This window comes from Caballeronia hypogeia (assembly GCF_001544875.2).
Lineage (GTDB): Bacteria > Pseudomonadota > Gammaproteobacteria > Burkholderiales > Burkholderiaceae > Caballeronia > Caballeronia hypogeia.
On record NZ_FCOA02000007.1, the window covers coordinates 170,428 to 225,981 of the forward strand.

The window sequence follows — 55,554 nt, forward strand, 5'->3', positions numbered from 1 at the left end:
GCACTTCTCCGCATCCGCCCCGATCTCGCCGGCCAGCCATTTCATCGCTTTGGCGCGCGCCTCGAACACATTGCAGCCATCCCGCCGGACCTTCGCCGCGACCAACGGCTCGAGCGCTGCGTGGAGCTTGGCCTTCAGTTCGCGCAGGCGCGCGTCGGCGAGACGGCCGAGCGGTACATGGCGGGTGCTGCGCGGAAACACGCCCACCCACGCCAGGCAGTCCGCGCGAAGCCACAACGGGCCGTGATCGTCACGGTAAGGGTAGGCGTCGTCGCCGGCGTGCACCAGCGTCGCCTGCATGCCGCAGTAGTCGCAATGGGGATTGGGAAGAGGCTTGACTGGTTTTCCGACGCGCATCGCCGAAGACTCCGGGACGGGAACACCCAATATAGCAGGCGTGTCTGCTGAAGCAGTCTTTGGTCGGCCACGGCCTACATTTATGGAGTGATGCGGGCGAGGCAGCCGTCGAGTTCGCTGCTGCCGCTCGTCTGTGAGGGCCACGTCGCCTTCGCCGGTGCTGGGCGGGATGGCTTCCAGGCGCGCCCCGAAGGATGTCTCGCTCATAATGGGGTCATGACAGCCAAGTGCTTGCGGCAAACACTTAACAGCTACTTCCGGTCGCATTTAACCCGAAAGCTATATGTTTTCATGCGTCATTCCCCAAAACGGCCGCTATCCGGATAGCGTCACTGAGCTCGCTCAACCAAAATGCGAGCCGTCGCCCTCGGTCACAGATGTTGTGAGCTCGAGGGTATCGTCCGAGCGCTGCTCTGCTTGAGCGGATCTACGGTCGCGAAAGCCGCTCAATTTGACGCCTCTTTCGGTGCCTGCGAACGTCTGCCAACAACAACAATAGCCGACATGTTAGATAGCCCACAAAGCATCGCATGTCCGAGTCTGCCGACAACCAAGTCCTAAAGCTGCGCCCCCTGGAAGCGGAAGCCGTGCGCATGTTCTTCCATGCGCTTTCGCCGCTGCGCGAGCTGCTCGACTCGCCCGACCTCGCGGAAATCATGATTAACGATTACCGCAACGTCTGGGTGGAGCGTCGCGGCGTGATGACGCGCGAGAACATCGACCTGCGCCCGGAACAGCTGGAAGGGGCAATCCATTCGCTCGCCTCTTCTGTTGAGAAATCGGCGAAGGCGGGTAGCGACAAGGGCATCATCAACGCCGGTCACCAGAACCTGCGTATCGCGGCGGTCATGAGCCCGACGTCGATCGACGGCCATGCGCTGAGCATCCGGAAGCATCGAGAGTCGAAGCTTACGCTGTCGGATTACGTGAACATGGGGGCGTTCTCGGCAGCGAATGCGCGACCTGAGTCTGCGGAAGCCATTCACTTCGAAGACGGCATCGAGGACGAAGCACTCATGCGCGCGCTCGTTGCGCTCGTCCAGTCGCACAAGAACGTGCTCGTCGCCGGCGGCACATCCGCGGGCAAGACGACGTTCCTCAATGCGCTGATCGAGCAGATCCCGCCAGACCAGCGGGTCATCTCCATCGAGGACACGATGGAACTGAAGCTGCACGTGCCCAATCGCGTGCGGTTGCTCTCCAACGCCGATACCAACGTCACGACGCAACTGCTTGTCGCGCTGTGTCTGCGCTTCCGGCCCGACCGCATCATCGTTGGCGAAGTGCGCGGCGGCGAAGCCTACGACCTGCTGCAGGCGCTCAACACCGGCCACGACGGCGGTCTCGCATCCATCCACGCGAACAATGGGCGCACGGCGCTCAGCCGCTTGGAATCGCTCGCCATGCTCGGCATCCCGACCGGATCACGCTGGGAACTGGAAGACATGCGCAAAAACATCGCTGACTGTTTCAACTACGTCGTGCACTTCAAGCGCACCGGCGAGATGCGGCACGTCTCGGAAATCCTCGAAATCCGGGGATTCAAAAACAACGACTACGACCTACAACGCGTTTTTTAACGGGAGCATCAAATGAAGGGAAAGAAGGTACTGCACAGAGCCGCCACGGTCGCGAAGCATTTGCGCCCGGGCAAGTCGATGTTGGTCGGCGCGCTGTTGAGCGTGGTGTCGGTGGCCGCGATGGCAGCGGGGGACTTTTCGAACCTGACGGGCCTGACGGACATCATCTGCACGATCAGTAACCTGATCAGCGGCCCGTACCTGTACGGCATCGGCATCGTGCTCATCACGCTTGGCGGCGTCGCGGTGGCGAACTCGGAAAGCAATATCGCCAAGACGTTCTCGGTGGTGCTGGTCGGGCTCGGTATTGCGTCGGTCGCTGTGCCGATCATGCAGAGCCACTTCCACATGGCCAACGCCTGCTGATATGCGCCAGCACAAGGTTAGTCGAGGCCTCTCATTGCCGCGCCAGATGGGCGGCGCAGACCGGGGACTCGCCATTTTCAACGGGACGATGACGGCGCTGCTCACCTACACGAGCTGGACCCCTGGATTTCTCCTTGTCGGCGTGGTGGTGCATGTGTTCTTGCGCTGGAAAAGCTCGACTGACCCGTGGTGGCGAATCGTGATGCTGGTGTACAACCGCTACCCGGACGTCTATGAGCCGGGGCCGAGCAGCCGTTTTAGCGCGCGCTTCAAGCGTCCGTATGGCTTTGATCAGGACCTTCCATGCTGAAAATGATGTTCACCAAGCGCGCGGTGCAGGAAATCGCGCCCTGGGCGACGATGGTTACGCCCGAACTGGTGCTCAACAAGGACGGGTCGCTGCTGACCGTGTTCGAGTTTGAAGGCATCGACGCTGACTCGCCAAATCCCGGCGACATCACCGCCGCCCGCGACAATCTCGACCATGCATGCCGCAACTTCGATCACCGCATCACCGCGTGGTGGCGCATGTCGCACCGGCGCGTGCGCGGAGGCATCGACGGCACGTTCGCGTCGGAAGCCGATGCGCGCGTCGACGCGATTAATCAAGCGATCATCGGCAGCGGCAAGTACTTCAAGAACTCGCACTCGCTCGCGCTGGCGTTCACGCCTGAAACCGGCATCTCGCGGATCTTCGACAAGATCGGCTATCACATGACGGTCGGCGGCAAGAATCTGGCTGTCGCGATGTTCGAAGCGGCGAAAGATACGATTCTCGCGCGCAGCGCCTTCGCGTTCGACCTGACCAAGATCCAGAACGAGATTAAGCGATTCGAGTCGGTGATCGACGGATTCGTCGGCGGCGTTACGCGCCTGAAGATGAAGCGGCTGCAGCTCCAGAACGTCCTGTCGTTCTTGCATCAGCGAGCGAATCCGTCGACGCCCAAGCGCCGCGTGCGCTATCCGGTCACGATGTTGGACACGCATCTGACCGAGACCGAAGTCACGATAGGCGCGACCGAGCTGATGTTCGAATCGGCGCACGGCAAGGTGTACGCCCGCATCATCGGCATCAAGGAATGGATGGGCTTTCAAGAGGCGGCGCTCGACGTGCTCTCGCAGGTGGACGCCGAATTGGACGTCTGCGTGATGTTCCGTTTCCTCGACACCTCGCGGGCAAGCGCGTACATCAGGAAGATTCGAGGGTTCTATAAGGTTGCGGCCTTCAATCCGGTCGCCATCCTCAAGCAGTGGGCAACAAAGGAAGAGCAAAAGAACGACGAAGGCCGTGAGATTCTCGCGAAGGAAGCGGGTGACGCGCTCGCAAAGCTCGACGCCGAAGGCCAGCAGTACGGCTTCGCAAACATTTCGGTGGTGGTCTATGGGAGCACCCCTGAGGAGTGCGAGGACGCAACGCGTCAGGTGATCGGCGTCATCGGCAATGCTGGCTTCGGTGTGATCCTCGAGAAGACGAACCTCTTCGCCTCGTGGAGCGCAACGCTGCCGGGCCGCTGGGACCAGCAAAGGCGTCTGCAGTTCGTTGAGACGCCCGCCGTGTCCGACATCGCCCCGCTTTGCAGTGTGGGCGAGGGTTCGAAGGTCAACGATTGGCTGACGCAGCAGTCCGGTACGAAAACCGGCCCGCTCACGTGCCTGCCGACCCGCCATCGCACGCTCCAGTATTTCGACTTGCATCATCCGGGCGGCAAGGCGCACACACTCGTCGTCGGTCCAATTGGCGCGGGTAAGTCCGTGTTTCTGAATTACCTGATGACCCAGACGGGCCGCCACGGCGCGCGCCGCATCCGGTTTGACAAGGACCGCTCGACACGAATCCCGACGCTGCTCGGCGGTGGCCGCTTCATCGATGCAACCGGCCGCTTCGAGGCCGCGACCTCGGTCAATCCGCTTTCCCTGATTGGCGAAGAAAAGCACTGGTCTTACGTCGCGGACTGGGTGCAGCTTGTCACCGAGGGCGAGGACTACACGTGCACGCCGCAGCAGCAAACCGAAATCTTCGACCGAATCAAGACGCTGGCGCTGGGCTTCCCGCCCGAAAAGTGGCGTCTGTCGAGCTTGATCACGCTGCTGCCTGCGGACTTGCGTGAGCGGTTGCAGGTTTGGACTGAAGGCAACAAGAACGGCAAGTTCTTCGATCACGCCGAAGACGGCTTCGCAATCTCGGACGATTTGTCGATCGAAATGGGCGACCTGTTCCAAAACTTCCCGGTGGCCGCCGCGTTGTTCATGGACTACGCGTTCTACCGGATCGCGCAGATTCTCGACGGCAAGCGCTACACCGTGATTGAGATTGAAGAGGCAGGCTTCTTCTTTACCTACCCGAAGTTCTATGCGCGCCTTGAAATCTGGGCGGTGACGATCCGAAAGCTCAACGCGGCACTGGTGATGGCGACGCAGTCTCTTGGGCAACTCGCACGCGTGCCGAACTTCGAGATTCTGAAAGAGAACATCCCCAACCTGATCTATTTGCCCAACAGCGACGCGATCAACAACCAAAACCTGTACCGCGATGTGTTCGGCCTCACGCCGCATCAGATCAAGATGATCTCGGACGCAGTGCCCAATCGCGATTACCTGTGGGTGACGGCGAAGCAAAGCCGGATGCTGCAGGCCCAGTTCCCGAAAGAAGCGCTCGCCTACCTCCGCTCGGACGGCCGGGCGCAGGCGCTCCTCGACAAGCACGTCAAGTCCGGCAGCCCACAGTGGCAGGAGGAGTACGTGCGCGACGTACTCGTCAACGCTTAACGCTTTATCTGCAAGGTACCGCCATGATGAAAAAATTGCTCCGCTGCATCGCCGCGACCGGCGTGTTGACGGTTGGTCTCGTCCAGCAGACCTACGCGAACATGCCCGTGTTCGACGCATCGAACTTCCTTCAAAACACCATGACGGCAGTGGCCGCCGTGAAGGGTGAGGTTTATCAGGATTCGAACCTGGTCTATCAGTACCAGATGATGCTTAACCAGCTCAAGCAGGCGACCAACCTCAATCCGTCCGCGATGCTTGCGCAATTCAAAAGCATCACGAGCGACATCTCAAGCCTGACCAAGTACACCGACGCACTGAAGGACCTGTACGGTGGGCTGCAGAGCAACGCCGAGTACGCAAGCAAGGTGCAGGCTCTGATCACGCAGTCGGGAAAGACGCCCGAGCAGTGGTTCACGGACCAAAACACGCTGCTGCAGAACAACGACAAGACGGCCAAGCAGCTCTTCCAGCAGGGCAACGACGTCATCTCGCATGTGAGCACGCTCGCGAAGCGCCGGCAGGAGATCCAGGACCAACTGAACATGTCGCCGACCATGGAAGCCACCGCTCAGTTGACCACGCACATGCTGGACATCATCTCCAGTCAGAACAGCGACCTTCTTACGATGATGGCAGCGAAGCAACGCAGCGATGCGGTGAAGGATTCGGCGACGGTCGCTGACCAGCAGGCGAACAATGCGACGCAAGCGGCCATTAAGGCAAAGCAAGACCAGCAGCGCGCTGCATTCGACGCGCAAATCGGGTCGTCAAAAGTACTGGGGCAGTGATGGCGCGTTCTTGCATGGCCACACTGCGGATTGTTGTCCTGCTCTTGGCAACGATCGTCGCCACGGCGATGTTCCCGGCTGGAGCACTTGCCCAAGCGGCTAATGCGTCGGCGAGTTCTGCGACCGCCGCTGGGTCGGCGGCTCTCCTTGCCAGTCCGGACGGCGATTTTGGCAAGGGCGCGCAGACGGCAGTCACCCAAATCGATTCGCTCGTAGGCAATTTGATACCCAACGCCATCACTGCGAGTTCGGACGTGATGGACGAGGCGAACAAGTTCGCCTGGGGCTTGGGCGTCATCTCGCTGGTCCTCGTCGGTGTTCGATTCGCCGGCACCCATCACCCGATCTCTGCTTGGGTCAATTTATTCGAGGAGGTCGCTGTACTTGGCATCTTCGTTGCCCTCTACCTCGGCTACACGGCGAGCGCGAGCGGGTTCTGGACATGGTTTCAGCAACTGGCGGCTCATATCAGCGGCGCCTCGGACTCGTCGACGGGTGGGCAGATGGCGCATCTGGCGGGGGTCATCTTCGACGGGCTAAAGGAGAAACTGAAGTCAATCAGCCTTTGGAACTTTCCCGCGGTCTTGTCTGATGCGATGGTCATGTTGCTGGCCGCGTTCTTGATGTGCTTGGCGGCGATCGTGTTCATCTACTACTCGGCAGTCGGGCAGATTCAGTCGGCCATTGGAATCGTGCTGGGGCCAATCGCGATCGCTCTCGGCTTCTCGTCCTACACCCGCAACTACTTCGTTAAGTGGCTGGACTGGATGATCAGCGCCGGAATGTATGTCGTCGTCGTCGCTATCCTGATGAAACTCGTTGGATCGTCGATCGGCGATGCGGTGTCGAAGGCGTCTGGCGTTGGTGGGGCCACAACGGTGAACTCGATCTACGTCTTCAATTTGGCGATATTCATCCTGTTGTTGTCGCTCGAGATTCCGAAGCTTGCGGCGATCTTTGGCGGCGGTGCAAGTGCAACGGGCGCTGCGGCGCTGAAGCTGGCAAAGGGTTTCATGTGATGACCACCGCTCACGAAGCTATCCTTGCCGAGGACCTATTCGCCACGCACCAGAAACGCATTGAGCTTGTTCGACAATGCGCGAACGAGAGCACCGAAACGGAGTTCGCGCGCAAGTGGCTCTCAGTGTTACGTCGCTGCGCGAACTGGTTTTCTTCCATGCCGCTGACGCCCGACTTGCATTGCGAGCCGGGCGGTGCATTCCGCGCGACGATCGAATCGACGTTCTATGCCATGCGGCTCGCGGGTGGGCAGAAGTTCGCGGCTGACCTCACGTCTGACAAGCGTCGCCGGCTGGAGCCGCAATACAACTACGCCGTCTTCCTGGCCGCTGCGTGCACGCTGCTGGACGAGCCATTTCGCCACTTCGAGATGGTGCGGCTCTCGGACCGCACGAAGTGGAATCCGGCGGCGCACGGGGCGTTCGGCACGTGGATCGGAGCCGGTCAGTTTGCGGTTGAGCGGCGTGTGACGCCACTGAAAAGCGAGCGCATGCGCACCGCCATGTTTGCCCAGACCGTCATCACACCCGAGCTGCTCTCAGGGTTCGACACAACGGTGCTGGACGACCTCTTCAACGCGATCAATCCTGAGCGCAGCCCGCAGGGGTTCGAACCCCTCGTCCACAAGGTGGTGCGGCAGGCCATGGACGTTGCGGTGGACTTTGAACGCAAGGCGCAACGCGCCGTCTTCGCGCCGGTCAAGTATGACGTTCCCTCAGCCGTGCACGTCGCGCTCGCGCTCGAGCCGCAGTTCGTCGCGACGCCCGCCCCGGAGACTGTCAATGCTTCCGCAGGCCAGGCACGGCCGTCGGCGGCCGCCGCTTCAGCGCCTCAAGCCGACGTTGCCGCGCAGAACGATGCCGTTGTTGGAGCAACGGCCGCGTCGGAGCAGCAGGCCAGTGCCTCTGCGCCGAAGTTCTCTCAGTCGTTGCTCGATGCGTTGGAGCGCAGCGAAGCACAGGCCGCTGGTGCGGCCGCGGCTGAGCCCTCGACCGGCCCGAGCGCGCCTGCGTCGCGCCCGGCGCCCGTCGACCCTGCCGCAGCGCGTCCCGCAAGGTCCAATGCAAGCAGAGTTGGTCCGACTGACGAAGAATTGACGGAACTCCTGGGACCCGGCGCTGCAATGCTGAAAGAGTTTTTCAAAGCCCTTGCTGGCGACGTGGCGACCGGAAAGGCGGAAGTGACGTGGGAAGAGAAGGGGCTGGCCGTCAAGAAGCGGCTCGTCGGCGGATACGGCATCACGAGCGATACCCTTGTCGAACAACTCAAGAAGCGCAGTCTCCTCATGCGCGCACACGGCAATGACATTTGCATCGTTGAGCGCGCCGGACGTCTCATCGTGGAGCGACCCGCGGCATGAACTACGTCAATCACTTCCGTCCGATCTACGAGTTTCGTCCGTTTCTCGTTTGGCCCATCGTCATCGTTGGCATTTTGATCTCCGGGATGCCATACGGCTGGGCGTTTGCGCTAGCCGGCGCGGCCCTGCTGTCGATCCGTGCGCTCCAGATATGGAAGGCACTGAGCTTTCGCATGGCCATCTCAACGAAATGGCTGAGCAAGATTCGCATCGAAAAGCTTCTTGCCACGCAGAACGCGATGCGGAAAAGAGCGGACTCGATGTATCTGGGCATCGGATACGAGTGGACGCAGAAGCATACGCAGATTGCCCACGAAATCCTCCGGATGCCCGTAACCGACATTCCGTCGTTGCCGAAGTGGCTGCCGAAAACCGAGATAGGCCGGACCGTGGAGGAGCGCATCGAGCGGCTATTCGGTCCGCGCGACAGCATCCGCGATCGTATGCCGCAGGGATCGTCCTGGATCCACGGTATGGAGCAGAAGAAGGTCGAGGTGCCGTTTCACTATAAGGCGATGGGCGGTCACACGCTGGTGGCGGGCACGACTGGCGCGGGAAAGACCCGCACCTACGAAGTCATCTCCACGCAGGTGATCCACAACCCGAAGGACGTCCTGATCATCGTCGACCCCAAGAACGATGACGAGTGGAAAAAGCGCGTGGAGATGGAGTGCGCGCGCACCGGGCGCAAGTTCCTGTACTTCAATCAGGCGAAGCCGCATGAGTCGATCCGGTTGAACCCGCTCGAAAACTGGTCGCAGCCGTCGGAAATTCCGTCGCGCATCGCTCAGTTGATGGAGGAAGGCCAGTTCCGTGATTTCGCCTTTCTCTTCATTGACCGCGCCGTGAAAGGCGAGCTGTATGTCGGCGACAAGCCCAACCTGCGCTCGATCCTCAAATACGCACAGTCAGGCATCGCTAATTTACTCGACCGCGGGCTTCGGCGTTTCTTCATCGAGAAGGGCCTCACCGACTGGGAAGAACTGACGGTGACGGCGACCGTAAAAGACGCGCAGCGCCGCAACGACGCCTCGTTGATTGACGGGATGGTGAAGTTGTATCTCGAGCGCTTCGCCGCTCACGATCGCGGGCACGAGACGATCGATGGATTGATCGCCACGCACACCCACGACCGCGAGCACTACATGAAGATCATCGCGTCCGCGTTGCCGCTGCTACAGATGCTGGCGACCGGGGAAACGGGCCTCATGCTCGCGCCAAAAGCGGACGACTTCGACGACAAGCGCGAGATCTGGGACATCGACAAGATCATCAAGCAGAAGGCGGTCTTGTATATGGGGCTCGACTCGCTATCGAACAACATCGTGCAGAAGGCAATCGCCTCGATGGCATTGTCGGACGTGGCGGCCGTGTGCGGGGCGATCTACAACTTCTATGCTGAGAAGCCCGATGTCGTGCTGATCATCGATGAGATCGCGGAGGCCATCAACGAGCAGGTGATTCAGATCCTGAACAAAGGCCGCGGTGCGGGATTCAAGGCGTTTGTCGCATTCCAGGCGCGTGCCGACCTCGAAGCGAAACTTGGAAACGCAGCGAAAATGCTGCAGGTTTTGGGTAACCTCAATAACCAGGTGGTGCTTCGACTAGAGGACTCAGATACAGCAAAGTGGTTCTCGGATAAGGTCGGCGAGACTGCGATCCGCGTGGTAAACGTGTCCAACAGCACCAATACCACGACCGAGGCGCACGCGCTTGAATTCAGTGGCTCTCAGTCCCGGTCCATCCAGCTGGAGAAGGTGCCGCTTATTCCTGTCAAGCTGCTTCACAGTTTGCCGAATCTGCAGTACTTCATGCGCATCTCTGGCGGTGCGGTGTATCAGGGTCGAATTCCCATCATCGAAGGCTAAAACACAAAGATTATGTCCGCTGCATATAAAAACATCATTCGCGATCACAAGCTCTCGCACAGGCTGGTTGCGGTCTTCAATGTCGCACCAGAACTGGAGCTCGCGTGCTCGCGCGTGGCCGACTTCATCGGGGAGCGGTTCGTGGGAGACAAAGGGCCGTTGGTCGCAGAGATGATCGAGTCGGCGCTAGATGGTTTCCGGCGCGCCAAGCGCACGGGCGACCAGCATATCGCGTTCATGCAGGGACTGTTCGAGCCATCGAAAGCTCTGTACGCCCGCCGGCTTGTCGCGCGGTTTGGCGACAAGGTGTCCGTGTGGTGTCCGATGGTCGAGGCGATTCCGGCGTTCGAAGCGCGCCATTTTGAGTACCAGTTCGAAATGGTCGATGAGCGTTGCCCGGACGAGATCACCGAGCGCACCGCGGCATTCCAGCTCGCCGCACGCGTGCTTCAAGGGGAAGCTTTCCGCCGTTACTTCGAGGAATACGATGTCGCTCACCGTTACGATCATAGCGAAGCTCTCGGGAGTTGAGCCGCGCACTGTGCAGCGGGCGCGCGACACTGCTGCTGCTTTCGACGGGGACGTGAACGCGGCCGTGCCCGAGGAATTCACTTACGGCGCGGGCGCCCGGTGCTACGCGTTGGCGACGATCGCCGAATTCCGGCCGGCGCTCTTTTGGGGCGGACTGATGGCGCTCTTGGCGGTGCCCGCCCTCATGCTGGTCAAGGTGCTGCATGGCTAGTCGGTTCGGTTCGCACATCAAGGTGTGGTTTCTGCTCGTGCCGGTGCTAGCTATCGCGGTCATGCCAGCGATCCCGGAGCGAAAGCTATTCGAGGTGCCGGAAGCGGAGACACGTTCCCTCGTTGAGTCCGTAGGGCAGGACCGGGTCGACCACGCGATGCGCAGCGCCAACGACGAGTTCCGCCATGCGTTTGTCGATAGCGGACTGCTGCACCGCACGCTAAATGCCTCCGGAAAGGTAGGCGGCTTGGACGACGGCGGGTTCTCATCGTTCGCCCATACCTGGACTGAGAATTTCTGGCTGCTGGTGTACCGGATGCTGTTCCGCGCAATGGTGATGAAGATGTGGATCATCGGAACGCTGCTTTTTGCCCTCGGCATGTTCATCGACGGTGCGGCACGCCGCAAGATCAAAGCGTCGGCTGCGGGCTTTGTGAGTCCCCTGTCTTTCCATCTGGCAGGGCACGGGCTGCTGCTGGTGACCGGCACGCTGTTCGCGGTGCTAGTGGTTCCGCTGCCGGTCTTGGTCGGCTACTGGGTCGCCGTTGCGGCGCTCCTCGGAGGTCTCCTGTGGAAGGCGGCGGAGTCTTTTCAGTCGTCGAGATAGGAAAAGAAATCGCGCGACGCCTCAAAAGCTCACGAAAAGCCGCTTCATTCTTCAAAAGCAACGCTATCCGGATAGCGTTGCTTTTGTTTTTTCTCGTCCGTCCGCATTGCCACCGTCCCAAACTGCCCGCCCACGCGCGCGCCGATCAATCGGGTGAAAGGCGCTTCAAATAGTCACCGTTTCAAGCCTCCACACGCTGCCCCCGCCGCAACAATGTTGAATATGGGCAACGCGCTTCGCTTGCCTGGTCCCCCACGATGAAACGGGCCCGATGCGGTCCAGATAGGAGAAATGGCGAATGAGCACGGTTGTCGAACCCGGCAGTGAAGAAAAGGTCGCGCTGAGCGCACTTGAACAAGGTACGGTCGAGGCGCCGCTCACGACCGACGGCGCGGACGACGGCGAGCTCGAGCGCGAGTTGACGCAGATGGAGGCCGATGCAGACCGCCTCCAAAAGGAAGGTGTCATCTCCACCGACGACGCCGACATGAAGCGGGCGGAAGTCGCGAAGACGCGCAAGCTGTTCCGCGACCTGCCTGCTGCTGAGCGTATCGCCATCATCAAGCGCCGCCGTGAGATCGGCCGTCAGTTGCTGGACCGCCAGCTTTCCGGCGCAGCAGTCGTGACCGCTCGCGTGCGTCTGAACCATACCCGCCTGAAGCCGCTGTTCGAACAATGGTGGCCGTACATCAACCGCATGAGCATCAACATGCAGCGTTTCGGCCGCTCGACCTTCGGCGAGAACGACAAGGAAGTGGTCAACAGCGCGCTCGAAAAGCTGCTTGCGGGCATCGAGAGCTACGTCGACGAGCAACTGCGCGTGGCCGAAGGCTTCCGCCAGCAGAAGGAAGGGGAGCTTCGGGCCAACAAAGAGTTTGTGTTCGAGCCGACGATTCCGATGCCCGCGATGGATATCGAGGTCGAGGCTTACTCGCGGTTTTCGATGCGCGTGCTCAGCGCGATCATGAAGTTTGACCGGGCCATGGATCACTTCGACTTCATGGTCTGGAACGGCATTCGCGATCAGTCGGACGTCGACGACGAGGCTGTGAACTTTCTCAAACGCTTCAACCCGCTTGGCATTCGCGGATACATGACGCACCTGAAGCTGATGACGACGGTCCGCGGCAACTAAGGAGGCGCGATGCTGGACGAACTCAATCCCCAGCAACGGGAAGTCGCCCAGTTGCGCCAGCATTGCGTGGCGATCGCGTGCCCGGGCGCGGGCAAGACGAAAACGATCGCCACCAAAGCAGCCCTGCTGCTACAAGACAGCGCCGCGACGGTCGGCGCCGTCACTTTCTCGAAGGATGCCGCGCTCGAATTGCGCGAGCGCATCCTGGCGGCCGCCGGCGAGTCGGCGAAGAAGCGCCTTATCGCAGGTACCTTCCATTCCCTCTCCTTCAAACAACTGAAACGCCCCGGTGCGCGTGCGCTCGATATCGCCTCAGATGGCGACCGGCTCGGCCTGCTCATCCGTGTGATGCAGGAACTCGGCCGCGACGGGAAGGCAGAGGACGTCATTCCAACGATCGAGAAGATCAAGACCAGTTTCGGACGGTGCGACCCGAACACTGCCGACGGCGAGCTGTATCACGCCTATCAGGACGCGCTTGCGCGTAACGGCAAGATCGACTTTCAGGACATGCTGCGCCTCGCTGTAGAGGGGATGGAGCAAGGCACCATCGCCCCATACGCGTTCACCTATCTGCTCGTTGACGAGTTTCAGGACACTGACCCGTTGCAGTACCGCTGGATTGAACTGCACGCGCAGGCAGGCTCGATCGTGACGGTCGTCGGCGACGATGACCAAAGCATTTACGCCTTCCGCGAGGCGCTGGGCTACCGAGGCATGGAGTCGTTTATCCAGTCGTTCGCCGCGAAGCCTGTTGTCCTAGGCAGCAACTACCGGTGCCGGGCAGAGATCCTGGGCGCAGCGGACCGGGTGATCCGCAACAACGCCGACCGGATCGCGAAGGTGCTGCGTGCGGAGAAGGGCTCGGGCGGTAACGTGCAAACCTCCCGACATCCAGACGAATATGAGGAAGCAACTGCGGCGGTCGAGGTGCTCGGGCCGCTCCTCGCGCAAGGGCAGTCTTGCGCGATCCTTGCGCGTACCAATCGCATCCTCGACCCGCTCGAGTCTGTCTGCCGCTCGCATGGCGTCAAATATTACCGTGCATCGGGCGCGTCGGTGCTGAGCCGCCCCGAGGGTGCCCTGATGTGCAACCTGCTCGAAATCGTCGATCGAATCAAGGACACGGGCCTTGATGCTGTACTCGCGCACCTAGGGCTGACCGCTCAGCAGTTACGCGCACTCCATGCCGATATGGGGGCAGAACTTACCCAAAAAGGACGGGCGGAGTTGGTTGTCCTCGGGCTGCCAGAGGACGTGGCGACCAACTATCGCGAGTTCATGAAGCGGCTCGCCGAATGGCAAAGTCTGTGCGATCGCAAGTTTTATTCGCTAACGCTCTCCGGCGTCGCCGAGTGGATGCTGAAATACGCGAAGAAGGATTCAGCGATCCGGGCGATTCAAGCGACGAACGACGTCCTGTCACGCCTTTCCGGCAGTTTCGCCGAGCGGCTGCTGTTCCTGCGCCAGGACAACAATGAGCCGACGCCGGGCGCGCTTATCCTGACGACAATGCACAGCTCGAAAGGGCTGGAATGGGACCACGTGTGGATCGCGCGCAGCGAGGAGACGATCGTGCCGGACCCAAAGTCCACCGAACCAGAAGAGCGGCGTTTGTTTTACGTCGCAATGACGCGTGCGAGAGAGTCGCTCATGATCTCCGGCACGTCGAAGAACTTTGAATCACGATTCGTCGTGGAAGCGCAACTGACGGCGGTGGCTGCAGCGGCCTGATCTGTGCGCGCCAGTTTTACGCCCATAAAGGCCTGGCGGCACTCCAAAATTTCACGTATACCATCGACTACCACTCCCGCCACGCTCGAGGAACCGGTCATGTCGACATTTCGCCACGTCCTTGGTCTATGGTTAGTGCCCGATTTCTCGGCTGTCGAGCGGGGTGAGATCCCGCCTCCACACGTCAATTACGACGCTCTTGACACGCGTGACGTGGCGGAGACGCTGTCCAAATTCAATGATTGCGGCGAAGACGTCGCCATCAGCGTTCCCAACGATGCGGTTGACCAGGTTACTGTCCAATTCCGACTGACGGGACGCGTGGCTGGAAGTCCCCAGTGCGAAGATTTCGCTCTTGAACTGCTGAACATGGCCGAACGCACCGGTTATCTAGATACGCGCGGGTGTTGGGCTGAGCTTCATGCGCTGCCCAACCGGCGACACGCCCCGCCTCCCGTCTTGCTGTTGTTCGTGGTTAGCGGAGATTTTGACGGGGTGATGGTGTGGTCGCAGCAGTTGCGGATGCGGCTGGGCATACGGGCAGCAGATATGCTGAAGCAGATAGCTGGCGACGTCGCAGACGCAGATTATCAAGGCCATCTGCCCAGCGAACTCGCGATGTACTTTGGACGCATCTTTGGAATTCCGTACCGGCGAGAGTGTCTAGTGACTGGGCTTGCTAGTTCGCCGGTGCCGTACTGATGGTCAGCGCTTCCGGATGAGCGTCCGCGCGCAAGGATAGGATTGCTGCATTAAAAAGCCCGCTATATGCGGGCTGTAGATAGCATCGCCCTGAGAGCCGGACTGGGGAGCGTCGGTTTGAGCCTTCACCGTTTCGGCTGCAGAGCGAGCTTGTAGATTGCGACGTACCGGCGAGCGGGACGGTTCCAATGCGGCGTATCGGCGGGCATGGCGCGGCTATTCACGAGTCGTCCGGTATCGAGCATGCAAAAGCAGTGACCTTCGAAAGCCGCCTCTTGGGCGGCCGCGTCCCACGTCACAGTGAGAAAGTCGAAGATAGGGTCAATCGGTTTCATGGTCGGCTGTCGCGTCCCATCCGGTGGTCGTGTCCTCATCCAACAGCGCATACTCACGCACTTGCGTCTCCTTTCCCGGGCGCCGGATGTAGGGTCGGTGCGTCGCGTGCCGGCGTCTTCTCGTCGCCGCTAGTGGATGTTTTAAAGCGAACGAAGCCCATGTTTGCGAACTGCATGCCGCTCGCGAGGGCCAGCAAGAGCACGAAAACGAGGGACTTCCCAACAAGCTCGAGAACGTTGGGGGAGATACCGAAGAGGTGAACGAGGGTTGTCATACTTGCATCAAAGAGCGTCAGGTGATCTTGGAACGAGGCGCGGGCGCGGCTTCGAGATCGTCAGCCGAAGTACCGAAAAGCTCGTCCAGTTGGGCGTCGAGGGCTTTCCGCTGCGCATCCGCCCAAACCTGTGAATCGGTGGTCGCCACCACCGACGGCGCAATGGGTCCTTAAGAGACTTTGACCCGTTATCGGCAAATCATCGGGCTTATAGGAGAGCTCAGGCCTTTGCGCGGGAGAGCTCTGTCACATTTGATTCCGCGCGTTCCTGGCCTTTCACGTCGTCCAGGCGCGGACCGCCGATAGGCCCTTCGTCCAGCGTCGAATCGGCCTCGATCGTCAGCATTCTGGCAACGCGCTTCAGCGTGCCATTCAAAGACGCACGCGGACCAAGGCGGATCGTGCCGGAGTAAAAGATGTCGCCCGAGACTTGGCCGTTGATTTCCAGCGAGCCCCGAGCGTGCACATCTCCGTCGACGCGCCCGTCAATGCGAACGTGCTCGCCCTGCGCGGAGCCCTTTACGAGTCCGCCTTCGCCGACGTGCAGCAGACCCTGCGTCGAGATGATGCCGCCGTCGAGCAGGCCGAAGAACGAAATGCCGTGATCCACGACCATGTCGCCGGTGATCGCGCAGCCGCGCGCAATAAGCGTGATGTTGAGTTCGGTTTTCATGGTGTCGATTCCTTAAAACATTTGCACTTCGTTCGCCCCGGCGCGGTTCGCAGCTGCCGACTTCTTGGTTGTTGCCGACCCGGTATCGCCATCGCTTACCTGCTCATCGCGCGAATGCGAGCGGTGGCGGTAGCTGTGCGTGCGGGTTGGTGCCACGTTCTGCTGCGACGCATGTTCATCGGCGGCGGGCTGTGCCGGAGTTTGCACCGGCGTCACTGAGGTCGCGGGCTTGTTGGAAGCCTGGGTAGCCGCCTCTGTCTCGCGACGCGCTTGATGAATAGGTGAGGCAGCCGCTCGTTGCTCATCGTTGGAGACTGCAGGGGGCGGCTTGGTGGCGGCCACGCTCGCTGAGGGGCCGCCCGTGGTGCCCAACGGATTCTTGAACTGATCAGCCGTCAGGCCGATCGAGGAAGCAGGAGCGACGTCCTTCGCGGTCAGCGTCGGAGCGAGCACTACCGGATGAGGCGGCTCTGCATCGATCGGGCGCGTCGCTGCGGCGACTGGCTGTCCTTCCGTTGCAGCCCGTTCGCTCTGATCGGATTGCGGTTGGGCAACCGTCTTCTTCGGGTTGTGCGAGGAGGGCGCGCCCACCGACTTGTACAACGACGCGGCTCCCATACCCGCCATAGCCACCATAGCGGCGATAGCGACTGCGACGAGGCTACGGCGAGCAACAGGCACCACCTTCGGAAGCCGCACTTTGAGCGTGGGTGTCCTAGCGTCTGCCGTCAAATTGGCCGGCGCCGGGAGCGCAGCGAGCTGCCGCGGCAGGTCAATGGTCATTGAGTCCGGTGCGAACTGCGCATGCAGTCGTTGAATTTCGCGTAAGTCCATGCGGGGTACTCCCGTCGTTGTGTTAAGTCGAGCATATCCAGCGCCGCCGCGGGTCAAGACCGGGAGCGCAGGGAAGTTCATTTCCAATGTCAGTGAGTTCGATCCGAGTCCGGAAGCAGCACACCTTCTGGCGCAAAGCGGTTGTTGTCCGGCATGCACAAGAAAGGGATTTGATTGATGCGTGCCTCAGCAGCCTCGAGCGCGGATTGGCGCACTTGAGCCGTCATGGTTCGCAGCATCAGCGCTTCCATCGTCTTCAGGAAAAGCTGGTCATACATCGAGAGGAGCCGCACGAGGCGACCGGACATGGCGTGCTTGATTTCAAGTGTGACCATCTCCGGCGGCGTCGGTGCGCGTCGACCTGGAAACTTGCTTGCCCACGCGAGCGCCTTCTTCATAAAAGCCTCGGCCGTACGAAACTCCGACTCGATCGCGATGAGCTTGCCCCCGCGCGCAACGGTCATCTTTGCGGCCGCGAAGTTAAAGTCGGCGCGCAGGAATTCGCGTGCGTACAACGAGTAGTAGGGCAGTTCCGTCTTCGCCAGCGTGTCGCCATTGATACGTGCGAGGCGGCTGTCGTTGGTGAGCCGGTTCAACGGACGAAGACCGCTTTGCGCTGCGCTATCGTTGCCGAGCGCTGCAGCCAGTTTGGGGTCTTCGTCGGGCGCTTCTAGGTCAGTAACAGCCATGATGTTCTCGGTATGTCTGTGTTCTCTCTCACATAGAATTTTCGTTGATCAGGCAAGTGTTCAAGCGGGCGAAAGCTATATGAATTTCGTGAGCTTTTCACCGCACGCGAGCGTCGATAACCCGGATACTCAACTCCATTCCCCGCGTCACCGACGCATCGACCTCGACTCCAAGCCCGGAGTCCATCTTTTTTCTGCAAGTCGTGCCCGCCTCGTGCGTTTGGCATGCGCCGACCGGATAGCTACCGGTGTGGAAATCTTCCTTGTGCTGAGTGTGCTCGCTACACACTCCCCAATTTCAGCCGTAATACTCGTACCCTGTGCTGCATTCATATGCGCCGGTACATCGTTCGAACCCGGGTTTTCGGGTGTTCTCTCTCCAGAGCCTGATCTGGGTAGAACGATCGAAGTTGGCTGATCCGTGATTCCTGCGGCGGAAGTAATTCCGAAAAGGGCTGTTGCGCGGCGTGACCATGCTGCGCGAGAACGACTTTACGTTCTCTGACCGAGCGACACCGGCGTATGCCGGCCGCTCCCTGCACGCCACGTCCCCGGAAGGGACGTGGCGCGTAGGTCTCTATATCGATTTCACGAAGCTCGCTCCCTCACCGGAGCGGGCTTTTTTTTCGTCCGTCGCTTCCTGCGGCCGGACCTTTCTCAACGGAGGTGCTGTTCTATGTTGTTGCCCGACCGCCTCAATCAACGTATCGCCGAGGCCATCACGCATCAAATCAATACCGAGCGGGAGCAGGCGGACACCACGTCCCCCGTTTGGCGAGAGCGGTGCGAAGTAGCTCGAGTCGCGATGTTCAGCGACGCCGAGCGCTCTGTCTTCATTTCCCATGTCAGCGAACGTCGCGGCAGTGCGGCAGCCCGAGAGATGCAATCTCAGGCCGAATCACTGCGGACCAACGCCATCTTCTTTCTCGCAAGGAAACCGTCATGAACGCTGTTGTTCAGATGTTCGATCACGCGCCGCGTAGCCTCGTTGAAGAACGAGTTGTTCGCCCGCCCACGATCGGCAAAATTCGACCCGGTATCAAAGTGCTCACGCGGGCGCACCAGTCCAACGAAAAAGCGGTCAAGCTCTACAACGACATGGTGGCTGCGGGCGAGTCCTTCGAAGCCATCGGCAAGCTGCTCGAAACGTCGCTGAAGCTCAGGAACGCGCTGATTCCCAGAAACGTCGATTACTTCGTCTGTAGACGGTCCGACTTCTCCAATCCGGACACAGCCGACGAAATCCTGCGGCTGTATGGCGAGGATCGCGGGCAAGGGTTGCGGCTCTACCGTTTCCCGATCATGTTCGCGTTCGACGACTGGCTGCGCAATGTGCCAAATCAGATGGCCGCGTACACGACAACCGGGCGACAGTACTTCTCGGAGTACGACCGCGACGGCAAGCGCTACTGCAAGACGTACGCGCCGGTTGAACGCAATGCACGCGCACAGCGGGCGCGGCGCTCCTTCGGTGGACGACTGGTCGTTCACCGGCAAGACGACGACATTCCCGATGGCGTCTGCGATCCTCACGTGTGTCCGCAGTACCAGGACCGCAAGTGCAACCTGACGGCGAACTTCGTGTTCGCTGTTCCGGACGTGAAGGGACTCGGTCTGATCGAGCTGCCGACCAACTCGATCTACGTGCTGCAGAAGGCGTATTCGGCGATGCAGACGGTGGCGTTGGCACGCGGCCGGCTCACCGGCACTCGCTTCTGGCTCTCGAAGAAGGAGTTCGACATCACACGCATCGACGACAGCGGCCAGGCCGTGCGTCAAAAGCAGATGTTGACGGTACTCGATGCCGACATTGACCTTGGAGCGCTGCTGGATGGCGCGGACGAGGCTCAACCGGCGCTTGATGCTGCCAGTCGCGCAGTCGCGCTGCTGGAGTCGGACGGTTCAGTGCAGTCGATCGCCGATCCGCTTCATCAGCCGGAGCAGCGACAGTGTGACGACGAACGACCGGGCGATGGCGCATCATCCGTCATTTACGACGATGATGACCGCGATGGCAGCAGCGACGACGACTCGCCCGATCCCAATGAGACGCTGGAGGACAAGCGTCACCGGATGTCGGACCTGCTGCATCGTCTGGGCCTCAGTCAGCCGGAGCGACAGAACGGCTTTCGCAAATACGCGCACCAGACGTACGGTCGCGGCTGGATCGAGCGCATCGCTGATGTAGACGCGATGAACGCGCGCCTTAAAACCGCGCTCGACGATCCCGCTGCGCTTGACGTCGAGATTCAGTACGCGATTGCGCAAGCTGCTTACGTCTAACCTTGGCCAGTCCCCCCTTGGGGGCTGGCGTCCTTTCTTTCGAGACTGGCACCTTTTTTGACGCTCGCGCATGAGAGCATTTCAGCAAGAACCGCTTGCTCAAATGTTTTCGACCGCGCTGTACCTGCGCATCGAATTCCGTCCGCCTCGGCGGCCCATCTACTTGTTCACGCGAAGGAGCTTCCGATGCGTAGAGTCGGCAACTTCACGCTGTTCTTCGGCGCGGAGGATGCTTTTAGCAACTGGCATCCGTGCCGCTTTTCCTATCACGGCGTCGATTTCCGTTCGGTAGAACAGTTCATGATGTTCTCGAAAGCCAAGCTGTTCGGCGACGAGGACATTGCTGAAGCTGTGCTAGCCACCCATCTGCCGAAGGAACAAAAAGCACTCGGCCGCAAGGTCAGGGGCTTCGACCTCGACACGTGGAAAGCAAAGCGCGAGTCGATCGTCTACGTCGGATGCCGCGAGAAGTTCGCACAGCATCCAGGCCTACGCACGCTGTTGCTCGCGACGGCACCGACGGAGCTTGTCGAAGCCAGTCCCTACGATGTGATCTGGGGCGTGGGCTTAAGCGAGCACCATCCTGACATCACGGACAAATCGAAGTGGCGTGGCCAGAACCTCCTGGGCCAAGCACTGATGAAAGTCCGCGACACGCTTAGTTCCTAACCATTTATCGAGCGCGCGATACGGGCGCATCGACACTCACTGGCTACCTTCGGGTGGCCTTTTTCATTTTTAGGAGGCGACTTTGAAAATCGCTCATTTTTCTGATTTGCACTACGCGCCGGGAAACCTCGAAGAGTCGGACCGCTGCTTTGGCTTTGCCATCGACCACGCCGTTCTCGCGCACGCCGATGTTGCGTTGATCTCGGGCGACGCGACGGACCATCGTCTCGACGCACATGCGCCTTCATTAAACCGCCTTGCACGGCGCATCAATGGGCTGAGCGGCAGTATGCCGGTCTTGATGCTGCAGGGTACGTTTTCACATGAGCCGCCGGGCACGCTGCGCAATTTTGAACTGATGGCAACGACGCATCAGATCTATGTGGCCGAACGGGTCCAGCAGGTGAGCCTTCACGAGGGGCGGTTTTACGCCTCAAGCGGCCCGGTGTACTCCGACGAGGAGCTACGCGAGGTGCTCGCGATCGGCGCCGATGTCGTGTTCACCTGCTTGCCCACGGTCAACAAGGGTCAATTGGCGGCCGCTGTCGGTGCCAAGGAAGCCGGGACGGGTCTTGAAGCCGTGCTGAGTGACTATCTGGCTGCTGCCGGGCGCGTCAACCAGCAGCTTCGCGCCGCAGGCATCCGTACTGTCGGGGTCTCCCACGGCACGGTCAACGGCTGCACGACCGAGCACGGCGTGACGATGGCGGGGTTCGACCACGAGTTTTCGCTTGGCAGTCTGTTCGAGGCTGAATGCGATGCTTTCATGCTTGGACACATCCACAAGGCGCAGCAGTGGGAGCGAGCGGGCCGCGTCGTGGCCTATCCCGGTTCCATCGGGCGATTCCACTACGGTGAGGAAGGCGACAAGGGCTTTCTGATGTGGAATGTTGATGTTGGAAGGGCCCAAGCCGATCTGGTCGTTACGCCTTCGCGACAGACGATCTGCATCGACTTTGACGGACCGCCCGACATGCAACGCCTGACGGCAATCGCGCTCGATGCGACCGACAAGTTCGTGCGAGTTCGTTGGCAGGTCGACGAAGAGCACAAACAGTCAGTGGACCGTGACGCGATCGCGGCGCTGTTCGCCAATGCGGCAGAGCTGAAGGTCGAAGGCCGCATTCTTCCCGTTGTCCGCTCACGCGCCCAAGGCATCAGCCTCGAAACGTCGATTGATCGGAAGCTCGAGCGCTGGTGCGAGCACACGGACGTCGATCCGGCGCCGTTGCTGGAGCGGCTGCAGTTGCTTGAAACCGGGGACGCAGAAGCGATCGCCGCTTGCGTTTTGGCTCGACTAACCGAAGCAGACCTGGCGCAACCGTGCGCAGATGATTCGCTGCCTGCGTTGTCAAGCATTGCGGCGCCTGCGCTGACGACTCTTCAAGAACCGCATGACGACGCTGGGGAAGCGGCATTGCCAATGCCTGATGCGACGGTTGAAATCGTCGAGTCGGCCTCAGCAAGTCAGCTTTCATGGCTTAACGATGATTTGTTCGCGGCGTAGATAGCCGCGCATGCGGGGGAGGCCAGTACGGCTCCTTTGCCTGAACACGCAAGCAGTGTTCCGATAGCCGACTGTCATCGTCGCTATCGAAACAGAGGTTTCACCGCGTCTTTGACGCATCGATTCGTAGTGGCAGGACCTTTCTCTGGCAGTTCATTTTTTTCTTCACCCTGGCGGGGAGCGATCCCTACCGGGGCCGCACTCCGCTCAACGTAACGGAGTGCATCATGTTTGGTCTTTATCCCGCTGGCCCGAACTGGGTCCGCACTTTTGCGTTGGGCGACTGCTCATCGCGTGATCTTCAAAAGTCGTTAGTCGATTTGGCTGGGTTTACCGCTGCCATTCAGCACCAGCCGTTCGGCCAGTACCGCGGCGCAGTGCTGGCGCAGTTCGGTCAGACGCTGTTGCTGCTCGCCACAACGCCTGGCGCGTGCGAGGTTGCAGTGACGCCGACCGTTGAAATGCAGCACCTTCTATGGTCGTATCAGGAAGGCTATGCAAGCCAGTGGTCTGCTGCCGAGATCCGTAGCCTCACCGGGCATAGCGGTTGGTCCGAGCTTCTGACGAACGCGCGTCGCGAGTTCGGCAGAGTCTGTGACAACGTGGCGGCCGCACTAGACGGAACGCTTCAAGCGCCCAAAGCAGCGGTGCGCGCCGTGCCGTCGATCGTCATGAACGAGCCGTTTCCCAACGAGGACGACGACGCGTTCTACTCGAAGATGGCCGCGATGTCCGCGTCGATGAGCGTGTCGGAGGATCTGTCATGCGGCCTCTGAAACTGACACTGGAAGGCTTCGTTGGCGTGCGCGATGGCATGAAGCGCGAGAGCGTGACGCTCGATCTGGAAGCGTTGCCGGATGGCCTGATCGCCTTGACCGGTCCTAACGGAGCGGGCAAGACCACGATCATGGACAACTTACACCCGTATCCGATCATGCCGTCGCGTGCGTCGAAGCTGTCGGTCGACGCCTTCTCGTACTGGGATCACATCTGTGGCACCAGTGCGCTGAAGGAACTCGAATGGGAGCACGACGGCATCCGCTATCGCTCGTCCTTCACGTTCCGCAAGCCCGGCAAGACAGGCAAGGCGGAGTATTACCTTGCTTATCGCGGCGTCGACGGTACGTGGCGTCCGGTGTCGCTGCCTGACGGAACGGTGTCGGACGGCAAGGCGGAGTCGTATATCCGCTGTGTCGAAGCGATCAACGGTTCGTTGGAGACGTTCTTCACGAGCGTGTTCTCGGCTCAGAACCGGCGGCCGCTCGCGTCCTACGGTGCGGGCGAAATCAAGACGCTGCTGGCCGAACTCCTTGGCATCGACCACCTGAAGGCATTGTCGGCGAAAGCCGGTGACGTCGCGAAGGTGCTCGGCAAGTCGCTCGAAGGCATCCAGTCAGAGCTTGGTGCGCTCGCCGGAAAGCGGCAACGCAAAGCGGACGCTGAGCAGTCGATCGTCGCGCAGGGCAACACCTTGCGTGCCGCTCGGGAGCAACGCGATGCCGCGCTTGAGCAGGCGAGCAAGCTGACTCAGGAGCGGGCAACGCTTGCGGCGAAGCAGAGTGAATCGGCCACGACCGAGGCGCGCCTGCGAGAGCTGGGCGTGCGCCGCGACGAGTTGGGCCGTGCCGTGAAAAGCGCGGCCGACGACGAGCAAGCATCAGCGGTTCGCTGCCAGCAACGCGTCGCCGCGCTGAGTCGGACGGTGGCCACGCACCAAGCAACGCTGGCTCGCCGTGAAGCGATCCTGGGTGCGGCAGCGAAGCGCGAGGAGGCCGAGTTGGCGATTGCGCGTGAGGAAGCGAGGTTTGCCCCTTTGCAGCGCGACATTGCCGACTTGGAGATCAAACGCGCTTCGTTGACCACGCTCGATGCAACGCTTACCAGCTTGATGAGCCAGGGCACGACGAAAGCCGCCCACTTTGACACATTGAGCAAGCAGGCGGCGGTGGTGGATCAGGTGCCGTGTGTCGGTCATTCGATGCATGCCCAATGTCCGCTCCTTACGCAGGCGTTGCAGGCCAAAGCCCAAGCGGAAGAGCAGCGTGTGTCGGTTGCGAATCTTCGCGCGGAGTATCGCGAGAAGACAGCGCAGGCCGACGCCTTGGTGCGGGTGCCGGCAGAGCTCGCGGCAAAGCGTGTCGAGATGCTCGCCATCACCGACGCGGCCGCGCGGCTTCGCCGTGCCTTGCAGGCGGCGGCAGAGCTTGCTGCGACCAAACCGCTCTTGGATGCCGCCGTACCGGGACTCGAAGCCGCGCAAGGGGAGTTGCGTTCGATCACCGAGGAAGGCGCCGCACGTACCGCCAAGTATCAGTCTGAAAAGACGCGTATCGCAGCGGAGCTTGCGCGCATCACCGAGGAGGTAAGCCGACTGGCCGCCGTTGACGTCACAGCCGCGATCGCGAGATTGGACCGTGACATCGCAGGGAACCGGGAGACCGTCGCGGCACTTGATGGCCGGATCGAGCAATCGATCCGCTCACAGAGTGTCTTGCAGGCCGAAGCGGAAGCGCTGGCGTTGGAGTTGGAGAAGTTCTCGGCCACGCAGTCGCGTGCCGATCGCCTCTCCGACGAGATCGCGCGGTGGAAGCTGCTCGCTAAGGGTCTGGGCAACGACGGCGTGATCGCGCTGACCATCGATGACGCGGGACCGGCGCTCACGCACACCGTCAATGAGCTACTGCTCGCGTGCTACGGGATGCGCTTCACGGTTGAGATCCGCACGCAGCGCACGCTCGCGAGCGGTGAACTGCGGGAGGGCTTCGAGATCCTCGTTCACGACGCCGAGTCCGACAGCAGCAAGTCGGTCTCCGTCATGTCCGGCGGTCAGAAGGTCTGGATAAACGAGTGCCTCACGCGGGGCATCGCGCTCTATCTCGCGCAGAACACCGGTCAGCCTTATCAGACCTTGTTCAGCGACGAGTCGGACGGTCCGCTCGATCCCGAACGCAAATTGCAGTTCATGCGCATGAAGCGCGAGGTGCTGCGCCAAGGTGGGTACCAGCGAGAGTTCTTCATCTCGCAGACGCCCGAACTTGTCGCGGAAGCCGACGCAGTCCTCGACGTACAGGCGCTTGCCGCCTGATTTTTTATTAACCCTTGTGGGGAGTCTCCCCACAAGGGCGCTTCCCGTTTCCCTTCTTTCTCGCGCCTCCCGGCGCTATCTCATATGGCAAACCTTTTGATGCTGCTGCTCGCGGCAGCCGGTAGTCCGTCCCACTCGAACGCGGTGCCTCACCAGCCGCCATCGCAGCAAGCCGCACCGGCTGCTGCTCAATCGCAGCCGCCGCGCCCGCCGTACCTGCGTCGCGCGTCTGCGTTCGATACTGTCCGTTTGCGTCGCATCTGACAGCGGCACTTTTTGTTTCACTTTTTCACTGGAGCCTTATATGGCCTATTCCTGCACCGATATCGTCGACGATGTACTCAATGACATGGTGATCCGAAGCTGGATCAAGCCCGAGCAGTACGGGCCTGACGACCCGCAAGCTCAGTGTGATGCGGTGTTGGGGGCGATTAGCGACGCGGACGTGTCGCTGCGGCTCGCCGCTGACGCGAAGCAGTTTCATGCAGAAATGCTGGATGCCGTCGAGACGCTGACCGGCATCGCCGAACAGCACGGCGTGCTCGCCCTCGCGAATGTCGTCTATCTCCAGACCGCCATCTTGAAGGGCGGTGCGATCGAGCTCACGCGCGGTGAAGCGGAAAACTCCTCTTTCGTCAGAGACCTACCTTCGGGCGGTCGCTGGTGGCAGAGCGTCAAGCTGATCAAGTAAGCGGCACAAATCGCCCCTACCTTCTTTTCTCAACCCTTGCGGGCAAGCGGCCCGCTGGGGTCGCTCCGCGTTCTTTTTGTGGAGTGTTGTTATGTTTGAAGCAGCCAAGCTGGGCGCATCGCCGGAGCAGTTCGCCAACCTCGAAGCGGCGATTGGCTATATCGCCGGCACAGAGACGCACGCGGGTGAAGTTCGCCCGTGGGTCCGGAACGTCGATACGAAAGTGTTCTTGGTCATCGGCGGGAGAGTGCAACCCCAAAACGGGGTGCGCCAATGACGCCGCCGTGGCTGGAGCAATACGCCAGTGGCCAGAAGACGGGCTACGCGCAAGCATTCATGTCCTACGCCGAGTACTACGGAGTCGACGGATCTGCTGACGATGACCCGGAAATCGAAGAGCGGATCGCCATGCATCGGCAGCCGATCGTCGGTTACGCCAGTCGCACCGGTACCCGCCGCAATCTGGCCGCACTGAAGGGCGCCGACTGGCGCTTGTTGGTCTCGGCCAAGGGCGAGTTGCGTACCGAGGGCTTCGATCGCTATGCGTTGGATAACGGGGCTTGGACGGCTTACCAGCAGGGCCAGCCCTTCGACGAACACGCATTTTCTGTTGCTGTCGAACGGCTCGGCGAGCGGGCCGATTGGCTCGTCCTTCCGGACATCGTCATGGGCGGGATGGCCTCGCTCGACTATTCGCTGAAGTGGCTCGAGCGCTTGCGCGGAATGCCATGCCGGATGCTGATTGCCGTTCAGAACGGTATGCAGGTCGACGACCTCGCCTCGCTTCTGTCCCCCGCAGTCGGCATCTTCGTCGGCGGTTCGACGGAGTGGAAGGAGCAGACGGCGCACGTGTGGGGGTCCCTCGCGCGACGGCGTCACTGCTACTTGCACGTCGGTCGCGTGAACTCGGCGCGTCGTATCCGCATTTGTGCGGCCGCCGGTGCTGACAGCTTCGACGGTACCAGCGTGAGCCGGTATGCGAAGACGCTTCCGCGGCTGGATCGTGCTACGCGGCAAGCCGACATGTTCGCCGCAGCGCACGATGGCCTCGAAGCGGCCCAACGCGCGACGGCCGACCTCTTGATTTGATTTAACCATTGACCCTTTGAACCCTTTCGGGAGCGCATCCCGAAAGGGCCGCTCCTACTTTTCTGGAGCGAAAAAAATGGAACAGGAAGTTCTCTCGAAGATGGAAGCTGCGATCAGCGTGATGCAGCGATACATCGAACTTGGGCATAGCCTGAGCTGCGCCTATTCGGGCGGCAAGGACAGCACATGTACCCTGGTGTTAATGCTTGTGGCGATTCGCCGTGCCGGCGGCACGCCGATCACCCACCATGTTCAGTCGGCCGACACGACAATCGAGACACGGATAAGTTTTCCCCGGGGTGATTTACCTGGTAAGTACCACAGGAAATGGACATTGCTCGTCGGTACTTGAAAGCACCGATGCTTCCCAGTCACTGAGACCTGTCAACGGCCTTTGTTGAACGCCAGCGGGAGCGTGGCGCAGTATGGTACGCGCGGCTCATACTCTGGCGGATCTGATGTTCCTGCAAAACGCGATTGGGAAAGGCTCGTTTCTCAACCACTATCCCGGCGAATCTGCGGTGATGGAGGTTGTTGAGTCGCTGCCTTCGGCTGACTGCTGGGCCCGCTATGCGGCTGTTGTCGACGCGGAGCAGACGAAATTCCCGACCAGGAAGTCATAATCTGAACCTCACGCCCGCCGGCTCTCGACTTTCGAGAGCCGGCGGGTTTTTTCTTGGGAAGCCGATTACTCATAGACGAAAATGATGAGTTTTGAAATGATGGACAAGTTACAGTCGTACCTGACCAATCATGGCCACGGACAGGCCGGTGGCCACATGCTTAACCCGCCGATCAAATGTGCGGTTCTGCCGGCTTTCATCCTGACTGAAACGTGTGACGCAGCAGATCCTCTCGGCAGAAAACGCGTTATCCCCGCAGGCGCGCAGCGGGCCGAACAAACCTATCACATTCGGGAAGTCGCCAAGGCCGTCGACTCTTACGGCGGCTATCCGAAGTGGGTCAAGTTCAATTACAACCTTCTCCCGCTCGTTCTCGATAGCCGTGGTGTTCTATGGGACGCGCCTACGATTTATATCCTCGCTCGATGTCAGGCACATCTGAACCCGGACATGACAACGTTCCAGAGTATTGCGGAGGATCTGTCGATTTTTATGAGGTTTCTCGAGGAATTCGAGGTCGATTACCTTGCGTTTCCCCGTTTCAAGTTGCAGCGGCCGACCTATCGGTTCCATGGTTATCTCAAGAACCGAATTCTTCAACGGAAGACGGCGCCCGCAACGGCCAAAAGAGCCATGGGATCGGTGATTGGTTTCTATCGGTTTTTGGTAGCCGAGGGGATGCTCGTGCCGGAGAATCCGCTCTGGGAAGATCGAGACCAGTATTTGACGTTCAAGGATGCTCGTGGACTCTCGATCAGCAAACGGGTGAACGTAACGGACGTGAGTATTCGCGCGCCGAAGCAGCTTGATCCATACGATGGCTGCATTAGCGATGGCGAACGATTGCGGCCCCTACCTCAAAACGAACAGGAATGGCTGTTCGAGGCACTAGCCGGCCTGCAGAATCCTGAGATGTTGTTGGTCCATCTGCTTATGGTGACGTCCGGAGCCAGAATTCAGACGGCGCTGACTCTTCGAGTCGCGGACGTGCGCAATGAACTAACGGATTCAGCGCGAGAATTTCGTTGTAGTGCCGGCCCTGGAACAGGGATAGATACAAAAAACAATAAGCAGCTTACGATCCATATTCCTCGTTGGGTGTACGAGATGCTCCGGAAGTATGCGTTCTCCGATCGGGCAGCTGCGCGCCGTAGCCGGGCGAAGGGCGGCAACAACGATGACCAATATCTTTTCCTGACGCAGCAGGGGTCCCCTTACTACCAGCAGAAGGCTGAGAGCCTACGCTTCGATCCAGATTTCGACAGGCGGTACCGGGAGCGAGGTCAGGCTCTTCGCATGTTCATTCGTGACCGGGTGATCCCGTGGGTTCGCCAGCGCTACGCGCGGGATTTCCACTACAAACCGCACGACTTGCGCGCGACTTATGGAATGAACCTTACTGATGTTCAACTAGCAGCGGTTGAACGGAAGGAGAAGACGCTGTCTCAGGCGCGAGATTTCGTCCGTGTGCGAATGGGCCACGAATGCTCCGCCACGACTGACCTGTACTTGAACTTCAGGTCGAACCAGGCAACGGTATATGCAGCTGTAGACGGACACGAGGCCTATTTTCGCGATTTGATCGAGAAAGCGTGGCGGGGAGCACTCAATGCAGAAGCGTAAATCAGCTTCGAATGGCGGCGAGCAATTTTGGACGAGACCGACAGAGCGACATTCACTTCCGCTGGCCAAAGGGATGTCGGTCCTTCATCCGGAGCGCGCGGTCCTTGTATTCGACGGCATGGCCAAGGACGTTGGGGCGCTTTGCTACATGCGCCGCCAAGGTAGCGTGGTGCCGCGCAATCGACGTGCTCGACAGGCGCGGGAGGTGGACCCAGGATCACTTGACCTGACTCGTACACGGCTGATAGGCCGCTTTATTGAATTCGTTTCCAGCCTTCTTCTGGACGGCGGATTCACCAATTCGACGGTTCACGGATGGGTGGGGTTGTGGATCAACCTGATGGATTGGGCCGATGAGAGCGGGCATTCAGATATTCTCAGCGGTGGGGATGCAACCTACGTTGGGTTCCGAGCGTACGTGGACTATTTGAGGCATCGACTTGATACGAACCAAATTACGCAGAGAACCGCAGCCTCTCGGCAATTCGCGAATCTGAGGTTGATGGAGCGGTTCACGGGCCTCCATGACATTCACCGAGGCGTTCGGCTGATCGACATTGCTCGTCCCGGTGACGCGCGTACTGTACCACCGTCTGAATGTGATCTCGGGCGACTGGAGGGGCTATGTGATGCAATTTTCCATGGGCATACAGATCTGGTTCTCACCCAGCGCGAATTCCCCTACAGAATGGCGGTTCCGAAGTCTCTCGACTGGAAGCGCGATTACGTGTGGTTATTTCCGCTGCGAGCCTGGTCGGTCTCTGTGGGCAGGATTGAGAACAGGGCTACCCGCGGCAGCACGTATGCTGCCTATGATTTCGAAAATGGCCGACTCGCCACTATCCAGGAAATTCGCACGCAGTTCAATTCTCTTTCCAAGGCGGATACTGCCATCCGGCACGCGCGCAATCGACTCGCCGAGGCAAACCGGAATGCCCGACATCCTGAACGACTCGCCGCAGCAATGCGGGCTCATCATGCATTCGTGGTCCTGTTCCTCGGCCAGACGGGCATGAATGCTTCGGTCGCGTTTGCCCTCGCCTGGGGCGCAGAGTACAAAGTGGGCGCATCACAACAAGGGTTTAGGGAGATAAAGTGGCGCGCCGGCGGAAAAATGGTATCCGTCGTAATCCGGAACAAGTTCCTGCCGTTGTTCGTAAAATTCATTGAGATCCGCAGTTACCTGCTGAACGGTCGTGAGGCCGCCACGTTGTTCTTCAACCTCGGTTATGAGAACCGAAGCGCACCGAAGCCGATGACAGTAAAGGCGCTCGGATCCTTCTATGCGTCGTTGCAGAGACTAGGCCCAAACATCCCGCTGATCAGGAACCGGAAGCTGCGTGCAGCTAAACAGGATTATCACGTACGCAACGATGATTTCCCAGTCGCAGCGACGATCATGGGCCATTCGGAAGAAACCTCGAGGCGCCACTACACCGCTGGTAGCAAGTCCGCTCACCATGAAGAAATCTCGACGTTTTTGACCAGGATTGAAGAGTCTGCCCTGATCAAGCGGATAGTGCTACAAGCCGACGAAGCGGTAGATGGTGGCACGCAGGGGCCTCTTGGCACCTGCGCGGCGTTTCGCTCTCCTCATGCGATTTCCGAAGATGTCCCCGTGGCGCCAGATTGCGGTCGGCAAGAGGGGTGCCTTTTCTGCGACAAGCACCGTGTACATGCCGACGCCCCTGACATTAGAAAACTGGTGAGCTGCGCTTTTGTTGTTCAGCAGGCGACGTATCTGCCAGGCGCGGAGGCCTATTTCGAGCCTGTCCTCCGCCGAATTGCGTCACTGCTCGATGAGGTCAAGGAGTTTGACGGGATGGCCTCGATCGTCGCCCGGATTGAGAACGAAGTCGAAGAGTACGGCCAACTCGATGCCTATTGGGCCGAGAAGTGGGCTTTGCTCAACGAACTAGAGGTGATCGTATGAGTCGTATGTTTCAGGCCAAGTTGGATATCCCGGAAAACGCTGCATTACCGGATGAATGGGACGTAGCCTCCACCGGGTTGGCGCCCCCGGACGATTTCGTTGTCAGTCGATATGCGAACGGGGTTGCGGCGTCGACTCTCGCCGACATTTACTGGAACTGGACCCCCTACGACCCTGACGGGCGACCCAGGTGGCTGTGTTTCGATTATTGGCAGAAGACGACATCCAGAATCGACCGACCCATGCGTCAACGTATGTCGGGGTTGAGATCCAGAATCGTCGCAGAAACGCAGCGATTTATGGCGCTGTTGATCTACAAAAAGAGAGGCGCTTCGCTTAGTTTCTCTTCGTTGACCGACTCCCTGAGTGTCCTCCGCCTCATGGGCCAATACAGTGAGAAGCATGAAATCGGTTTCGAAGACCTTTGGAGTTCGTCAGCCCTACTCGAAGATTTCTGTTCATCGTTAGATACCAAAACGGCGGTTAGCAAGGTTGCCAGGCTCATGGGTGTGCTCATGGCGATGAACCCGGAAACAGATTTGGGCTTTACTCTCGGGTGTGCGGAGCTATTCGCAACGCTGCAAAAGCGTGTTAGCGATTTCCCGGCAAACAGGCAGACGCCGCCGATGCCGACCCGGATCTATTCGTCCGTGCTGACCGCGCTGAATACTGAGTTAAGCGACTTCGACGTGATTTCCGATTGCTACCTCGCTTTGGTCGCACGCTTGGTGGCGTTGCGGTCGATCCCTCGTGGAGATCGAAAGTCTTTTTGTGATGTGGGGTCGATGCTGGCTGAGCATGGGCTGACTGAGTACTTTCGCGAGAAAGGAATCACCCCGACGATGCACGGAGTATCCAGTGGTCTTTCAGATATCCAGACCGTTTGCCGCCTTACGGTTCAGGCGTACACCGGAATGAGACACAGCGAAGCCCAGATGCTTCCTTACCACTGCTTGTCGGCGGAAAAGCGACCTGGGGTAACGCATTATTTTCTCGGTGGCCGAACAACGAAATTCGAGAACGGACGCATTCGTCGAACGCAGTGGGTGACCAGCAAAGAGGGCGCTCGGGCCGTTGACATAGCTCGTCGTGTCGCTGCAGCAATATACGAGGTAATCGGAGATACTCCGCACCAAGCCGACGAGCGAATCAGCAGGTATCCGTTGTTTGTCGCGACATCGTACCTGGAGTTCGCTGGTAGGCAGACATATCAAGTGGTGACTCAGGATGCGTACCTGACTTCTGACAGCCGATTGGCCAGCCCGCCGTTCGCGCAGCTATCGAAGCGGTTACGCCCCATCATTAATGAAGGGGACATCCGGGAATTGGAAGAAATCGACCCGCACCGCGCCTGGGGAGATGATCCGGATTACGGTGTCGGTCAGGCATGGTCGCTGAGATCACATCAATTCCGGCGATCGCTTGCGTTGTACGCACAACGTAGCGGCCTGGTGTCGCTCCCGTCGTTACGCCGACAATTGCAACATATCACGCGGGAAATGTCACTTTACTACTCAAAAGGTTCGGTGTTCGCCAAGAACTTCATTGAGGACGATCCGAGAGACTACAAAGAGCACATTTGTAAGGACTGGCGCGACGCCAAACCGGTGTCAGAAGCAATGGCGTTCCTTCGGGACATAGTATTCGCCGATGAACCTCTGTTTGGTGCTGCTGGGATATTCGAACAGCAGAAGAAAAATCGCGGCCAGATTGTTGATCGAGCCATAACGCTCAAACAGTTTCAGAAGGGATTGACTGCCTACAAGGCAACCCCGTTCGGAGGTTGCGTAAAGGTCGGTGAGTGCGACAAGACCGGCCTGAGAATGATGGGTGTGCTGTGCCTGCAGGATTGCAAGAACATCGTAATCAAGCTGTCGAAGCTTAATCGGGCCATCGATCAGCAGCAACACCTGGTCAACTCCCTCGAACAATCATCGATCACCTATCACCTCGAAAAGGACGACTTGGATTCGATGATAGCGGCGCGAAAGCGTTGCCTTGAAATTGCCAACAGGGGCTCAGACCGTGGCTGACACTCTCAACGACTACTTCAAGGCGCTCGAACGCCTGAAAAACGGCAATCCGACGTCAGTCCCGAAGGGAACGCGAATCTCGAACGATGCCGTTGCCCTAGAAGCTGGCCGGGGAAAGGGGAGCATCAAGAAGTCTCGGCCCATCTTCAAAGATCTGATCGAAGCAATCGACCACGCGGCCGCTGACCAGGCTAGGCCGAAGGGGGAAGCCAAGGAGCAGCTCGCGTCGGCTCGAATGTCGGCAAGCAAATATCGCCTGCTCTGGGAAGAGGCCCTCGCTCGAGAAGCCTCCCTGCTCGTTGAGCTGTTTGAGACGAAGAAAGCCCTCGCAAAGCTTACCGGAGAGAAGGTGTTGCCGCTTCGCGGGCGGAGCCGATAACGTCTCGATGCCTGTATTCAGATGGACAATTTGCACGAGAATTGTCCATCAGTCGGACCGATGGGATGGACACCGCTGTTTTCGAGATCGCCTTATCTGACAAGGCATTGAGCAGTGTCCATCTGCACCCCCTTATCCGTATCGAGAATCCTACGATCGCAAACTTCTTGCACTCAGTGCTGGACGAGCTGCAGTTGTATATCGAAGCGTCGGCGTTGCCTGTACAGGTCCACGTGACGACACCGTCGTTGGCAAGCCAGTTCGTCGTCTCAACGATGGGTCGCGGTACGTTGGCACGCACGCCCGAGAATGGCGTTCGCGACGGTAGACGTACCCGTCCGTGCGCCGATGAATGGAAGGTACGGCCGGGAGGTCGGCTTCGAACACTGCTCGAACGACGAGCGGCGGATGACGGTGCTCGCGAAGTCATTACGGTGCTCGGGCTGCGCAGGGACGAAAGTACCTCGCGTGCGGTCGCGATGGCTGAGAGACGCGATAGCGCCGATCAAGCGGTTAGAAGCAGGACCGGAGCGCTTACGATCTCTCCCCTCAGCGACTGGACGTCCGATCATGTTTGGACGATGCTCGCGCTGCTGGCCGATGCTCGGGACCTGACCTTTCCGTCGCCATTGGCACCCGCCACGATCCATCGCCTGTCCGATATCTACCGGGCAGGAAACGGAGGAACGTGCGGTGTCGTGGTGGGCGATGCTGGTGCCCGCGCCGCGTGCGGATCGAGGTTCGGCTGCGCAATTTGTCTTGTCTCTGGCGACCGTGACAAGTCGCTCGAGGCGATGATCGAAGATGAGCACTACGGACATCTTCGTCCGCTCAACGACTATCGGAACTATCTGCTCGCAATCCAGTGGGACATGTCGCGCCGGGAGTTGGTAGGGCGTTCGCTGAGCGATGCGGGATACACGCGCATCCAGGCCGACACCTATAGCTACGCGACGCGCATCGATTTGCTGCGCAAGCTGCTGAGTATCGACGCCGCCGAGCGAGATCGTGCAGAAGCGCACTCTGGCGCACTGACTACCGGTTCGATTCCCGACACTGAAGAGAACCGGGTGCTGTGCGAGCCGCAGTTCGAGTTCGTGACACCGCAGCAGTTGGTGGCCATCGACTTTTTCCTATCCATGCATCACTACGCGCCGCATGCGTTTCCTGCGCTTGCGGTCTGGCACGACGTAAATGTGTTGGGGCGTCGCTATCCGATCCCGACGCTCGAATCCCTGCCGAAGAAGGAAATCGTGCTGCACGGTTGGTATCCGGTGGGTCAGTACGACAAGGAAGCTCCGGTGACAGGGTTGCGCTCGTTCGATGCCGAGCAGTGGAACCCGTACCGGCATCCCGGTCGGCCCGGGCGATATGCGAGGACGACAGGCGGTGAGCAGACGGTGTATTTCGAGGAGACGTCGCAGTTTGACGTCGATGCGGAAGCAGCGTGTTTGTTCGTCACCTGCACGTACGACACGGCATTCATGCTGGACACGCAGCATCGCGACGCGATCGATTCAGCGCATTTCTGGCTGAACGAGGGCATCGTGAAGTTGCCGACCGGCATGGCCCAGCGGTATCAGGACATGGCCAAGCGGGGGCAGTACTTCTCACGACTCGCTCAGCGTCTGAACCTGACGCCGGCCGAGTTGGATGCGCATCTGATCGCGAACGCCATTGGCGGCGACGCACACGACGCGCTGTTGGGATTCGACCCGACGCAATTAAGCCTTTTTGCTGAAGCGGCCTAGCCGCCCATTGCTTTGTGAACACGTCCCGGGGCTAAAACCCTGGGACGTTTTTTTTTCCGAGATCGTAATCGTCGAGATTTGGCGCTGGCAGCGTCTCCCCCGGGTTCACGCCCAGCAATTGCATGGCGCGTAGGATCGCCGCGGTCTCCCGGGAAAAGTTCAGGGTGACTGGCTCGCTGTCGTCCAATAGGACCATCGCCCCCGAATGAACGCTGAGTGCGTGCAACGCCATGTTTAACGCACGGGCGATTTCGCCGTCGCGCGTCTTTTCGTTGAAGACGGGGTTCATTGCTTCCTCCGTGGAGCGAATCGCATCTTCTGTCGAGCACGCGGCGTTCCGCTGTCGGCTTGCATTGGCCGACCACCGCCCGGACGCAACACTACGGTTCGAAATGACGGAGAAACAGGAACCAACTGCGTAGAAGACTCCGATATGAGCGATTTATGACCCAGCACGATCGTTGCTAAAGGGTCGTAGATAGCGCTCGAAGGCTTTGATAGTATGAAAGTGACCATTGTTTCCCACGAGAATCCTTCGCCGGGGTCGGCGGGCGAGATTCACCGGTTCGGTTTTGAAACGAGCGGCGGCAAAGGCTTGCACAAAACCCACTCAATCTCGCTGCGCACTGCCCGCGTGATCGTGGAATGCAAGCCTACCGACGATGCACTCACCCGGATGCTGCGGGCGATTGTTAGTGCTGCGAGCACCGACTACGACAATCTAATTGGAAAAACCTACACGGATGACAATGACGCTCCCAATGCCGGACAAGCCGCAGGCCGTAGACGATTCAGCGCTGAAGATAGAGTACGGTGACTGGACGATCGATTCTCGGCCTAAGCGAAGCGGCCACCACTGGCACTTATGGTGCGAGGTTGAGCGCAAAACGACTGAAGACGAGGCCGACGGCCAAATCTTCCACTTTTCCGATATCGGCTATTTCGACACTGATCGCGCGGCGCATGACCGCGCCATCGCATGGGCGAAGGCGTGGATAGAAGAGAACTTCTAGGAAGGGTTGCCTAGTACGGGCGAGGACTTTGCGCACGGATTGGGCGATACGCTTTGGGTATCGCGCTATGACGGTCAGTGATGGACCGGTGGACGAGGCGGGCGTCCGGCGCAACGAACATGCTGGATGGCGCATTAAGGTTCTCGATGCCCACAGACGGGGAGGAATCTTTGTGACGATCGTGGCTCAAAAGCAAGAGGCGCTGGACCTCGCCGCGCAGCTCTATCCGGTAGCGCAGATTCGCGTTATCGATGATGACCCGTCAGCATATGAAAAGACGCTCCTCGAGCGGAGGCGGGCGAACCGCTGATGAACCATTGCCGGAGACGATTGCTCCGCAACTAGCGACGCTCGCGCGTCGGCCGCCCGCGAGCGGCGACTGGCTCTACGAAATCAAGTTCGACGGTTATCGCCTGATGTGCCGAGTCGAGCAAGGCACAGCAAAGCTCATCACGCGCGGGGGACACGACTGGACAGAGAAGATGCGCACGCTGGCGACCGCTATCGACGGATTGCGGGTCGAAAATGCATGGCTTGACGGCGAGGTGGTGGTGCTCACCGAGAGCGGCGTGCCCGACTTCAACGCACTGCAGAATGCGTTTGACCGCCGCAGTACGGCGCAACTGACCTTTTTCGCGTTCGACATCCCGTTCCTCAACGGACGCGATCTGCGGGAAGTGCCGCTCTCCCAGCGCAGAGAGCTGCTCGGCGAGTTGATCGCCCAGACATCGAGCGAGCGCATTCGCTTTAGTGAGTCATTCACGGAGGACCCGCAATCGCTGCTCGCGTCCGCGTGCCGCATGCGGCTCGAGGGCATCATCGGCAAACGCGCCGATGCGCCATACCGTTCCGGTCGGTCGACCGATTGGATCAAGCTCAAGTGCCTCCAGCGCCAGGAGTTTGTCGTCGGCGGCTATACGCGTGTGGCGGGCGCGAAGAGCGGGATGCGATCGTTGATGCTCGGCGTGCACGAGCGAGACGGCAGTCTGCGGTTTGCGGGTACCGTAAAAGCGGAACTGAAGCCGCGCACACTCGCCGATCTGGAAAAGAAGGCGGTCAAGCTCGTTCGCGACGATCCGCCTTTCTACAATCCACCCCCGCGCGAGAAAGATCGCGACTTCGTGTGGCTGGCGCCCGAACTCGTCGTTGAGGCGTCGTTCCTCGAATGGACGCCGTCGGGCGAGGTTCGCCATCCCGTCTTCCAAGGCATGCGAGAGGACAAGCCCGCGACAGCAGTGACCGAAGAGACGGTAGTGGACATTGATGAACCGGAGAGCCTGCCCCAAGCGAAGGGAACCACGCGGGTCTCACCGGGCCGCGCCGGAACGCTCGTACTTGCAGGCGTGAAGGTATCCAACGCCGAGCGCATCATTGATGACGTGACGCGCATGAAGAAAATCGATCTGGTGCGTTACTACGATGAGATCGCGGAATTCGCGTTGCCGTACCTGAAGGATCGGCCCGTGTCGCTGGTACGCGCACCGGAAGGCATCCACGGCGAGTTGTTTTTCCAGAAGCACGAGGAGCGATCGAAGATCCCCGGTATCACGCGGCTACCGGTCGAGATGCACCCTGGTCACCCGCCGCTGCTGGTCGTCGACCGTCACGAGGCGCTCATCGGCCTCGCCCAGATGAACGTCGTCGAGCTGCATAGCTGGAACGCCGTGCAGCCCGACCTAGATCATCCCGATCGCTTCATCCTCGACCTTGACCCGGACCCCGAGCTCTCATGGCAGATGATGCTCGATGCGGCGACGCTATCCAAGGTGTTGCTCGACGAGATCGGACTCAAGAGCTTCATCAAGACGAGCGGTGGAAAGGGCTTTCACATTGTCGTGCCGCTCACGCGCCGGCAGCAGTGGGACGAGGTGAAAGACTTCTCCCACGCGGTCGCGCGCTACATGGCGAAGCTAATGCCGGAGCGTTTCTCCGCAGTGCTCGGTCCCAAGAATCGAGTCGGGAAGATTTTTATCGACTATCTGCGCAATGGAAAGGGTGCGAGTACGGCGGCTGCGTTTTCTGCGCGCGCTCGCGCAGGCATGGGCGTCTCGATGCCGATCCACTGGGACGAACTGAAGGACGTGCGGGATGCGTACCAGTGGACGATAAAGAAGGCGGCGCAGCGAATGCATTCCCTGCGAGCCGATCCGTGGGAAGGTTATCACCGCACCCGGCAAGGGATTTCAGCGGCGATGCGTCGCGCCGTAGGCATGAAGTAGCGAAGAGCCAGTTCCCGAATGGCAGCGAACGGCCATGAGCAGTCGGTCACCTCCGCCGCTACATTGTCATTTGGAGGTCTCCTCCGCATCGCACAGCGACCATAGACTAATAGCGCTCAATCACGCTGATGGCTGCGACTCTCACGCCGTCACAACCTTCAACTGTCTTTGGACATTGCCAGATTTGTCCGAGACTACTTTAAAAGCTTCTTAACAAATATTCCACCAATGGCAAAGCCGAATACGCTTTGCAGTCCCCCAAGAATGAATTTAGCGGCATCAATGTCAAAAATCGGCCGAAAAGCATATAGAATAACCGTCGCTTCCAAAATAGAAAAGTAAACGAGATACCCGGCGAATATAATGTAGGCGAAGGGTCGCCAAATAATAGGCCCCTTCGGCTTGGCCTCTCCCATTATGAAAGCGATCGCTGCTGGAATATAACCAGCCATCCCTGGAACAATCGCAAGGGAAATATCCCGAAATTCCGGCGCAGTTACGATTCCAGATAAGCCTAGCAAGGCGATACTGACAACAACAAGAATAGACGCGGAAAGAAGGATTAGCGAACTCGCGCGAAAAAAAGTCAACGGTGACATTCTCCAAACCCCCAGAATTATTACCCGTTGTCATGCTAGCTGCAAGCAGCGACCACGACGCACTCAGCGGAAGGGCACAGCTATTCCCCTTTCAAAATCAGTAACTTCACGCTTGAAATCAATACGCCGAGGAAGTCCTGCGCGCCTCGTGCAAAAGCATCATCGGCAAACTGACGTTGCTCGGGATCCCTCCAACGCTGCGTCCCTTTAAAATTGCTATATTCGTATCTCTGTTCGATAGTCAACTTTTTGCCGTTCCGACTGATATGCAACAAAAGTCGTTCCAAACGAGGTCCCGAGAATGCGCCTTCCGGATTAACGCTATTGAGGAGATTCGATATTCCAATGTAAGCGAGATCCGTGTCGACGGGCCCGGCGGCATAGACCTTTGCATCCGTGATGCCAGCCTCAAGCAGCGCACGCTTTACAAGATCGACGATGTAAAATGATTTTCCTTCAGGGTCGAGGGAGTCAAAGCTCTTTGTGTGGGAGGGCACTTGAGGGATCTCGGTTGACAAGGTTGCCGCTGTCCCGCCGCACACATCAGAACGTATTCCTGGGGCATCGATAAACTCATAGCGGACAGGGCCATCGCCGAACGGTGGTAGTTCTTCTAAGTACATAACCCTTCCTGGTTCGCATGTATCAGAGTGACCGACCAGGACAATGTCCGATGGTGCCTCTCTGGCTGCAAACGCCATTTGTACCAACAGGTCCCTTGCCGAGCCGTGATCGATGACTCCGGTGTACACAACCATGACTGGGAACCGCCTCTCTTCAAGAGCTGCGGCGGCAGACAACTCCTCCATCGTGAATCTGCCGCCGCCGTGAGTTTGCAACCAACGATATCGATATGCACTTTCGACTGCTAGCTGATCGATCGTTGCGAACGACCGTTTATCAAATCGGTGAAAGTCACTGCTGTGGTCGATCGCCAGCTCAAGAACTTTGGGGGTCTTAACCTTCTCGTTGCTTGCGTATCTATCGAACGCCTCCAGCAGCGCGAGTTCGGCACCGTCGGGTGCTAACATCATTTTTCTGACAGCTTTTTTGAGGTCTGGAGGCTCGGCACAAACCGATAGCGTTGATATAGGCACCTCGTAGACGGAATAACCGCCAACGGCGATCGACCGAACTTGCCGCGAGTCGAACCCCGGATTGTCGCGAAAGTATAGGAACCTGGCGGAACCGCTCACATGCGCGCTCTCCCCCAAGGTCCGGAGGTCCACCCATTCGCAAAAGGCCCGAGGCTCAATCTCATCTTCTGGTTCGGCAGCGCATCCCAGTTGCGCCATGGAGATTCCAACCATGCAGATCACGAGCAATAGAAAATGCCGCCGCATTCGTCCTCCCTCAAGACATGGTTCCCGACGTGCTCCTAAAACGGAGGACGCCGCCGAAGACAAGTGCGTCTAGCTGCTATCGCACGGTCACGGTCTCTATTGCTGGTAAAGCGTCGCTAACGCCATATCCATTGTTTTCGCGCTCGTCCCAGTTTGGATCTGAGATGTGGTTCCCCCTGGAGAAAGCGTTCATTTTGAAGCAGTTAGAACATACTTTATCTCGCTAATAAGGCGCCCCAAAAACAGACTGGCGCCCTTGGCGAAATCAGTGCTTGCATACTGTGGATCTTCCGGGTCTCGCCATCGCAGGGTTCCTGAGAAGTCGCTGTATTCATACCGCTGGTCAATGCTCAATATGTTCTCTTTCAATTTTATTTTAAGAAACACCCGCTCATTTCTTTTTCCGGTAAAAACTCCTGGCATATTAATCCTGTCTCGAAGGCCCTTAATTGTCACATACGCCTCCTTGGACTCGATCGGCCCGGCAGGTTCGACACTTATGCCCGAAATGCCCATGCGCAATAACGAGTTCCTTAAAAGGTCGATCACGAAGAAAGTATCCGAATTGGTTGTGGAGTCAAAGTTCTTGACTGAGCTCAGTGAAGAAGCTGATAGTGCGGTTGAAAGCCCGGCAAAACTACAGATCCGATAAAGGCCCGGAGAAGCAATGAATATGTAGTTCTTCGGCCCGTATTTGGACTCTTCAAAATACATCACCATAGGCTGCTCGAAGCCGCAGCCGTTAGGGTCTCCAATAAGAGATATCTCGGTGGCCGGAACGCCTGATACAAGAGCAATTTCTAAAATGATGTCTTTGCCTACATCTGGCGACAAGACTCCTGCGTAGATCAGCTTCAATTTAAAGTATCGAGTTGGGATTGCTGCGGCTTGAATTAAATTCTCTGCGGTGAAACGTAGGAGGTGGTTTTCGAGATATCTATAGCGAACGGAGCTTTCAATGCCCAATTGAACTAAGTCGGCCCTTGACCGCAGCTCATCTATTTCTTCGAGAGCGCGCTCCTTGTTATCGAGCTCGATTCTCACGATCGTCGGTTGCGGGTCCCCTTGGTTTGACTGTGCCAAGAGCCGTTTAGAAAAAACCTTAGCCGCGGTAAACCGTATGTCTCGTTCGGTGAACAAATTGTCCTCTACCGAGGACTTCGCTAGATTGGTCGCATTCGCACAAAGAGGGATTGTTTCAAGCGGTGCCACGAAATAGGTGAATCCCGCGAGCGTTTCCCGCCTTACGATCTTGTCGTCGAATCCGGGATTAGCTAGGAGATATACGCTTGTCGCATTTTCTGGCGCGTCCAAATAATTCCGGGCAATCGCCTTCAAATTCACGTTATTGCAGATCTCTTTATCATTTTCGGCTTGGCTATCGAGCGGCGTTGCTTGACCTACGGTGAGCCCGCACACGAGGATAAAGGTTGTGATGACGGCAACACAGCGGGAGTTGCGGAGCATGGTCAGCCTCACAACGGCGGGAGATTTCAGAAGCATATCCCATCGCAAACACGTAACATGTGCGACCGCGGAAATAACTGTGCAATCTTCCGCAATGGGATCACTAGGCGCAGCGTGCACGCGTCGGATGAGGAGGGTTCCCTTACTTGCCTACTCGTCCGCTCCACGAAACGCATTCGATCAATCCCGGCCGGCGCGAACCGAGAAGCCAGGAAGTGGGCAGCCGCTGCCCCTCTGACGCGTCCGCTTCCCGCCATCGATTGAACCAGCGACGTTTGTGCGTTGCTCTCGTAGCGACTCGCGGGCGAATGACCGTTGTACCTTGGAACTGCCCGATTTGACAGAGATAGGTCGAGGGTCCGCTGGGGGTCGATAGCTGAAAGTCAGGACCCGCTTTTGCGGTGGTCGGACCTCTCGTTTTTGACTTGCGCACGTCTCACGCCCGCCCGACCGTTGGAGAACTGGGGATGTTCGGTCCAAGCAACAACCTCGGCCTCCATCTGCAACTTGAATTCGACTGCGCGTTCGACGGATGCAACTGTGTCGACTTGCTCAGCAATGTCTGTCGGGATATCGCCGCCCGCGACGAGCACCGCCTTGCCGGTGATTTGCCACTCTTTCCTCGTGCCGTGGCATGTGAAAAAGAGGCTGAAGCCGGTTTCCGACAGCGGTTCATCCAAGGTGGCCTCGTCCGCCGAAACCAGATTGACCGACGAATGCGGGTCAAAAGAAGCGGTCCATAGCGTGGCGACGTCGAGCCGATCGGTGCCGAGGAGTTGTTCGGCACGGTCGAAACCCTCCCGCACCTTCGTAACGGTGCACGACAGAGGATCAATAAGGTACGACCGAAACATGGCGCCTCCTCACCAGCGATGATTGCTGGGGGCTTGGTTGCCGACGGCGCCCGGACACTGCTGGGTCGCCGCCAGACATTCGCGTCCTACTTGTCGCCGCTGCCGAGCTCGCTGTGCTTGTGCGAATGGGTCGCTGCGTGAACCAGCTCGTAGTGTGCTCCTTTGCCACTTCGGGTGGGCGGAAAGTGCTCGCCCTCGACGCAAGTCACCTCGAATGCCGTGGCACCGTCGCCTTCCTTGACGAGCTTGTAGATTCCTGACGTCTGGACTTTTTCGCCCGGCTTGTGTTGTTCAGCCATGTCTTTTCTCCTTAAGTTACGAGCAGTGACGGCCGAAGCAAACAGCGTTCCGGCCCGATTAGTCGCGCCGGTGAAAGTAGCGATCGAGTAGGACCGTCGCGCTAGTGCCGTGGAGAATTACCGAGAGAACAATTGCTGCCAAGACGATCGGTCCGATCTCTAATGCGATCGGTTTTCCGGCTTGTTCGAGACAAAAAAGCAGGTAATAGAACGCGCTTACGCCGCGTAGCCCGAGCCAAGCGGACAGGAATCGCTGGTGGGAGTCCAACGAAGAACCGATGAGCGACAGCGTCGTCCCGATCGGGCGGGCAATGAGAAACAGAAACAGCACCGGCCAGATCACGTACCAGTGCAGCATCTCTCGCGAATGCGCAGAGACGACGCTGCCGATGAGCAGCATCAGACCCAGTTCAATGAACCGCTCCATCTCGACCGAAAAGCCCATCATCGACTCGGCCATATAGGCGTGTGCCAGTTCGGGATCTTTGGCGGCTTCTTCGCGCTCACCACGTTCGATTTCTTCCAACGCCTCGCTCGGCGCCTGGTCGCCGGTGGCCTTCATCTCCTGCCGTCGCACCGCGACGCCGGCGACGAACACCGCGATAAACGCGTAGCCGTCGACGATGAGCGTCGCACCATAGGCAAGGGCGACCAGCCCGAGCGCCAAAAATCCTTCCAGGCCGAGCGCATGGTCGTAGCGGGTCCGCAGCCTTGTGACAAGGGCGACGACTCCGGTGCCGAAAGCCCATCCGATGATGGCAGAGCTGGCCAGTCCCCAAAGGATCGCGAGAGCAAAAGTCCATGGATTGTCGCTGCCAAGGCTATGCACGCCGCACAGCGCGAGAGCGATGAAGACCATTGGAGAGGCCGCGCCGTCGTTGAGACCTCCTTCCGATGACAAGGCGAAACGCAACGGTTCATCGTCGCCCGCTTTCTCCACACGCAGTTCATTGGCCAGCACCGGATCAGTCGGCGCCAGCACAGAGGCGAGGAGGAGGGCAGGACCGGCGGCGAGACCAAGCCCCCAGCGTGCAGCCACGAACATGACCGCGATTGTGATGAGCATCGCGGGACCGGCAAGCCGCAGCGTCAATCTCCACAGCGAGTCGGTGAGTTCGATTCTCAGGTACATCCCAATGGCGAAGAGCGATACGACAAGACCGGCTTCGGTGAGAATGCGCAGGAGGTGGACGTCTTTCTCGACATTGGGCGTGAGTAGCCCGATGCAGGCTGGACCCAGCACGAATCCAACTGCGAGGTACACCATCGCGCCGGTCATCGGCAGGCGCTCGACGATCTTCCTCCCGACCGCCATCAAAACGAGTAGCGCGCCAACGATAAGGAACCACACCGCTTCAATGGTCAATGCGGCCTCGTCTAATCTTTTTGCAGTCTGCGAAACGAATTGAAGTGCCGAATCGCCTTGGTTGCCTCGCCAAGCTCCTCGTGAATCCGGGCGGCATTGAAATGTGCGTCAGCGAAGTCGGGCGCGCGGGCGATACAAGCCTGATAGGCCTCGAGCGCTTGGCGCAATTGGCCGGAGTCTTCCAATGCGACGCCGATATTGAAGTGCAATACCGGATCGTCCGGTCGGAAGCGAAGGGCGTCTCGGTACACTGCGATGGCGTCAGAGTATCGTTCCGCCTCGAAAAGGATGCAGCCCAGGTTGAGTGACGCGTCCGTGTAATCGGGCGCCGCTTCGAGCGCATCGCGGTAGGCCGCCTCCGCGGCATCCAAGTCCGCGTCCTCGAGCGCGCGAGCTCGAAAGAACAACTCGTCGGCGGTCTCCTCGTACCTCTGCTGTCGCGGTTGCGCCAGCGAGGCAACTTCCCCGCACGCGGGGCGCGGCTCGAAGTCCAGCAGCAACTGGCCCGATTCGGCATCCCATTCCCGGCTGGCGCCGTCACGCACGGCGACACGCGCTCCCACTGCAGCAATTCGAACACCGGTGAGCGAGCCTTCTCGCGCCCAACTTTTTTCAAGGTGGCCGAGCGCGCGAACGATCTTCATCGGCGAAACGCCGGCGACTCTCAGCGAATGCGCCGTGCGCAGCATCACAACGTCCTGGAAGCTGAAACGCCGCTCGCGACGCGCGCCGGCCGAGGGAGAGATGAAACCCGCCGAAATGAGCCGTTCGACGACGCTACGCGAGATCCCGAGCATCCGCTGGACTTCGCGCAGGCTGTAACCGCTGTCGCGCATTGTCACTTTCGGGTGCCGGTCTTGCGTGCGGGCGCCGGTTGCTCTTCGGTCGTGGCACGGCGCACTGCGCGCCTCTTCGTCGGAGGTGGCGTTTCGGCAGTCTCAACGGGCTTCGCAGCCTTGCCGGCCGCGGCGCGCGGGGCTGCACGGCCCTCCGCTTGTGGCTTTTTCTTCAGGCTGGCGCGTAGCGCTTCCACCAGGTCGATCACTTGTGCCCCCGGGTGCTCGATGTGGGGCGCGGCGGTGATCTTGTTGCCGGCGATCTTCTTGTCGATCTCGGCGAGGATGCGCTCCTTTTCTTCGTCCTTGTACGCGGCCGCGTCGTAGCTGTCGACGCGGTACTGCTCGATCAGTTGCTCGGCGAGCTGTAGCTCCGTCGGCTGAATATCAGTCTCTTCGATGCCGATATCGGCCTGGGAACGGACTTCGTCGGCGTAGAGCAAGGTTTGGAGGATCAAGCCGTCGTTGCCGGCGCGCACCTGCACCATGTGCTGTTTGCCCTTCCAGGTCCAGCGCGCTACGGCGCACGTGCCGCTGTCCTTGATGGCTTCCTGCAGCAGCCGGTACGGTTTTCCGCCGCGCTTGTCGGGGGCGAGGTAGTAGGCCTTGTCGAGATAAATCGGGTCGATCGCCTCGGTTGGCACAAACGACACAATGTCGATCGTGTGGCTCGCGCTAGCTTCCAGCGCCTCCAGTTCCGACTTCTCGAAGATCACGTACTTCTCTTTCTCGAACTCGTAGCCCTTGACCATATCGGCGCGCTCGACGACCTTCCCGTCGTGCGGGCAGACGTACTGCTGTTTGAGCCGGGTGCCGCACTCTTTATGCATCAGGTTGAAACCGACGCCGGACTTGCTCTCGGTGGCCGTGTAGACCTTCACCGGCACAGAGACGAGACCGAAACTCAGCGTCATTGAAGCGATCGAGCGGGCAGCCATAAGAAACCTCTCGCGTAGGTTATCTGGCCGGCCACAGTCGATGCCGCTCTTGGCGGCACAACGCAGTCACGCGGCAAGGCCAACGGGCGTTCTGTGCAAATCGGGTGCCACGCCGCTGACCCCAGTTGCGGCAACGGCAAGGCGGGCGCCGCTGCGCCTCCGTGTATATTTTCGCAACGGAGGGCAAAAAAGTGTGCACGAGCTACGAGTCTAATCCGAAAGACGCGTTTGACGTCTTCAGTCTGTTCCCGGTGCCGAACTTCGATTACAAGCCGGAAATCTACAAGGACTATGCTGCGCCGATCTTCCGCCGCGTCGACGGTGAGTATTTGACTGACGCCGCGACGTTCGGCATGGTCCCGCGCAGGTTCATCCCGCAGGGCGTGAAAGCATTCGATACGATGAACGCGCGCTCCGAGTCAGTCGGCCAGAAGACGAGTTTTCGCACCGCCTGGAACAAGCTGCAATTCGCGCTGATCCCCTGTCGCCGGTTCTACGAGCCGGACTATGAGACTGGCAAGGCAGTGCGCTGGCGAATCGGCATGGCCGATGGCGCGCCGCTCGCGATCGCTGGGCTTTGGCGTGCATGGAAAGATCCGGCCGATGGCTCAACCAGCCTGTCGATGACGATGTTGACAGTCAACGCCGACGATCACCCGCTGATGAAGCGGTTCCATAGGCCGGGAGCGGAAAAGAGGTCGGTTGTCATCATCCCGCCGACGGAATATGAAGACTGGCTGTCTTGCAAGAGCACGGACGAAGCGCGCTCGTTCCTGCAGCTTTATCCGGTTGAGGCGATGCACGCGGAGCCGTTTCCTCTACCGCCCCGAACCGCCAAGCCGAAGGCAACGCCTAACGTTGATCTGGCGCAAGCATCCCTTCTTGCGGATGACGGCGGCTGATCGAGGCAGAAGATACTTGTATCCACAACATGGAGAAAGGCGATGCCTACTTATCGAGCGGCATATGTTCCGCCGGAAGTTGGTTCGAATGGCGTCGGCGTGCTGCTGACGACGCAAGAGCATTCGACTTTGACTGACGATGAGCTGATGGCAGTCGCGCTCAGGTGGCGGCTGCCAATGACGTGGAAGGCGAAATTGTCATCGGCGAGTGGAGAGAGTGATGTGACATAGACGTCGCGTCGTCGATGGCACCAAACACGGGGGCGAAGAGCCCGAACTTTGACGCTGAACGGTCATAGCATCGTTTCTTCGTCGAAATGCGGGTCGACGACGTAGCAACCAGCGCGGCCGGCAACGGCCACTGGGCGTTCGCGAAGTGAGTACTTGAACGTCTGCCACGTAATCCGTCGTCGCAACAGAAGCCGTCCAGCGTTGAATGCGTAGCGCATCATCGTACCTGTCTAACAGTAAGGCCGACGCGAAGCTCCCGCCCGGCGGCGGCCATAAGAGATGCTTTAGGCGCGGCTACCGAGCGCGCGCTCGATCTTGCGATCTGTCTTGTACTGGCCGAGTGCGAAAACGGACCAGATAGCGGCGGGAATCCAGCCGATCAGGGTGATCTGCAACAGAAAGCAGATGATTCCGGCGATCGGACGGCCGATCGTGAAGAACTGGAGCCACGGAATGATGATGGCGAGAAAGAGGCGCATGTGAGCTTCCTTTGATGGTTCGATGAGACAGGTATAACGGCCAACCTAAACGGGTCCTTAACTGGGCGGAACGATGTGCTGCCTTGCGCCCTTAGCTCGATCAGTTGACGACCAGAGCGCCACCGTTGCCGAGCCCGCCCTTGACGTTCTGCGCGCGGTACTGGCGAACCGCACCAACGAGGTTGTTGAGCGAGTCGGTGAATGCGGCGACCACGACCTTGCCTTGCGCCGTGCGTGCATAAGCACCGCCGCCCGCACCGCCTGCGCCGCCGAAGCCGCCGGCGAACACGCCGGAGAGCATGCCGTAGTCGACATTGCGCGCCGACCCTTCAGCGGCCGCGAGTTGGACGCTGGACCGGTTATCGACGAGCGTCAGCATGGTCGACGCTTCCTGTGCCTTCATCGTGCCGGCGGCACCGGCGAGCACACCGCCAACCACGGGCACGAATGCGAGCAGGCCCGCTGCCCCACCGCCCGCGTCGCGGTTGCTGAATGTCACAGTCGGGCTGATCGTGTAGTCGGCTGCGACCATCTGGCCTTTGTGCATCTTTGAGGTCTTGCGCAGTTCGCCCGACGCTTTCAGCGAGCGCTCGCCCATCGCGGTGCCGAGCGCGCGGCCGCGATCGACGATCACGAAGCAGTTGCTTTGCTGAACGAGCAGCTTCAGGACGGGCACCGTCGATCCGAGCTGGTATTGACCAGTGAGAAGGCCGTACCACGGCGCTTCCGTATCCTCGACGATGGCGACGGTGCCGAGCGGCGCGGTGCAGTGTTGGAGGCCCGCGCTTGCGTTCTGCGACGCTTCGCCAGCAGCGGAGCCGGTCGCTGTCGTCTTGGCGGATTGCGCGCCCATCTGCATTTCGGAGCAAGCGGAGAGGGCAAAAACAGACAGGGCGGCGACGCCGATCATTTTGAGCTTCATGTTTCCTCGTTGTATTCGTGAGTTTTCATTTATGGCGCAACGGCCGATTGAGCCAGCAGCGGTTGCGTTACCACGCAGACGCTTTCATGAGCGAAGACAAGGCTACCGACCGTTGACGGGTGTCGGATTTGGAAAGACGCGCGTTTTTGAGCGTCTTTTCGTTTTCTGCGGTTGTCTAACGCCAGCGGCGCTCGAGCGGGGTCACTCGCCACCACACGCCATCAAGGCTCGATGCTTGTGCGCGGATGCGACGCATCGCCCCGCGCTTTACCATCAGTCCGCCGTCCTTGACGAAACCCAGGGCTTTCAATGCCTCCGTGGTGTAGCGCTTTCTCAGCGTTGCGTAGATGCGCGTCATGACGACTTACCGGCCGGAGCGGCAGCCAGCGTGGGCGCGCAGCTAAAGCCTGTACGGTCGCCCCGCAGTATTTCCACATCCGCGCGGTTCGCCCGCACGAGGACGTTTCGCGACCCGTTTGTCTCGTCGAAGAGCCGAACGTATGAACTGCCACCCACGCCATGCCAGACCGCGCGAGCGTCGCGCGTGCCCCATTTGTCGGTCGTCGGCAACTTGCAGAATTGGACCTTCATACCGCTGGCCGCTGCGATCGCGGCGAGTTGCGTGTGCTCAGCGTCGGAAAAAATTACCACTTGGCCGGGGGCTGAGCGCACCCCGAGGTTGGCCATCGCCAGATTCAGAATGGCGGGCCGCGTCGCGACAAGAATGCTGAAGACGGCCATTGCGAGCACGCTCACGGTGAGCCGATGGTTGCTCCGCTGCGCCGTCGCGGGAACGATGAGCAGGAGGATCGCGGTGATCGCGCCCACTGCGGCGAAGAACATCAACGTCTCGTGCATGCGCGCGTCCGGTGCCTGATCCCTGACGAAAATGAGGAGATAGGCGAGAGGGAGCGCAACGAGGAACGACATGAACACTGTCGACCGGTTATCGACAGCCGGATGCAGCGAGGAGCCGGGCGGCTGGCCGCGACGCTTGAGCCGGAAATCGTTGGCGAGGACGAGGAGCTTGAGCGCCCATAAGGCTGCGAAAACACCGAAGCTGACCCCGATGACGGCGATGCATGTGAACGAAAAAGCAGCCGACGCGAGGAAGAAGGCGTCACCGAGGGACAAACCCTCGGGCACGATGCTTTCGAAGTAACAGTAGGCGACCAAGATAACGCCGCCGAGGATGAGGACCGCTTTCCATGCGGTCGCGAAGGATGCTTGAATGACGTCGATGAGCGACTTGACCAGCTTGATCGCGTCGACGGGTTCTTTCTTGTTGGGTTCCATGGGACCTCGCTTAGGTGACGATAGCGACGCGGATTCATTCGCGTCATGAACCAGCCTATCGACCCCTTTGCGAAGTCAAGGAGCGAACGCAACAACGGCTACTCCCTCAAGAAAATGGTTCTGAGGCCGTTAAACGTGCTGAGTCAAGGCATCTACATCGTCGAAACCATCACGAGGTACACGGCAAAAAATGACCGAGAAGACAGAGAACTACCGGGGATATGTTCTCGTAGCGCGGGCCAGCGATTACGGCGCGCGTTGCTGGGCGTGGAAGGACAACTCGCCGGTTCACAAGATGTTAGGCGGGACCGTGAAGGATGCGATTGCTGTCGCACGTCGAGCTATCGATGACGAACTCGGTACACCGCGGCGACAAGGAACGGAGGCTGATGTTGGATACACGGCTGCACTCGCGGCGGTGCTTCCTAACTTGTCGGCCGCGCAAGTTCGGATGCTTCAGGCGCATTATCACGCGCCAGATCGCACAATCACTGCGACCCAACTTGCTGCTGCAGCGGGCTATGCGTCTTACACTGGCGCGAACTTGCAATACGGAATGATAGGGAAGGCAATCCTCGAACAGCATCCACTGAAGGTGGCGGAGAAAAAGGACGGTACGCCGATATATACGTTCGCTCTCGCTGACGAAGCCGTGCGCGACCAGCCGGGCGATATCGACGCGCCCGAGTGGAAATGGAGGATGCTTCCCGCGCTCGCGCACGCGCTCCGCGTATCTGGAACGGTGTCGAACGAATAGGGAAATAGGTGCGTATAAGAACGCTAGGCGGATTACCAGAAAAAAGAGTGAACTATGAGCCTAAAGGATGAACTAGGCGTTGCCTCCGTTAATGAGCTGCGCCATGTGCGCTCGCGCACGAAAGGCACGATGGGGCAGACGGAAATCGACGAATACGAAGAAGTGACTCCCGAGGGATGGGTGGTTGCCACATACACCATCACTGAACATACAAACCTGCGCGGCCTCGAATCAACGCGGTCTATCGCAAAGCAGGTAGTCACCCCGACTGCGTGCACGCCCTCGGAAAAGCGATGAGCGAACGCACTCGCACAAGGATTGGATTTGCCGTCGCGCTTCTCGCCATGGCCTCCCTGGGAGCGTGCTCGCGTGCAGACGGCGACCCAAACGCGACGGCGGACGCGACGAACAGAAACGCGAACGCGCAGTCCGACCAGGCTCGAGCGGCTGCCGAGGGAAAGAAGATTGGTCACGTCCTGCCATTCCGAATCTGTAGGCTGGCAGTCAATGACAACTTCACCAATGGATACACGCTTGAGCAGGCAGAAATTCGCGTGTCAGCATCCGCAAAGCCCGAAGATTGGTTCGCTACGACGGCATCTGCCGCTCAATACTTGGCAGATGCTGGCGTTGCTGAAGCCATCGAACTTGATGTCACACGCGACGACTTGCCGACCGAGGGCGTGGCCGGTATGTACGCGTGGCTCGGCAAAGTCAACATTGGCCGTGACGCTAGCCAATCGAACGGGCGAAAACTCCCATACGATTGGACGGCATTCACGCCAATCCTAACGAGCGCGGAGCGGGCAGCCCCGTTGGACAGCGCAGCTATAAGAGATGCATTCGATGAATTGCCGCAGCGCCTTCAAGAGGACGACAAAGTGAATGAGGCAGCGGCTCGGATCAAGAAGCGATTGGGGCTGAAGTATGTGCCCGATCTTTCGTTCGCGGGGCCGGTTTTCAGCGGAAATGCGATGGCAGACCGAAAGCTCAGCGATTACTACATCGAGGCCGGGGCCGATAGCATTAAGCAGCTCGAACATCTGAATGACTTGGCGCGCGGAGCACCGGCTCACAATCTGGAATGCCCCGACTGGCACTTGTGAGTGTCTAGACTGACGGATGGCGAGCGCAACTAGAAGTGACAGCTCGCGTCGCTCGGCTCGCGTCGCGCTCGGCTGGCGTCGCCGCGTGGGTCCACAAGAAATTCGTCGCCTCCCTACCGCTTTCGCCGGAACTCTTTCGGGTTATAGACTGCTTTCTGCCACGCCGTGGCTTGCTTCCGCCGGCGGCTTCCGCGAACGGCGCGGATAAGCGCCAAGGCTAATACAACGCAGGCAAATGCAAAGAGGCGAGTTCGTTCCTGGTGTACCAACTCCACGATGTGCGAAACCGCGAAGGCCAATTGACCGTTTCGCTCGGCAGATCGGAAAAGCAGGAACAGCCCGCCTAATATGAGCAGCCAGACCAGAGCGATCTTCCCGCGAGATGCGCTTGGCCGAGATTGCAGGTGTCTCAGATTGGGATGGACATATCCGCTTCGATTCGGACTTCCGCTACCAGAATTTCGTCGGCGCATTTCTTCGCGATACCAGTCTCTGTCGTCGAGGCTCATCAAACTTCTCCTAGTCGATTGTCGTTCTTCGAGCACGGATGCCAGACCGCCCGATGCCGCTCGGGCCTCGCTAAAAGCCGTGCTTACCCGAGGCGGCGCTTACAGAACGGCGGGCGGACGAACACCGCCACCGTTCAACTTTTGAACCTTCGTTGTGCTCGCGGCCTTGGTGGTGAACGACCATGTGAGATCTAGCGAACTGTTCTGCGTCCCATTCGCCCCGAATGTGGTCAGAACGCCGACGACATGCACCGTGTACGTGGCGTTTGAGTTGAGCGGCTTGAAGGGAACGCACATCGCAGCGTTCGTGAGTAGCGTATCGTTGGCAGACGTCTGAAGCTGACACGCCACCGCATTCCCGCCGCTGTCGGTGACCGTATAACTCACGGAACTCAACTTGGACATCATGTTGCCCTGGATGGTGATGGGGTAACCGGTGTACGTCTGGTTGTACTGAGGCGCGGACGCGAACGGGCTCGGGATTTCATTGACGTACCAATCCGTCGGAACGTCCGTCTCGTTCGGGTACGGATATGCGATGACTTGCGTGCCGCTCAGGGCGGACGTCTCGTTGCCGAAGTCGATGTTGAATGCCTGCCACGTTGAGCTGGAGGCGCTGCCCACTCCCATGCTTGCGAAGTTGTCGAGCATGAGGACTCGGTGATAGGGAGCGTCGAAGAGCCCCCGGACGCCCACGAGAGAGTCAGTGAATGCGCGCACATCACCGGCAGACGTTACCTCGCCCCAAGTCGAATAGCTGCCTTGCTTGTCGATGCGGTCGCCGGGGTACGCGCCGGTAAATCCTGGCAAGCCAGCAGTCTCCCCATGGCTCAAGATGGAGTTGTCGGCAAGATAGACAGCATGGTTTTGCGACGACGTCGTCAGCCCTTTATCGACCGAGAGTGCGGTCGTGTAACCGACGTTGTGCCGCATGGCATTGAGGTAAGCGACGCTGTCGGCGATGGGGTCTCCGGTGGCCGCAACGCTCTGTACCGTCGATGCCGGGGGCAGGAAGCTCGCTTTCCGCGACGCGGCTGGCGAGCCGCTCTGGCTCCCTGTATTGTTCGAGCTTCCCGCACTGTTCGAGTCGGAGGAGCCCGAACCGCCGCCGCATGCGGCGAGCACGGCGACGGTCAAGGCCGCCAAAGCGGAAAGTCGGATGGACGGCAATGCAGCAGACGACTGTTTCAAACCAAGCCTCATTAAGTTCGTTGGACGCCCTGAGCTGGCGTTCTGATCGTTTTTCGTATTCACCGACCCGTCGCTAGCGAGTGGATCGTTGAACGAAACCAGTGTTGTGTGAAAAGGGTCTTGTCAAGGCAGCGAAGCCGCGCCTACTACGCCGGCGCTATGAACCGCTGCAAATCGGGCACGCCTGCCCGGCCGGCAGGAGCATATTGAGCAGAAAGCTGGTTCTTGCGCGGGCGAAAGACGCGGCATTTCGGGCGTCTTTCGTCTGGACGAAACAGAATGCTGGGTCGACAGGGTTACGCGTCGATTCCCCGCTTGGAAATCGGTAACGCTTGTTTTAAACGTACCGGCGATATATGATATGTATATCACTATACGGAGGTGTGGCAATGAGAATCTTGGTTGATTTACCGGATTCACAGGTCGATGACTTGGCTGCGATTGTGGAAGCAGAGCAACGTCCGCGCGCGGCAGTGATTCGTGACGCCATCGAGGCCTACATCGCACAACGCAAACGCACCCTTGGCACGGACGTGTTCGGCCTGTGGAAAACCAAAAAGGTCGATGGTCTGACGTACCAGCAGGAGCTTCGCTCCGAATGGTGAAAGCGCTGTTTGACACGAATATCCTCATCGACTATCTCGGCGGCATAAGCGCCGCGAAGAAGGAGTTGGGGCGGTATGAATACCGTGCCATCAGCACGATCACGTGGATGGAGGTCCTTGTAGGCGCGTCTTCCGCGGACGAGGGATCGATTCGGGGGTGGCTAGGCACATTCGACGTTATTACGCTTGACAGTGCCATAGCCAATCGCGCGGTCGAAATCCGCAAAGCAAGGCGGGTTCGTCTTCCTGACGCGATCATTTGGGCAACGGCACAGGTGCATTCGATGTTGCTCGTTTCGCGCAATACGAAGGACTTTCCGGCGGACGAACCGGGTATTCGCGTCCCATACAAAGTGTAGGAAGCACGCGCTGGAGCGCATTTAGAATCACGCAAGACATTGATCGCTGCCAGCAGAGCGAGTGCCGGGGTCGGGTTGAACATGGTTTGTTTCCTGCCTCGGTGACACAACGGCATCAGTCAGCGGATCGCCATTGGGCATTTTTCTCGACTCGGCAGATGTGCAGCTTCATTTCGACGCGGCCGACATGTTGGAACAGTCCTTGTCGGAGCTTCGTGACCATGAGTGAGGAAAACGCTATGGACAACCGCGACGCTTACGCCCGACTCGTCGAGGAGCTAGGACAGCTTTTGGTTGACCATATCGAGCGGCATCAACCAGAGGCTTCGCGGTTTGCCGCCATCAAAGCGTTGGGCGCGGCAGCGAAGGCGCTCGCCATGATCTATGGGCCGTCCATCGTGCCGCCCAAGAGTCACGAGGAGCAACTGGAGTGGGCGTACAGGATCTTGCAGGCTGGCTTCGCTGAAAACGTCGATGTGACGGCGAAGCGTTCCCCGAAGCGATAGGACCGCACATGCGCAAAGAGTACGAGCTACAGACGGACGTATTGGACACGATCGTCGCAGCGACACCGGTCAAGAAGAAGCACACCGAGTTGCTGACGGCGTTCGCGACACGCACCGACTACCGGTCTCTGTGTTACGTCATGACCCGCGATATATACGGCACCTCACCGGCTCGGATCATTGATGCCGACGGCCGCGAAATTTCGCCTGACTATCGCACGTGGATCGAGGCGGAACTGCAAGCGCATGGCGGCTCA

60 protein-coding genes (2 of these 60 cut by a window edge) are annotated in these 55,554 nt (G+C 59.3%); 40 read left to right on the forward strand and 20 right to left on the reverse strand.

What is annotated here, in order from left to right; translation table 11 throughout:
* A protein-coding gene (locus tag AWB79_RS13780) for a zinc-finger-containing protein (RefSeq protein WP_061167977.1) crosses the window boundary here: on the reverse strand, positions 1 to 357 show its 5' portion. Its footprint begins 111 nt before the window's first position; 357 of the gene's 468 nt are visible here — the first part of the coding sequence; it begins with the start codon at positions 355 to 357; its stop codon lies beyond the left edge, outside the window.
* Between the two features lie 530 nt (positions 358 to 887).
* Between AWB79_RS13780 and AWB79_RS13785 the strand changes: the two genes are divergently transcribed.
* From AWB79_RS13785 to AWB79_RS13850, 14 genes are all read left to right on the forward strand, one after another.
* A complete protein-coding gene (locus AWB79_RS13785) occupies positions 888 to 1,937 on the forward strand; it encodes a TadA family conjugal transfer-associated ATPase (protein WP_061167978.1) in 1,050 nt (349 codons plus the stop codon).
* 12 nt (positions 1,938 to 1,949) lie between these two features.
* Positions 1,950 to 2,303 carry a hypothetical protein gene (locus tag AWB79_RS13790; RefSeq protein WP_061167979.1) on the forward strand — a complete coding sequence of 118 codons (354 nt, stop codon included), beginning with the start codon at positions 1,950 to 1,952 and terminating at the stop codon, positions 2,301 to 2,303.
* Between the two features lie 46 nt (positions 2,304 to 2,349).
* A complete protein-coding gene (locus AWB79_RS13795; RefSeq protein WP_053572942.1) occupies positions 2,350 to 2,613 on the forward strand; it encodes a conjugal transfer protein in 264 nt (87 codons plus the stop codon).
* Positions 2,607 to 5,069 carry a VirB4 family type IV secretion system protein gene (locus AWB79_RS13800; RefSeq protein WP_061167980.1) on the forward strand — a complete coding sequence of 821 codons (2,463 nt, stop codon included), beginning with the start codon at positions 2,607 to 2,609 and terminating at the stop codon, positions 5,067 to 5,069. Before AWB79_RS13795 ends, AWB79_RS13800 begins: the two co-directional genes overlap by 7 nt.
* Entirely contained in the window at positions 5,027 to 5,860 is an 834-nt protein-coding gene (locus AWB79_RS13805) for a TrbJ/VirB5 family protein (protein WP_232470904.1), read from the forward strand. Before AWB79_RS13800 ends, AWB79_RS13805 begins: the two co-directional genes overlap by 43 nt.
* A 14-nt stretch (positions 5,861 to 5,874) precedes the next feature.
* A complete protein-coding gene (locus AWB79_RS13810; protein WP_232470905.1) occupies positions 5,875 to 6,879 on the forward strand; it encodes a type IV secretion system protein in 1,005 nt (334 codons plus the stop codon).
* Complete coding sequence (locus AWB79_RS13815) at positions 6,879 to 8,240, forward strand: TraI domain-containing protein (RefSeq protein ID WP_061167982.1); 1,362 nt, start codon at positions 6,879 to 6,881, stop codon at positions 8,238 to 8,240. The genes AWB79_RS13810 and AWB79_RS13815 overlap by 1 nt, the downstream gene beginning before the upstream one ends.
* Positions 8,237 to 10,108 carry a conjugative transfer system coupling protein TraD gene (gene traD, locus AWB79_RS13820; protein ID WP_061167983.1) on the forward strand — a complete coding sequence of 624 codons (1,872 nt, stop codon included), beginning with the start codon at positions 8,237 to 8,239 and terminating at the stop codon, positions 10,106 to 10,108. The genes AWB79_RS13815 and traD overlap by 4 nt, the downstream gene beginning before the upstream one ends.
* A gap of 12 nt (positions 10,109 to 10,120) precedes the next feature.
* Entirely contained in the window at positions 10,121 to 10,639 is a 519-nt protein-coding gene (locus AWB79_RS13825; RefSeq protein WP_061167984.1) for a hypothetical protein, read from the forward strand.
* Positions 10,596 to 10,850 carry a hypothetical protein gene (locus AWB79_RS13830; RefSeq protein WP_061168063.1) on the forward strand — a complete coding sequence of 85 codons (255 nt, stop codon included), beginning with the start codon at positions 10,596 to 10,598 and terminating at the stop codon, positions 10,848 to 10,850. The genes AWB79_RS13825 and AWB79_RS13830 overlap by 44 nt, the downstream gene beginning before the upstream one ends.
* Entirely contained in the window at positions 10,843 to 11,457 is a 615-nt protein-coding gene (locus tag AWB79_RS13835) for an IncC plasmid conjugative DNA transfer DtrJ family protein (RefSeq protein WP_061167985.1), read from the forward strand. The genes AWB79_RS13830 and AWB79_RS13835 overlap by 8 nt, the downstream gene beginning before the upstream one ends.
* A gap of 298 nt (positions 11,458 to 11,755) precedes the next feature.
* On the forward strand, positions 11,756 to 12,592 hold the full coding sequence (locus AWB79_RS13840) for a hypothetical protein (RefSeq protein ID WP_061167986.1): 837 nt from the start codon (positions 11,756 to 11,758) through the stop codon (positions 12,590 to 12,592).
* Positions 12,593 to 12,601: 9 nt separating this feature from the next.
* Positions 12,602 to 14,326, forward strand: coding sequence for an ATP-dependent helicase (locus AWB79_RS13845; RefSeq protein WP_061167987.1), 1,725 nt, complete (start codon positions 12,602 to 12,604; stop codon positions 14,324 to 14,326).
* Positions 14,327 to 14,425: 99 nt separating this feature from the next.
* Entirely contained in the window at positions 14,426 to 15,028 is a 603-nt protein-coding gene (locus AWB79_RS13850; RefSeq protein ID WP_061167988.1) for a hypothetical protein, read from the forward strand.
* 125 nt (positions 15,029 to 15,153) lie between these two features.
* Here the strand turns inward: AWB79_RS13850 and AWB79_RS40065 are convergent, their stop codons facing one another.
* The 4 genes from AWB79_RS40065 to AWB79_RS13870 all read right to left on the reverse strand — a co-directional run bounded on the left by AWB79_RS40065 (position 15,154) and on the right by AWB79_RS13870 (position 17,834).
* A complete protein-coding gene (locus AWB79_RS40065) occupies positions 15,154 to 15,363 on the reverse strand; it encodes a hypothetical protein (RefSeq protein WP_198399022.1) in 210 nt (69 codons plus the stop codon).
* A gap of 495 nt (positions 15,364 to 15,858) precedes the next feature.
* Positions 15,859 to 16,311, reverse strand: coding sequence for a bactofilin family protein (locus tag AWB79_RS13860; protein WP_061167990.1), 453 nt, complete (start codon positions 16,309 to 16,311; stop codon positions 15,859 to 15,861).
* 12 nt (positions 16,312 to 16,323) lie between these two features.
* Complete coding sequence (locus AWB79_RS13865; RefSeq protein WP_157695771.1) at positions 16,324 to 17,145, reverse strand: hypothetical protein; 822 nt, start codon at positions 17,143 to 17,145, stop codon at positions 16,324 to 16,326.
* 89 nt (positions 17,146 to 17,234) lie between these two features.
* Entirely contained in the window at positions 17,235 to 17,834 is a 600-nt protein-coding gene (locus AWB79_RS13870; protein ID WP_061167992.1) for a hypothetical protein, read from the reverse strand.
* 805 nt (positions 17,835 to 18,639) lie between these two features.
* On the opposite strand from AWB79_RS13870, the gene AWB79_RS41175 reads away from it, so the two are divergent.
* From AWB79_RS41175 to AWB79_RS13950, 16 genes are all read left to right on the forward strand, one after another.
* The gene (locus tag AWB79_RS41175) at positions 18,640 to 18,780 is read left to right on the forward strand and encodes a DUF7696 family protein (RefSeq protein ID WP_445343929.1); all 141 of its coding nucleotides are present in this window, start codon (positions 18,640 to 18,642) and stop codon (positions 18,778 to 18,780) included.
* Positions 18,777 to 20,117 (forward strand): recombination directionality factor, encoded by a 1,341-nt coding sequence (locus AWB79_RS13880; RefSeq protein ID WP_061167993.1) that lies wholly within the window; start codon positions 18,777 to 18,779, stop codon positions 20,115 to 20,117. Before AWB79_RS41175 ends, AWB79_RS13880 begins: the two co-directional genes overlap by 4 nt.
* 186 nt (positions 20,118 to 20,303) lie before the next feature.
* Positions 20,304 to 20,786, forward strand: a complete 483-nt coding sequence (gene ybiA, locus AWB79_RS13885; protein WP_061167994.1) for a riboflavin biosynthesis intermediates N-glycosidase — start codon at positions 20,304 to 20,306, stop codon at positions 20,784 to 20,786.
* An 82-nt stretch (positions 20,787 to 20,868) separates the two neighbouring features.
* The gene (locus tag AWB79_RS13890; protein ID WP_061167995.1) at positions 20,869 to 22,293 is read left to right on the forward strand and encodes a metallophosphoesterase family protein; all 1,425 of its coding nucleotides are present in this window, start codon (positions 20,869 to 20,871) and stop codon (positions 22,291 to 22,293) included.
* 227 nt (positions 22,294 to 22,520) lie between these two features.
* Positions 22,521 to 23,069: a hypothetical protein gene (locus tag AWB79_RS13895; RefSeq protein ID WP_061167996.1), complete on the forward strand. Its 549-nt coding sequence runs from the start codon at positions 22,521 to 22,523 to the stop codon at positions 23,067 to 23,069.
* Entirely contained in the window at positions 23,057 to 25,378 is a 2,322-nt protein-coding gene (locus tag AWB79_RS13900; protein WP_061167997.1) for a nuclease SbcCD subunit C, read from the forward strand. Before AWB79_RS13895 ends, AWB79_RS13900 begins: the two co-directional genes overlap by 13 nt.
* A gap of 304 nt (positions 25,379 to 25,682) precedes the next feature.
* Positions 25,683 to 26,069, forward strand: coding sequence for a hypothetical protein (locus AWB79_RS13905; protein ID WP_061167998.1), 387 nt, complete (start codon positions 25,683 to 25,685; stop codon positions 26,067 to 26,069).
* A gap of 91 nt (positions 26,070 to 26,160) precedes the next feature.
* Complete coding sequence (locus tag AWB79_RS13910; RefSeq protein WP_061167999.1) at positions 26,161 to 26,346, forward strand: hypothetical protein; 186 nt, start codon at positions 26,161 to 26,163, stop codon at positions 26,344 to 26,346.
* Positions 26,343 to 27,158, forward strand: coding sequence for a hypothetical protein (locus tag AWB79_RS13915; RefSeq protein ID WP_061168000.1), 816 nt, complete (start codon positions 26,343 to 26,345; stop codon positions 27,156 to 27,158). Before AWB79_RS13910 ends, AWB79_RS13915 begins: the two co-directional genes overlap by 4 nt.
* A 76-nt stretch (positions 27,159 to 27,234) precedes the next feature.
* The gene (locus AWB79_RS13920) at positions 27,235 to 27,510 is read left to right on the forward strand and encodes an adenine nucleotide alpha hydrolase family protein (RefSeq protein WP_061168001.1); all 276 of its coding nucleotides are present in this window, start codon (positions 27,235 to 27,237) and stop codon (positions 27,508 to 27,510) included.
* Between the two features lie 106 nt (positions 27,511 to 27,616).
* On the forward strand, positions 27,617 to 27,781 hold the full coding sequence (locus AWB79_RS13925) for a hypothetical protein (RefSeq protein ID WP_157695772.1): 165 nt from the start codon (positions 27,617 to 27,619) through the stop codon (positions 27,779 to 27,781).
* Positions 27,782 to 27,877: 96 nt separating this feature from the next.
* Positions 27,878 to 29,404, forward strand: a complete 1,527-nt coding sequence (locus tag AWB79_RS13930) for a tyrosine-type recombinase/integrase (RefSeq protein ID WP_198399023.1) — start codon at positions 27,878 to 27,880, stop codon at positions 29,402 to 29,404.
* A complete protein-coding gene (locus AWB79_RS13935) occupies positions 29,391 to 31,337 on the forward strand; it encodes a hypothetical protein (protein ID WP_157695774.1) in 1,947 nt (648 codons plus the stop codon). Before AWB79_RS13930 ends, AWB79_RS13935 begins: the two co-directional genes overlap by 14 nt.
* 5 nt (positions 31,338 to 31,342) lie before the next feature.
* Complete coding sequence (locus AWB79_RS13940; protein ID WP_061168005.1) at positions 31,343 to 33,370, forward strand: hypothetical protein; 2,028 nt, start codon at positions 31,343 to 31,345, stop codon at positions 33,368 to 33,370.
* The gene (locus AWB79_RS13945) at positions 33,363 to 33,749 is read left to right on the forward strand and encodes an SPFH domain-containing protein (RefSeq protein WP_061168065.1); all 387 of its coding nucleotides are present in this window, start codon (positions 33,363 to 33,365) and stop codon (positions 33,747 to 33,749) included. Before AWB79_RS13940 ends, AWB79_RS13945 begins: the two co-directional genes overlap by 8 nt.
* 65 nt (positions 33,750 to 33,814) lie before the next feature.
* Positions 33,815 to 35,500: a phosphoadenosine phosphosulfate reductase domain-containing protein gene (locus AWB79_RS13950; protein WP_082862363.1), complete on the forward strand. Its 1,686-nt coding sequence runs from the start codon at positions 33,815 to 33,817 to the stop codon at positions 35,498 to 35,500.
* Between the two features lie 31 nt (positions 35,501 to 35,531).
* Here the strand turns inward: AWB79_RS13950 and AWB79_RS13955 are convergent, their stop codons facing one another.
* Positions 35,532 to 35,789 (reverse strand): hypothetical protein, encoded by a 258-nt coding sequence (locus AWB79_RS13955; protein ID WP_061168007.1) that lies wholly within the window; start codon positions 35,787 to 35,789, stop codon positions 35,532 to 35,534.
* Between the two features lie 213 nt (positions 35,790 to 36,002).
* Here AWB79_RS13955 and AWB79_RS39490 point away from each other — a divergent pair, with 213 nt between their 5' ends.
* From AWB79_RS39490 to ligD, 3 genes are all read left to right on the forward strand, one after another.
* On the forward strand, positions 36,003 to 36,317 hold the full coding sequence (locus AWB79_RS39490) for a hypothetical protein (RefSeq protein ID WP_157695775.1): 315 nt from the start codon (positions 36,003 to 36,005) through the stop codon (positions 36,315 to 36,317).
* A gap of 263 nt (positions 36,318 to 36,580) precedes the next feature.
* Complete coding sequence (locus AWB79_RS13965) at positions 36,581 to 36,823, forward strand: hypothetical protein (RefSeq protein ID WP_061168008.1); 243 nt, start codon at positions 36,581 to 36,583, stop codon at positions 36,821 to 36,823.
* A gap of 7 nt (positions 36,824 to 36,830) precedes the next feature.
* The gene (gene ligD, locus AWB79_RS13970; RefSeq protein WP_061168009.1) at positions 36,831 to 38,732 is read left to right on the forward strand and encodes a DNA ligase D; all 1,902 of its coding nucleotides are present in this window, start codon (positions 36,831 to 36,833) and stop codon (positions 38,730 to 38,732) included.
* Between the two features lie 194 nt (positions 38,733 to 38,926).
* Here the strand turns inward: ligD and AWB79_RS39495 are convergent, their stop codons facing one another.
* The 8 genes from AWB79_RS39495 to ku form a co-directional block, all read right to left on the reverse strand.
* Complete coding sequence (locus tag AWB79_RS39495; RefSeq protein WP_198399024.1) at positions 38,927 to 39,322, reverse strand: hypothetical protein; 396 nt, start codon at positions 39,320 to 39,322, stop codon at positions 38,927 to 38,929.
* A gap of 89 nt (positions 39,323 to 39,411) precedes the next feature.
* Positions 39,412 to 40,626, reverse strand: a complete 1,215-nt coding sequence (locus tag AWB79_RS13980) for a hypothetical protein (protein ID WP_157695777.1) — start codon at positions 40,624 to 40,626, stop codon at positions 39,412 to 39,414.
* Between the two features lie 237 nt (positions 40,627 to 40,863).
* Complete coding sequence (locus AWB79_RS13985; protein WP_157695778.1) at positions 40,864 to 42,141, reverse strand: hypothetical protein; 1,278 nt, start codon at positions 42,139 to 42,141, stop codon at positions 40,864 to 40,866.
* 383 nt (positions 42,142 to 42,524) lie between these two features.
* Entirely contained in the window at positions 42,525 to 42,995 is a 471-nt protein-coding gene (locus AWB79_RS13990) for a hypothetical protein (RefSeq protein ID WP_061168013.1), read from the reverse strand.
* Between the two features lie 86 nt (positions 42,996 to 43,081).
* The gene (locus AWB79_RS13995; protein WP_061168014.1) at positions 43,082 to 43,294 is read right to left on the reverse strand and encodes a hypothetical protein; all 213 of its coding nucleotides are present in this window, start codon (positions 43,292 to 43,294) and stop codon (positions 43,082 to 43,084) included.
* 58 nt (positions 43,295 to 43,352) lie between these two features.
* Positions 43,353 to 44,660: a cation:proton antiporter gene (locus AWB79_RS14000; RefSeq protein ID WP_074169374.1), complete on the reverse strand. Its 1,308-nt coding sequence runs from the start codon at positions 44,658 to 44,660 to the stop codon at positions 43,353 to 43,355.
* A gap of 11 nt (positions 44,661 to 44,671) precedes the next feature.
* Positions 44,672 to 45,496, reverse strand: a complete 825-nt coding sequence (locus AWB79_RS14005) for a tetratricopeptide repeat protein (RefSeq protein ID WP_061168015.1) — start codon at positions 45,494 to 45,496, stop codon at positions 44,672 to 44,674.
* Positions 45,497 to 45,498: 2 nt separating this feature from the next.
* Positions 45,499 to 46,434 (reverse strand): non-homologous end joining protein Ku, encoded by a 936-nt coding sequence (gene ku / locus AWB79_RS14010; protein WP_061168016.1) that lies wholly within the window; start codon positions 46,432 to 46,434, stop codon positions 45,499 to 45,501.
* Positions 46,435 to 46,625: 191 nt separating this feature from the next.
* Here ku and AWB79_RS14015 point away from each other — a divergent pair, with 191 nt between their 5' ends.
* Entirely contained in the window at positions 46,626 to 47,336 is a 711-nt protein-coding gene (locus tag AWB79_RS14015; RefSeq protein WP_061168068.1) for an SOS response-associated peptidase, read from the forward strand.
* A gap of 515 nt (positions 47,337 to 47,851) precedes the next feature.
* Here the strand turns inward: AWB79_RS14015 and AWB79_RS14020 are convergent.
* The 4 genes from AWB79_RS14020 to AWB79_RS14035 all read right to left on the reverse strand — a co-directional run bounded on the left by AWB79_RS14020 (position 47,852) and on the right by AWB79_RS14035 (position 50,264).
* A complete protein-coding gene (locus AWB79_RS14020; protein WP_035510755.1) occupies positions 47,852 to 48,046 on the reverse strand; it encodes a hypothetical protein in 195 nt (64 codons plus the stop codon).
* Between the two features lie 100 nt (positions 48,047 to 48,146).
* Positions 48,147 to 48,968, reverse strand: a complete 822-nt coding sequence (locus tag AWB79_RS14025) for a CsgG/HfaB family protein (protein ID WP_061168017.1) — start codon at positions 48,966 to 48,968, stop codon at positions 48,147 to 48,149.
* A gap of 175 nt (positions 48,969 to 49,143) precedes the next feature.
* The gene (locus tag AWB79_RS14030) at positions 49,144 to 49,326 is read right to left on the reverse strand and encodes a hypothetical protein (protein WP_061168018.1); all 183 of its coding nucleotides are present in this window, start codon (positions 49,324 to 49,326) and stop codon (positions 49,144 to 49,146) included.
* Positions 49,323 to 50,264 (reverse strand): hypothetical protein, encoded by a 942-nt coding sequence (locus AWB79_RS14035; RefSeq protein ID WP_061168019.1) that lies wholly within the window; start codon positions 50,262 to 50,264, stop codon positions 49,323 to 49,325. Before AWB79_RS14035 ends, AWB79_RS14030 begins: the two co-directional genes overlap by 4 nt.
* A gap of 190 nt (positions 50,265 to 50,454) precedes the next feature.
* Between AWB79_RS14035 and AWB79_RS14040 the strand changes: the two genes are divergently transcribed.
* Together AWB79_RS14040 and AWB79_RS14045 are read left to right on the forward strand one after the other, a co-directional pair.
* Positions 50,455 to 51,021 carry a hypothetical protein gene (locus AWB79_RS14040; protein ID WP_061168020.1) on the forward strand — a complete coding sequence of 189 codons (567 nt, stop codon included), beginning with the start codon at positions 50,455 to 50,457 and terminating at the stop codon, positions 51,019 to 51,021.
* 293 nt (positions 51,022 to 51,314) lie between these two features.
* Positions 51,315 to 52,127, forward strand: coding sequence for a hypothetical protein (locus tag AWB79_RS14045; protein WP_157695779.1), 813 nt, complete (start codon positions 51,315 to 51,317; stop codon positions 52,125 to 52,127).
* Positions 52,128 to 52,240: 113 nt separating this feature from the next.
* On the opposite strand, the gene AWB79_RS39500 is transcribed toward AWB79_RS14045, so the two are convergent.
* Together AWB79_RS39500 and AWB79_RS14050 are read right to left on the reverse strand one after the other, a co-directional pair.
* The gene (locus tag AWB79_RS39500; protein WP_157695780.1) at positions 52,241 to 52,636 is read right to left on the reverse strand and encodes a hypothetical protein; all 396 of its coding nucleotides are present in this window, start codon (positions 52,634 to 52,636) and stop codon (positions 52,241 to 52,243) included.
* A 99-nt stretch (positions 52,637 to 52,735) separates the two neighbouring features.
* The gene (locus tag AWB79_RS14050; protein WP_232470906.1) at positions 52,736 to 53,890 is read right to left on the reverse strand and encodes a CAP domain-containing protein; all 1,155 of its coding nucleotides are present in this window, start codon (positions 53,888 to 53,890) and stop codon (positions 52,736 to 52,738) included.
* A gap of 326 nt (positions 53,891 to 54,216) precedes the next feature.
* Between AWB79_RS14050 and AWB79_RS14060 the strand changes: the two genes are divergently transcribed.
* The 4 genes from AWB79_RS14060 to AWB79_RS14075 all read left to right on the forward strand — a co-directional run.
* On the forward strand, positions 54,217 to 54,432 hold the full coding sequence (locus tag AWB79_RS14060; protein ID WP_061168024.1) for a ribbon-helix-helix protein, CopG family: 216 nt from the start codon (positions 54,217 to 54,219) through the stop codon (positions 54,430 to 54,432).
* Positions 54,426 to 54,791: a type II toxin-antitoxin system VapC family toxin gene (locus AWB79_RS14065; RefSeq protein WP_061168025.1), complete on the forward strand. Its 366-nt coding sequence runs from the start codon at positions 54,426 to 54,428 to the stop codon at positions 54,789 to 54,791. Before AWB79_RS14060 ends, AWB79_RS14065 begins: the two co-directional genes overlap by 7 nt.
* Before the next feature lie 239 nt (positions 54,792 to 55,030).
* A complete protein-coding gene (locus tag AWB79_RS14070) occupies positions 55,031 to 55,297 on the forward strand; it encodes a hypothetical protein (RefSeq protein ID WP_157695781.1) in 267 nt (88 codons plus the stop codon).
* Positions 55,298 to 55,305: 8 nt separating this feature from the next.
* Positions 55,306 to 55,554 carry the 5' end (the start) of a hypothetical protein gene (locus AWB79_RS14075; protein ID WP_198399025.1) on the forward strand. Its footprint extends 570 nt past the window's final position, so 249 of the gene's 819 nt are visible here — the first part of the coding sequence; the start codon lies at positions 55,306 to 55,308; its stop codon lies off the right edge, out of view.

What these genes read in the sequence shown, in the direction of transcription:
- AWB79_RS14035 (WP_061168019.1), bottom strand. Translation starts at nt 50,264, where the DNA reads ATGGAACCCAACAAGAAAGAACCCGTCGACGCGATCAAGCTGGTCAAG.
- AWB79_RS13880 (WP_061167993.1), top strand. Translation starts at nt 18,777, where the DNA reads ATGAACGCTGTTGTTCAGATGTTCGATCACGCGCCGCGTAGCCTCGTT.
- AWB79_RS14060 (WP_061168024.1), top strand. Translation starts at nt 54,217, where the DNA reads ATGAGAATCTTGGTTGATTTACCGGATTCACAGGTCGATGACTTGGCT.
- AWB79_RS14040 (WP_061168020.1), top strand. Translation starts at nt 50,455, where the DNA reads ATGACCGAGAAGACAGAGAACTACCGGGGATATGTTCTCGTAGCGCGG.
- AWB79_RS13825 (WP_061167984.1), top strand. Translation starts at nt 10,121, where the DNA reads ATGTCCGCTGCATATAAAAACATCATTCGCGATCACAAGCTCTCGCAC.
- AWB79_RS13845 (WP_061167987.1), top strand. Translation starts at nt 12,602, where the DNA reads ATGCTGGACGAACTCAATCCCCAGCAACGGGAAGTCGCCCAGTTGCGC.
- AWB79_RS14020 (WP_035510755.1), bottom strand. Translation starts at nt 48,046, where the DNA reads ATGCGCCTCTTTCTCGCCATCATCATTCCGTGGCTCCAGTTCTTCACG.
- AWB79_RS13915 (WP_061168000.1), top strand. Translation starts at nt 26,343, where the DNA reads ATGACGCCGCCGTGGCTGGAGCAATACGCCAGTGGCCAGAAGACGGGC.
- ybiA (WP_061167994.1), top strand. Translation starts at nt 20,304, where the DNA reads ATGCGTAGAGTCGGCAACTTCACGCTGTTCTTCGGCGCGGAGGATGCT.
- AWB79_RS13990 (WP_061168013.1), bottom strand. Translation starts at nt 42,995, where the DNA reads ATGTTTCGGTCGTACCTTATTGATCCTCTGTCGTGCACCGTTACGAAG.
- AWB79_RS40065 (WP_198399022.1), bottom strand. Translation starts at nt 15,363, where the DNA reads ATGAAACCGATTGACCCTATCTTCGACTTTCTCACTGTGACGTGGGAC.
- AWB79_RS13800 (WP_061167980.1), top strand. Translation starts at nt 2,607, where the DNA reads ATGCTGAAAATGATGTTCACCAAGCGCGCGGTGCAGGAAATCGCGCCC.
- AWB79_RS13935 (WP_157695774.1), top strand. Translation starts at nt 29,391, where the DNA reads ATGCAGAAGCGTAAATCAGCTTCGAATGGCGGCGAGCAATTTTGGACG.
- AWB79_RS13905 (WP_061167998.1), top strand. Translation starts at nt 25,683, where the DNA reads ATGGCCTATTCCTGCACCGATATCGTCGACGATGTACTCAATGACATG.
- AWB79_RS13815 (WP_061167982.1), top strand. Translation starts at nt 6,879, where the DNA reads ATGACCACCGCTCACGAAGCTATCCTTGCCGAGGACCTATTCGCCACG.
- AWB79_RS14070 (WP_157695781.1), top strand. Translation starts at nt 55,031, where the DNA reads ATGGACAACCGCGACGCTTACGCCCGACTCGTCGAGGAGCTAGGACAG.
- AWB79_RS14030 (WP_061168018.1), bottom strand. Translation starts at nt 49,326, where the DNA reads ATGACGCGCATCTACGCAACGCTGAGAAAGCGCTACACCACGGAGGCA.
- AWB79_RS13835 (WP_061167985.1), top strand. Translation starts at nt 10,843, where the DNA reads ATGGCTAGTCGGTTCGGTTCGCACATCAAGGTGTGGTTTCTGCTCGTG.
- AWB79_RS13940 (WP_061168005.1), top strand. Translation starts at nt 31,343, where the DNA reads ATGTTTCAGGCCAAGTTGGATATCCCGGAAAACGCTGCATTACCGGAT.
- AWB79_RS13795 (WP_053572942.1), top strand. Translation starts at nt 2,350, where the DNA reads ATGGGCGGCGCAGACCGGGGACTCGCCATTTTCAACGGGACGATGACG.
- AWB79_RS14045 (WP_157695779.1), top strand. Translation starts at nt 51,315, where the DNA reads ATGAGCGAACGCACTCGCACAAGGATTGGATTTGCCGTCGCGCTTCTC.
- AWB79_RS13785 (WP_061167978.1), top strand. Translation starts at nt 888, where the DNA reads ATGTCCGAGTCTGCCGACAACCAAGTCCTAAAGCTGCGCCCCCTGGAA.
- AWB79_RS14005 (WP_061168015.1), bottom strand. Translation starts at nt 45,496, where the DNA reads ATGCGCGACAGCGGTTACAGCCTGCGCGAAGTCCAGCGGATGCTCGGG.
- traD (WP_061167983.1), top strand. Translation starts at nt 8,237, where the DNA reads ATGAACTACGTCAATCACTTCCGTCCGATCTACGAGTTTCGTCCGTTT.
- AWB79_RS13790 (WP_061167979.1), top strand. Translation starts at nt 1,950, where the DNA reads ATGAAGGGAAAGAAGGTACTGCACAGAGCCGCCACGGTCGCGAAGCAT.
- AWB79_RS13925 (WP_157695772.1), top strand. Translation starts at nt 27,617, where the DNA reads ATGTTCCTGCAAAACGCGATTGGGAAAGGCTCGTTTCTCAACCACTAT.
- AWB79_RS13950 (WP_082862363.1), top strand. Translation starts at nt 33,815, where the DNA reads ATGGACACCGCTGTTTTCGAGATCGCCTTATCTGACAAGGCATTGAGC.
- ku (WP_061168016.1), bottom strand. Translation starts at nt 46,434, where the DNA reads ATGGCTGCCCGCTCGATCGCTTCAATGACGCTGAGTTTCGGTCTCGTC.
- AWB79_RS13840 (WP_061167986.1), top strand. Translation starts at nt 11,756, where the DNA reads ATGAGCACGGTTGTCGAACCCGGCAGTGAAGAAAAGGTCGCGCTGAGC.
- AWB79_RS13810 (WP_232470905.1), top strand. Translation starts at nt 5,875, where the DNA reads ATGGCCACACTGCGGATTGTTGTCCTGCTCTTGGCAACGATCGTCGCC.
- AWB79_RS13995 (WP_061168014.1), bottom strand. Translation starts at nt 43,294, where the DNA reads ATGGCTGAACAACACAAGCCGGGCGAAAAAGTCCAGACGTCAGGAATC.
- AWB79_RS13850 (WP_061167988.1), top strand. Translation starts at nt 14,426, where the DNA reads ATGTCGACATTTCGCCACGTCCTTGGTCTATGGTTAGTGCCCGATTTC.
- AWB79_RS13920 (WP_061168001.1), top strand. Translation starts at nt 27,235, where the DNA reads ATGGAACAGGAAGTTCTCTCGAAGATGGAAGCTGCGATCAGCGTGATG.
- AWB79_RS13980 (WP_157695777.1), bottom strand. Translation starts at nt 40,626, where the DNA reads ATGGCGCAACTGGGATGCGCTGCCGAACCAGAAGATGAGATTGAGCCT.
- AWB79_RS41175 (WP_445343929.1), top strand. Translation starts at nt 18,640, where the DNA reads ATGTTCAGCGACGCCGAGCGCTCTGTCTTCATTTCCCATGTCAGCGAA.
- AWB79_RS39500 (WP_157695780.1), bottom strand. Translation starts at nt 52,636, where the DNA reads ATGAGCCTCGACGACAGAGACTGGTATCGCGAAGAAATGCGCCGACGA.
- AWB79_RS13830 (WP_061168063.1), top strand. Translation starts at nt 10,596, where the DNA reads ATGTCGCTCACCGTTACGATCATAGCGAAGCTCTCGGGAGTTGAGCCG.
- AWB79_RS13865 (WP_157695771.1), bottom strand. Translation starts at nt 17,145, where the DNA reads ATGGACTTACGCGAAATTCAACGACTGCATGCGCAGTTCGCACCGGAC.
- AWB79_RS13930 (WP_198399023.1), top strand. Translation starts at nt 27,878, where the DNA reads ATGATGGACAAGTTACAGTCGTACCTGACCAATCATGGCCACGGACAG.
- AWB79_RS13860 (WP_061167990.1), bottom strand. Translation starts at nt 16,311, where the DNA reads ATGAAAACCGAACTCAACATCACGCTTATTGCGCGCGGCTGCGCGATC.
- AWB79_RS13895 (WP_061167996.1), top strand. Translation starts at nt 22,521, where the DNA reads ATGTTTGGTCTTTATCCCGCTGGCCCGAACTGGGTCCGCACTTTTGCG.
- AWB79_RS13900 (WP_061167997.1), top strand. Translation starts at nt 23,057, where the DNA reads ATGCGGCCTCTGAAACTGACACTGGAAGGCTTCGTTGGCGTGCGCGAT.
- AWB79_RS13965 (WP_061168008.1), top strand. Translation starts at nt 36,581, where the DNA reads ATGACGGTCAGTGATGGACCGGTGGACGAGGCGGGCGTCCGGCGCAAC.
- AWB79_RS13870 (WP_061167992.1), bottom strand. Translation starts at nt 17,834, where the DNA reads ATGGCTGTTACTGACCTAGAAGCGCCCGACGAAGACCCCAAACTGGCT.
- AWB79_RS13955 (WP_061168007.1), bottom strand. Translation starts at nt 35,789, where the DNA reads ATGAACCCCGTCTTCAACGAAAAGACGCGCGACGGCGAAATCGCCCGT.
- AWB79_RS13910 (WP_061167999.1), top strand. Translation starts at nt 26,161, where the DNA reads ATGTTTGAAGCAGCCAAGCTGGGCGCATCGCCGGAGCAGTTCGCCAAC.
- AWB79_RS14025 (WP_061168017.1), bottom strand. Translation starts at nt 48,968, where the DNA reads ATGAAGCTCAAAATGATCGGCGTCGCCGCCCTGTCTGTTTTTGCCCTC.
- AWB79_RS13985 (WP_157695778.1), bottom strand. Translation starts at nt 42,141, where the DNA reads ATGCTCCGCAACTCCCGCTGTGTTGCCGTCATCACAACCTTTATCCTC.
- AWB79_RS39490 (WP_157695775.1), top strand. Translation starts at nt 36,003, where the DNA reads ATGAAAGTGACCATTGTTTCCCACGAGAATCCTTCGCCGGGGTCGGCG.
- AWB79_RS14065 (WP_061168025.1), top strand. Translation starts at nt 54,426, where the DNA reads ATGGTGAAAGCGCTGTTTGACACGAATATCCTCATCGACTATCTCGGC.